44 protein-coding genes (1 of these 44 running past the window's edge) are annotated in these 57671 nt (G+C 34.4%); 18 read left to right on the top strand and 26 right to left on the bottom strand.

Annotated features, from left to right (window positions below; all coding sequences use genetic code 11):
* Positions 1-315 precede the first annotated feature (315 nt).
* The 3 genes from VB798_RS04105 (at position 316) to VB798_RS04115 (ending at position 3244) form a co-directional block, all read left to right on the top strand.
* Complete coding sequence (locus VB798_RS04105) at positions 316-1311, top strand: alpha-E domain-containing protein (RefSeq protein ID WP_323256257.1); 996 nt, start codon at positions 316-318, stop codon at positions 1309-1311.
* A 190-nt stretch (positions 1312-1501) separates the two neighbouring features.
* Complete coding sequence (locus VB798_RS04110) at positions 1502-2236, top strand: peptidase (RefSeq protein WP_323256259.1); 735 nt, start codon at positions 1502-1504, stop codon at positions 2234-2236.
* A gap of 186 nt (positions 2237-2422) precedes the next feature.
* Entirely contained in the window at positions 2423-3244 is an 822-nt protein-coding gene (locus tag VB798_RS04115; protein ID WP_323256261.1) for an aminotransferase class IV, read from the top strand.
* A gap of 42 nt (positions 3245-3286) precedes the next feature.
* Here VB798_RS04115 and VB798_RS04120 read toward each other — a convergent pair whose 3' ends face one another.
* The gene (locus VB798_RS04120; protein WP_323256263.1) at positions 3287-4099 is read right to left on the bottom strand and encodes a tRNA threonylcarbamoyladenosine dehydratase; all 813 of its coding nucleotides are present in this window, start codon (positions 4097-4099) and stop codon (positions 3287-3289) included.
* A 278-nt stretch (positions 4100-4377) separates the two neighbouring features.
* On the opposite strand from VB798_RS04120, the gene VB798_RS04125 reads away from it, so the two are divergent.
* From VB798_RS04125 to tamL, 4 genes are all read left to right on the top strand, one after another.
* Complete coding sequence (locus VB798_RS04125) at positions 4378-6210, top strand: alpha-amylase family glycosyl hydrolase (protein ID WP_323256265.1); 1833 nt, start codon at positions 4378-4380, stop codon at positions 6208-6210.
* 219 nt (positions 6211-6429) lie between these two features.
* Positions 6430-7155, top strand: a complete 726-nt coding sequence (locus VB798_RS04130; protein WP_323256267.1) for a hypothetical protein — start codon at positions 6430-6432, stop codon at positions 7153-7155.
* Between the two features lie 163 nt (positions 7156-7318).
* Positions 7319-12253: a translocation/assembly module TamB domain-containing protein gene (locus tag VB798_RS04135; protein WP_323256269.1), complete on the top strand. Its 4935-nt coding sequence runs from the start codon at positions 7319-7321 to the stop codon at positions 12251-12253.
* A gap of 23 nt (positions 12254-12276) precedes the next feature.
* Positions 12277-14655, top strand: a complete 2379-nt coding sequence (gene tamL, locus VB798_RS04140) for a translocation and assembly module lipoprotein TamL (RefSeq protein ID WP_323256271.1) — start codon at positions 12277-12279, stop codon at positions 14653-14655.
* Positions 14656-14712: 57 nt separating this feature from the next.
* On the opposite strand, the gene VB798_RS04145 is transcribed toward tamL, so the two are convergent.
* From VB798_RS04145 to VB798_RS24350, 4 genes are all read right to left on the bottom strand, one after another.
* A complete protein-coding gene (locus tag VB798_RS04145; protein ID WP_323256273.1) occupies positions 14713-15324 on the bottom strand; it encodes a hypothetical protein in 612 nt (203 codons plus the stop codon).
* Positions 15325-15890: 566 nt separating this feature from the next.
* Positions 15891-16331 carry a hypothetical protein gene (locus tag VB798_RS04150; protein WP_323256275.1) on the bottom strand — a complete coding sequence of 147 codons (441 nt, stop codon included), beginning with the start codon at positions 16329-16331 and terminating at the stop codon, positions 15891-15893.
* Between the two features lie 389 nt (positions 16332-16720).
* On the bottom strand, positions 16721-17893 hold the full coding sequence (locus tag VB798_RS04155; protein WP_323256277.1) for an AI-2E family transporter: 1173 nt from the start codon (positions 17891-17893) through the stop codon (positions 16721-16723).
* A 261-nt stretch (positions 17894-18154) separates the two neighbouring features.
* The gene (locus VB798_RS24350; protein WP_367284446.1) at positions 18155-18331 is read right to left on the bottom strand and encodes a DUF5670 family protein; all 177 of its coding nucleotides are present in this window, start codon (positions 18329-18331) and stop codon (positions 18155-18157) included.
* Positions 18332-18551: 220 nt separating this feature from the next.
* Here VB798_RS24350 and VB798_RS04160 point away from each other — a divergent pair, with 220 nt between their 5' ends.
* Positions 18552-19499 (top strand): YihY/virulence factor BrkB family protein, encoded by a 948-nt coding sequence (locus VB798_RS04160; protein ID WP_323256279.1) that lies wholly within the window; start codon positions 18552-18554, stop codon positions 19497-19499.
* A gap of 4 nt (positions 19500-19503) precedes the next feature.
* A complete protein-coding gene (locus VB798_RS04165) occupies positions 19504-20349 on the top strand; it encodes a hypothetical protein (RefSeq protein ID WP_323256281.1) in 846 nt (281 codons plus the stop codon).
* On the opposite strand, the gene VB798_RS04170 is transcribed toward VB798_RS04165, so the two are convergent.
* The 5 genes from VB798_RS04170 to rpoN form a co-directional block, all read right to left on the bottom strand.
* Positions 20333-21769 carry a hybrid sensor histidine kinase/response regulator gene (locus VB798_RS04170; protein WP_323256283.1) on the bottom strand — a complete coding sequence of 479 codons (1437 nt, stop codon included), beginning with the start codon at positions 21767-21769 and terminating at the stop codon, positions 20333-20335. The genes VB798_RS04165 and VB798_RS04170 overlap by 17 nt on opposite strands.
* 12 nt (positions 21770-21781) lie before the next feature.
* A complete protein-coding gene (locus VB798_RS04175; RefSeq protein WP_323256285.1) occupies positions 21782-22225 on the bottom strand; it encodes a response regulator in 444 nt (147 codons plus the stop codon).
* 11 nt (positions 22226-22236) lie between these two features.
* Complete coding sequence (locus VB798_RS04180; RefSeq protein WP_323256287.1) at positions 22237-24255, bottom strand: ATP-binding protein; 2019 nt, start codon at positions 24253-24255, stop codon at positions 22237-22239.
* 77 nt (positions 24256-24332) lie between these two features.
* Positions 24333-25799, bottom strand: a complete 1467-nt coding sequence (locus VB798_RS04185; protein WP_323256289.1) for a sigma-54-dependent transcriptional regulator — start codon at positions 25797-25799, stop codon at positions 24333-24335.
* A 91-nt stretch (positions 25800-25890) separates the two neighbouring features.
* Complete coding sequence (gene rpoN, locus VB798_RS04190; RefSeq protein WP_323256291.1) at positions 25891-27348, bottom strand: RNA polymerase factor sigma-54; 1458 nt, start codon at positions 27346-27348, stop codon at positions 25891-25893.
* A 363-nt stretch (positions 27349-27711) separates the two neighbouring features.
* On the opposite strand from rpoN, the gene VB798_RS04195 reads away from it, so the two are divergent.
* Both VB798_RS04195 and VB798_RS04200 read left to right on the top strand, forming a co-directional pair.
* Entirely contained in the window at positions 27712-29109 is a 1398-nt protein-coding gene (locus tag VB798_RS04195) for a sensor histidine kinase (RefSeq protein WP_323256293.1), read from the top strand.
* 11 nt (positions 29110-29120) lie between these two features.
* Positions 29121-29567 carry a response regulator gene (locus VB798_RS04200; protein WP_323256295.1) on the top strand — a complete coding sequence of 149 codons (447 nt, stop codon included), beginning with the start codon at positions 29121-29123 and terminating at the stop codon, positions 29565-29567.
* On the opposite strand, the gene VB798_RS04205 is transcribed toward VB798_RS04200, so the two are convergent.
* From VB798_RS04205 to VB798_RS04215, 3 genes are all read right to left on the bottom strand, one after another.
* Positions 29560-30075 carry a hypothetical protein gene (locus VB798_RS04205; protein ID WP_323256297.1) on the bottom strand — a complete coding sequence of 172 codons (516 nt, stop codon included), beginning with the start codon at positions 30073-30075 and terminating at the stop codon, positions 29560-29562. The genes VB798_RS04200 and VB798_RS04205 overlap by 8 nt on opposite strands.
* A complete protein-coding gene (locus VB798_RS04210) occupies positions 30056-30427 on the bottom strand; it encodes a hypothetical protein (RefSeq protein ID WP_323256299.1) in 372 nt (123 codons plus the stop codon). Before VB798_RS04210 ends, VB798_RS04205 begins: the two co-directional genes overlap by 20 nt.
* Positions 30428-30522: 95 nt before the next feature.
* Positions 30523-30831, bottom strand: a complete 309-nt coding sequence (locus VB798_RS04215) for a YtxH domain-containing protein (protein WP_323256301.1) — start codon at positions 30829-30831, stop codon at positions 30523-30525.
* 329 nt (positions 30832-31160) lie between these two features.
* Between VB798_RS04215 and VB798_RS04220 the strand changes: the two genes are divergently transcribed.
* The gene (locus tag VB798_RS04220; RefSeq protein ID WP_323256303.1) at positions 31161-31505 is read left to right on the top strand and encodes a response regulator; all 345 of its coding nucleotides are present in this window, start codon (positions 31161-31163) and stop codon (positions 31503-31505) included.
* 61 nt (positions 31506-31566) lie between these two features.
* On the opposite strand, the gene VB798_RS04225 is transcribed toward VB798_RS04220, so the two are convergent.
* The 4 genes from VB798_RS04225 to VB798_RS04240 form a co-directional block, all read right to left on the bottom strand.
* Positions 31567-32673, bottom strand: a complete 1107-nt coding sequence (locus VB798_RS04225) for a M15 family metallopeptidase (RefSeq protein ID WP_323256304.1) — start codon at positions 32671-32673, stop codon at positions 31567-31569.
* Positions 32674-32731: 58 nt separating this feature from the next.
* Positions 32732-33595 (bottom strand): DMT family transporter, encoded by an 864-nt coding sequence (locus VB798_RS04230; RefSeq protein ID WP_323256306.1) that lies wholly within the window; start codon positions 33593-33595, stop codon positions 32732-32734.
* Between the two features lie 96 nt (positions 33596-33691).
* Positions 33692-36040: a ChbG/HpnK family deacetylase gene (locus tag VB798_RS04235; protein WP_323256308.1), complete on the bottom strand. Its 2349-nt coding sequence runs from the start codon at positions 36038-36040 to the stop codon at positions 33692-33694.
* A 552-nt stretch (positions 36041-36592) separates the two neighbouring features.
* Entirely contained in the window at positions 36593-37762 is a 1170-nt protein-coding gene (locus VB798_RS04240; RefSeq protein ID WP_323256310.1) for an aminotransferase class V-fold PLP-dependent enzyme, read from the bottom strand.
* 98 nt (positions 37763-37860) lie between these two features.
* Between VB798_RS04240 and dnaG the strand changes: the two genes are divergently transcribed.
* Both dnaG and VB798_RS04250 read left to right on the top strand, forming a co-directional pair.
* Positions 37861-39960: a DNA primase gene (gene dnaG / locus VB798_RS04245; RefSeq protein WP_323256312.1), complete on the top strand. Its 2100-nt coding sequence runs from the start codon at positions 37861-37863 to the stop codon at positions 39958-39960.
* A 16-nt stretch (positions 39961-39976) separates the two neighbouring features.
* A complete protein-coding gene (locus tag VB798_RS04250) occupies positions 39977-40480 on the top strand; it encodes a SixA phosphatase family protein (protein WP_323256314.1) in 504 nt (167 codons plus the stop codon).
* A gap of 90 nt (positions 40481-40570) precedes the next feature.
* Here the strand turns inward: VB798_RS04250 and VB798_RS04255 are convergent, their stop codons facing one another.
* The 3 genes from VB798_RS04255 to VB798_RS04265 form a co-directional block, all read right to left on the bottom strand.
* A complete protein-coding gene (locus VB798_RS04255) occupies positions 40571-41452 on the bottom strand; it encodes an Rpn family recombination-promoting nuclease/putative transposase (RefSeq protein WP_323256316.1) in 882 nt (293 codons plus the stop codon).
* 174 nt (positions 41453-41626) lie between these two features.
* Positions 41627-45472: a hypothetical protein gene (locus VB798_RS04260; protein WP_323256318.1), complete on the bottom strand. Its 3846-nt coding sequence runs from the start codon at positions 45470-45472 to the stop codon at positions 41627-41629.
* 382 nt (positions 45473-45854) lie between these two features.
* Entirely contained in the window at positions 45855-46829 is a 975-nt protein-coding gene (locus VB798_RS04265; protein ID WP_323256320.1) for a hypothetical protein, read from the bottom strand.
* Positions 46830-46969: 140 nt separating this feature from the next.
* On the opposite strand from VB798_RS04265, the gene VB798_RS04270 reads away from it, so the two are divergent.
* Positions 46970-48595 (top strand): amidohydrolase family protein, encoded by a 1626-nt coding sequence (locus tag VB798_RS04270; protein WP_323256322.1) that lies wholly within the window; start codon positions 46970-46972, stop codon positions 48593-48595.
* A gap of 75 nt (positions 48596-48670) precedes the next feature.
* Here VB798_RS04270 and def read toward each other — a convergent pair whose 3' ends face one another.
* On the bottom strand, positions 48671-49249 hold the full coding sequence (gene def / locus VB798_RS04275) for a peptide deformylase (RefSeq protein ID WP_323256324.1): 579 nt from the start codon (positions 49247-49249) through the stop codon (positions 48671-48673).
* A 92-nt stretch (positions 49250-49341) separates the two neighbouring features.
* Complete coding sequence (locus VB798_RS04280) at positions 49342-50841, bottom strand: cryptochrome/deoxyribodipyrimidine photo-lyase family protein (RefSeq protein ID WP_323256326.1); 1500 nt, start codon at positions 50839-50841, stop codon at positions 49342-49344.
* A gap of 112 nt (positions 50842-50953) precedes the next feature.
* Here VB798_RS04280 and VB798_RS04285 point away from each other — a divergent pair, with 112 nt between their 5' ends.
* Both VB798_RS04285 and VB798_RS04290 read left to right on the top strand, forming a co-directional pair.
* Positions 50954-51628 carry a TatD family hydrolase gene (locus tag VB798_RS04285; protein WP_323256328.1) on the top strand — a complete coding sequence of 225 codons (675 nt, stop codon included), beginning with the start codon at positions 50954-50956 and terminating at the stop codon, positions 51626-51628.
* 92 nt (positions 51629-51720) lie between these two features.
* Entirely contained in the window at positions 51721-52335 is a 615-nt protein-coding gene (locus VB798_RS04290) for an inorganic pyrophosphatase (RefSeq protein WP_323256769.1), read from the top strand.
* A 119-nt stretch (positions 52336-52454) separates the two neighbouring features.
* Here VB798_RS04290 and rimO read toward each other — a convergent pair whose 3' ends face one another.
* Entirely contained in the window at positions 52455-53765 is a 1311-nt protein-coding gene (rimO, locus tag VB798_RS04295) for a 30S ribosomal protein S12 methylthiotransferase RimO (RefSeq protein ID WP_323256330.1), read from the bottom strand.
* A gap of 368 nt (positions 53766-54133) precedes the next feature.
* Between rimO and VB798_RS04300 the strand changes: the two genes are divergently transcribed.
* The gene (locus VB798_RS04300) at positions 54134-54349 is read left to right on the top strand and encodes a hypothetical protein (RefSeq protein ID WP_407654136.1); all 216 of its coding nucleotides are present in this window, start codon (positions 54134-54136) and stop codon (positions 54347-54349) included.
* A gap of 72 nt (positions 54350-54421) precedes the next feature.
* Here the strand turns inward: VB798_RS04300 and VB798_RS04305 are convergent, their stop codons facing one another.
* The 3 genes from VB798_RS04305 to kdsA all read right to left on the bottom strand — a co-directional run.
* The gene (locus tag VB798_RS04305; RefSeq protein WP_323256332.1) at positions 54422-55228 is read right to left on the bottom strand and encodes a hypothetical protein; all 807 of its coding nucleotides are present in this window, start codon (positions 55226-55228) and stop codon (positions 54422-54424) included.
* 221 nt (positions 55229-55449) lie between these two features.
* Entirely contained in the window at positions 55450-56835 is a 1386-nt protein-coding gene (locus VB798_RS04310) for a DNA/RNA non-specific endonuclease (protein ID WP_323256334.1), read from the bottom strand.
* Positions 56836-56963: 128 nt separating this feature from the next.
* Positions 56964-57671, bottom strand: partial view of a 3-deoxy-8-phosphooctulonate synthase gene (gene kdsA / locus VB798_RS04315; protein WP_323256336.1) — the 3' portion only. The gene runs 102 nt beyond the window's last position; 708 of the gene's 810 nt are visible here — the last part of the coding sequence; its start codon lies off the right edge, out of view — the gene reads right to left on this strand; its stop codon occupies positions 56964-56966.

The raw sequence follows: 57671 nt of genomic DNA on the forward strand, positions 1-57671 counted from the left end.
TAAATAACTATTTGCAATATAACATAAAAACGATATTTTCATATAACCTCTTTTTTTTATTTATGAAGTTTGAAAAAAGGAATAATTATTTTCTAAGGAAAAATATAACTAAAAAAAGAGCACAATATTGAAAACCATTTAAACTTGCTAAAATCCATCGGAAGGTGTTGATTAAATAGATTTTTCTTCTAATTTTATGAATACGTAATTTTCAAGAAAATGTCAATTTCAACTTCATATAGTATCGCAAATCAACCTTTAGTGAAGTAAAATTGTTTTCATAAATTTCCCATTAACGCATTAAACCCATAATGTATGCTTAGCAGAGTAGCAAATTCTATCTATTGGATGAATCGGTACATCGAACGTGCCGATAATTATGCCCGTTTTATTTCGGTAAACTTCAATTTAGCACTTGACTTACCTCCTGACGTACCTGAACAGTGGGAACCGCTGATTATTGCCACGGCCGATAATTATATCTTCCAAAAGCATTATGATGCGCCTACTCGTGAAAACGTATTGTATTTTATGGCTTTTGATGTAAAAAATCCAAACTCGATTTTATCCTGTTTGCTTGAAGCTCGTGAAAATGCAAGAACCATTCGTGAGAGTATCTCTCGTGAAATGTGGGAATACGTCAATCAAATTTATTGGACAGTAAAAGATGCTGCTGCCGAAAGTAAGTCATGGGAATTGGCAAGATACCAAGGTTTTTTAGAGAACATCAAAACTGGTAGCCAATTGTTTTATGGTATTGTTGATTCAACCATTACCAGAGGCGAAGGTTGGCATTTTGGGCGTTTGGGCAGGTTGATAGAACGTGCTGATAAAACGACAAGATTCTTGGATGTAAAATACTTTACACTTTTGCCAGAAATTGGTGCAGTAGGTTCACCACTTGATTTGATGCTTTGGTCATCTGTATTAAAATCGGTGAGTGCTTACAATATGTTTCGTCAACAGTATCAAGTGATGAATCCGACAGCTATTGTCGATTTTTTATTACTCGATAAAAAATTCCCTCGCTCGGTAATGCACTGCATTCGTCAGGCAGAATTATCATTGTACGAAATATCAGGTACTGCTATCACAGCTTCGTATTCAAATCCTGCTGAAAAAGCACTTAGTAAATTGCGTTCTGAAGTAGAATTCACTGAAATTAAAGATATTTTTGATACGGGTTTACATCAATATCTTGACGAATTTCAACAAAAAAATAATGCTGTTGGCAAAGCAATCTATCAAACGTATTTTGATTTAAAACCAGTAATTGAAGAAGAAATACACTTAAATATGGTAGAACAATAAGTAGTTTTTTTACTTTTGTATGTTAGTTATTTTTACTTATAACTAGCCAACCACTATTTACAAAAACGCTGGAATCATTAGTTTTACATATACCTGATTTTGTACGATTAAACCTGCATTTTAACGCTTGGTCGTTGCTGTACAAAATAGAGATTAACTAATTGATTCAAACAAATTATCGACTGTGCAAATGACATACTGTTTAGGGATTAAAGTACGTGGAGGCATCGTGGCTATCGCTGACACTAGAATTACCGCTGGTACGGAGGTTTACTCCAACAAAAAGGTTTCTATCCACGAAGTAGGTAACCATTCTCTTTTTATCATGACGGCCGGTCTAAGATCAGTCCGTGATAAATCTATCATCTATTTTAACAGACTTACTGAAGAAAAAGGTTGCAAGTTTGACTATATGTACGAAGCTGTTAATGCCTTCGGTGATATGATTAGAAAAGTAGCCCAAGAAGATAAAGCAACACTAAAAGCAGAAGGTTATAATTTCAATTTGCATTCAATTGTGGGTGGACAAATGCCACATGATGATGAGCATAAATTGTTTTTGATTTTTCCTGAAGGCAATTGGATTGAGATTAACGAAGGTTTAAAGTACCAAATTATTGGTAACTCTAATTATGGAAAACCTTTGTTGAATCGTACTTTATCTTATGAAACGACTTTAGAAGATGCCCTAAAATTAGGTTTTCTTTCGTTCGATGCTACGCAAGTAAGTGCAAGCGATGTTGATTATCCGATTGATGTGATTGTTTATCAAAAAGATAGTTTCAACGTTATTGAACATCGCCTGACTAAAGATGATATGAGCGAAGTAACTAAAAAGTGGAATGCTTTATTGAAAGATTCTGTCGATAATTTGCCTAATGAATGGCTACAAAATATTTTAGAAAAAAGCTGTGAAGTTCAATAAATGATAGCAGACTTGGTATGTTTAAAATATACCAAGTTTGCTATTTTCGTTATCCATCATCTTCAAATTCATCATCTCCTTCTTCTAATTTCGGAATTTTATAATGACTGAACAGTATTATTTACTGAATCAGATTAATCAAGTATTTGATAATTATACATTTCGATTCTTTTGATTAGCCACAAAATGAAAGAGTATATTTTTTTAAACGGACAAATTATTCCTGCTGAGAATGCTAATATTCATGTTAGTGACCTTGGTTTATTAAGAGGTTATGGCATTTTTGATTTTTTTCGTGCGATTGATGGAAAAGCTATTTTTATAGAAGACCATCTCGACCGTTTTGAGAATTCTGCCAATTTAATGGGTTTAAAAATTCCCGCTTCTCGTGATGAACTCAGGAATATCATTTTAGAAATCATTCGCTTACATCCCCAACATTTATTAGGCGTGAAAATGGTAATGACGGGCGGTTACTCTGCTGATGGTTATACTCCTGCGGAACAATCCAATTTAATCGTTATGGGAAAACCTTTTGAATTCAAACCTGCTGATGTGGGAATGAAACTGATGAGTGTTGAGTACCGAAGAGAAATTCCTGAAATTAAAACCCTAAATTATATTACACCCATCAGGGCTTTAGCCAAAATGAAGGCATTTGGTGCAGACGATGTACTCTATCATCAAAATGGCTTAATTTCAGAATCTTCAAGAAGTAATATTTTTGTCATTAAAAACGAAAAGATTATTACTCCTGTAGATGGCGCATTGTTTGGAGTAACAAGAAAACACGTACTGAATATCGCTAAAAGGCATTTTGTAGTAGAGGAAAGAGACCTAAGTACACAAGAATATTACGATGCCGACGAAGTATTTACAACTGGAAGTACCAAAAGAATTGTTGCTATTACACAAACCGACAATACAGTATTTAGCGAAGGTAAAGTTGGGAAAATCACGAAGAAGCTTCAAGATTTGTTCTTGGAACATGAAAAAAATTTTAGTTAAAAAAGAGAGGCAATTGTTAAGATGAACAATTGCCTCTCTTTTTTATTTAGCCGCTTTTCGTTTTTTCTCTAATTCTTGTTGCTTCTTTTCTCGACTTGCCAAAGCTTTTAATTTCTTTTCCATTTCTACTGGAAAACCCAACAAATCCCTTAAAACGACCGACGCACAAACGCCACCAAAAGCAGCTGGCATATAGGAAATCGTACCATAAGCCGATTTCTTGTAGTTTGAGCCATCTGTTAACATTAACGATTCTTCCATCATTTTTTCAGTAGAATAAACCGCCTTAATGCCCGAACGAATACCAAGTTTACGCAGTCGTTTTCTAACAAGTGAAGCCAAGTAACATTCACGAGTATCAAACAAATCTGCGGTACGGATTTTTGTTGGGTCAACCTTACCACCCGCTCCCATCGAACTTACAATTCTCAGGTTTTTCTGATGTGCCGTTGTCAGTAACATTAATTTTGGAGTGATTGAATCAATACAGTCCATCACGTAATCAAAATTATTATTAGTTAAAATCTCTTCAACCGCTTCTGGCGAAAGAAATTGACGAATACTTGTCAGCTTCAATTCAGGATTGATTGCCAACAAACGTTCTTCCATTAAATCTGCTTTGGGTTGTCCATGTGTGGTAGAAAGTGCGGGTAATTGTCTGTTTCTGTTAGAAGGATCTACCACGTCACCATCAACGATAGTCATCGTTCCAACACCCGAACGAGCAATAAATTCAGCGGCAAAAGAGCCTACACCACCAAGCCCCACCACCAAAACGTGAGCATTCTGTAACTTCTGGATTCCTTCGTCTCCTATTAATAATTTGGTTCTTCCAAGCCAAGCTAAATCACTCATTTTTCAAAAATTATACTCATAAACTTCAATGTTATGAGTCGATAAAAGGGTTATTCTCCACGATTTTACAAAATTACAGAACTATCATTAATTTTTTAAATCTACACTAGAATTGTAGAGAAAAAGCCACAACAAATTTCTTTTTGTAGAATTTGTAGCAAAAAAATTACGTCCAATTATGTTTTTATAACTGGCATATAAATTTAAGTTCTGAATGTACGATAATATTACTCACAACATTACTCACAACATTTCTCACAACTATTAACAAGAAAAGGATGAATAACCAGACGAACAATACAGTCAGTGACAAAATAAACGTTGATGGAATGGGTGCTATCATCCACGACAACGGAGTATTTTTTAGAGTTTGGGCACCAAATGCGCAAGAAGTAAGTGTCATTGGTTCGTTCAATGACTGGAATCCTAATGAAGCAACCTTTGAAAAAGAGGGAAATGGTTATTGGAGTACAAATGTTTTTGAAGCAAAAGCAGGAGATGAGTATAAATATTATCTAAAAACACCATCTGAGGAACTCAAACGAAATGACCCTTATTCACGCAAACTAACTAATTCCGCAGGGAATTCAATTGTATATGACCCCAATAATTTTGACTGGGAAGAAGATAATTTTCAGATGCCAACTTGGAATAAATTGGTTATCTATGAACTGCATGTGGGTACTTACCATGTAAAAAACAAAGGACAGGTTGGTGATTTCTACAGTCTTATCGAAAAGCTAGACTATTTAAAAGACCTTGGTATTAATGCCATAGAAGTAATGCCTCCTTTTGAATTCCCAGGTAATTTTTCTTGGGGTTACAATCCATCCTATCCATTTGCCATAGAATCAAGTTATGGTGGGCCAGATGCTTTTAAGGCTTTTATCAAAGCTGCACACGAGTATGGTATCGCTGTAATTTTGGATGTTGTTTACAATCATTTTGGACCGACAGATATGGATCTTTGGCAATTTGACGGCTGGCAAGAAAACGGAATGGGCGGTATTTATTTCTATAATGATTGGCGAGCGAATACTCCTTGGGGAGATACTCGACCTGATTATGGCAGACCAGAAGTACGCCAATACATTCGTGATAATGCAATGATGTGGCTTGAAGAATTTAGAGTAGATGGACTAAGAATGGACATGACTCCATACATTAGAAATGTAAAAGCCAATGAAGATTCAAGCTCTATTTTACAAGAAGGATTAAGTTTAATCAGATGGATTAATAGCGAAGTAGCTGAAAAATTCCCTTGGAAAATAATCATTGCTGAAGATTTACATGGATTAGATTCCATAACAGACCATCTAGGAAACGAATGTGGTCTGGGTTTTGGTAGCCAATGGGATGCTGATTTTGTTCATCCTATCCGTAAAGCTTTGATTGAGCAAGAAGACGAATATCGAAACATGGAAAGTATTTGTTTGGCACTTCTTAATAAATATTCTGGTGATACTTTTAAAAGAGTAATTTATACAGAATCGCATGATGAGGTAGCCAATGGCAAAGCAAGAGTAGCAGAAGAAATTGCTTCTGATAATGTGAACAATTGGTTTTCTAAAAAAAGAGCATCATTGGGTACTGCTTTAGTGATGACAACTGGAGGAATTCCGATGTTATTTCAAGGACAAGAATTATTGGAAGATAAATGGTTTTCGGATACTGACCCGATTGACTGGACTAAGGCTGAAAAATTCAAAGCTTTTACTGGTTTACATAAAGATTTAATAAAACTTCGCCTTAATTATTACAATAATACCGAAGGCTTAACAGGGCAAAATACTCAAATTATCAGAGTAGATGAAACACATAAAATCATTGCTTTTCAAAGATGGAGTAAAGGTGGACAAGGCGATAATACCGTAGTAATACTTAATTTTTCGAATAAATCTTATGAAGATTTAGCAATAGGTTTTCCACAAGCAGGACTTTGGAAACTAAGATTCAATAGCGATTGGGAAGGCTATGATAAAGACTTCGATAATTTTGATTCCCATCATATCAACACCCAAGCAGGCGAATATGATAACATGCAACATTATGCTACAATATCTATTGCAGCTTATACAGCATTGATATTTTCACAAGATAAAGACGAATAATTAGCGGTGGGCAGAGGGCATATATTCACAAGGAATGTTACGGCATTCCTTGTGTTGTTTTAGAAAGAAAAAAATCTTTCCTCAAAATATAACTATTCCATTTATTTATGCGGTATTTATATTAAAATAATGAACACTTCTTTCTATAAACAATATCAGTGAGTATTTTAGAGTTCCATAGACAAACAGTATTAAAACCTTAAATTTCAAATATATCTCATGAAAAAATTAAGTATCATTACCTTGATGATGAGTTTGTTCGTTATCAATGCTTTTGCACAATCGCCTGATACGATTTTTAATAAATATTACCAAAGTACTGGCGGATTGCCGCTTTGGAAAAAAGTAAAAACTTATACGTTGAAACAGTCGTTCGTAGCCAATGCTGCAACAGATTATGATATGGAAGTGAAGGCTTCACTAACGGATAAATCTATGCTAAAAACCAAAACTATCATGAAACGTAGTTTTATCTATGGCGTAGGTACAGCAGATGCTTTCTTAAAAATTCCGACGGGAAGCCGTGATAAAGCCATCGTTTATGATGTGAAAGATTTGAGTGCCAAAGAACAAAGTAATATGAAAAGAGAAGTAGATGATTTCCTTTTACCTTTTCTGAATTACGAGCAAAAAGGCTACATTGCTACTTATGTTGGTTTAGAAGTTATCGGGGCACAAAGATTACATCATATTGAATTAAAAGGGAAAGACATCAAACACGATTTGTATTTCGATAATATCACGAATTTCTTAACGAAAGCAAAATACAAATTACCTAGTGGAGAAGAAATCACACAAGACTATAACGTTTATACAACATCTGATTTTGGTTTAAAATACCCTTCAGCAGGTACTTATTATAGTAGTATTGATAAAAAAACGGTTAAATTGACGAATGTTTTTATTTTCAATCCAACTTTTGAAATAACTACTTTCAAACGTTAATATGCTTAGGTTTAATATCAATCCAATCGAAAGGTTGGATTGATATTTTTTTGTAATAAAGAATAGTCTATCAAAATAAAATATACCTATTACCTTTTCTTTTGTAATTGACATTAAAGGCTGACATACTTTAATGAGCTTTAAACCACATGAAAAAGACTAAATGAAACAGTTTGTAAAAATAGCAGGCATCATTTTTCTAAGTTTAGTACTTATTCTGATAAGTCTAATCTTTTACTTCAGAACGCCCGCTGGTGAATTATACCTAACCGAAAAAGTAGTTTTCTATCTTCAAAAGAAACTCAACAAACCATTTTCTATCAAAAGAATTAGCTATAACATCCCAGATTGGATTGCGTTAGAAGGCGTTTATTTGCCCGATAATCAGAATGATACATTGCTTTACGGAAACAAAATGCGTTTGGATATTGATATGTTGGCTTTATTACAAAACAAGGTAAGTATCAATAAAATAGAGTTAGATAATATCAATCTTAATTTAAAACGTACCCTTCCAGATACTACTTTCAATTTCAACTACATCTTAAAAGCATTTGAGAGTCCTGATAAAAGTACCGACACAACCAAAGGCACTCCTCTCAATTATCAGCTATCTAATATTCTTCTTAAACAAGTTAACATCGCTTATCTCGATGATGTCACTGGCGTAGATGCAAAAGTTAGGCTAGAAAATGCTCAAACGTCATTCAAAGCTATTGACCCAAGTACTTCAAAATATCACTTAGACAAAGTATCATTAAATGGCGGAAACTTATCTCTTCGCATTTATGAAGCGTTGACAAAAACTCCAGAAAATACTGTAAAATCAGATAGTTTGGACTTAGCTTTTGGAGAATTTGATGCTAAAAATATTCAATGGAAAATCACAGAAGAAAGTGCTGGGTTGGTTAATACCGTAAAATTGGGTTCACTGAATGTAAAAGGCGATAAACTTTACTTGGCTGGCGAACAAGTACATTTAAAATCGGTAAATCTTTACAATACCGATGCAAAAGTAAGTTTCTTGAAAAAAGTAAAAAAAGAAAAAGTAAAGACTCAAACAGAATCTTCATCGCCCAATAACTGGAAAGTATTGGTCGATAAAATAATTTTGGATGGCAATAACATTCTGTACCAAGACTTAAACCAAGTTGCCTTAAAAAAAGGATTGGATTACAACAATTTAAAAATCAATAATTTAAAAGTAAACTTAGAACGTTTCCGTTTTTCTCCTGATAATATTTCTGGTTGGTTGTATTCAAGTTCATTCAAAGAAAAATCTGGTTTTGAATTACAAAAATTCCAAACAGATTTTGCCTACACCAATCGTCAGACGTTTTTGAAAAAACTGTATGTAAAAACGCCAAATACTATTTTAAGAGATGAATTATCGTTGAGCTATGCTTCTTTTGAGCAATTCAGTAAAAATATTGGTGCTTCAAAAATCAAACTCAATCTCAAAAATAGTCAGATTGCTTTCAAAGATATTTTATTGTTAATGCCAGATTTTGCCCAAACTCCTCCTTTCAAAGGCAATGAAAAAGCTTTGCTAAAGGTTGATGGACTAGCAACGGGAACAGTCAATAATTTAAATATTAGCAAGTTTTCATTAACTGGGTTCGGACAAGCTAAAGCCAATTTACAAGGAGTAATTACTGGTTTGCCAGACGCCAATAAAATGGCTTTAAAACTGAATATCAAAGAGGTTTCTCTTACTAAAAATGATATTTTAAAACTAGCTCCAGCCAATAGTATTCCTAGTAATATAGAGTTGCCACAAAAAGTAAATTTAGTAGGAACAATCAATGGAAAAATCCAAAATTTAGCCATTAATGCCAAAGTAAAAACCGATATGGGCGGTGCTTCTTTTAATGGGAAATTGGTCAATATTACTGCCGATAAAAATCAACAATATGAAGGTGTAATGAGTTTGGATGCTTTTGAAATGGGCAAATTCATTAAACAAACAGAAAATGTAGGCAAGCTAACGCTCAATGCAAAAGTAAAAGGGAAAGGTTTAGACTTAAAAACGATGAATACTGCTATTGAAGGCACTATTCAGCAAGCAGAAGTAAAAGGCTATAATTATAAAAATTTAGTATTTCAGACTAATATCGCTAATCAAATCGCACAAATCAATGCGCATATTACTGACCCAAACATTTCATTAAAAATCGACACAAAAGTTGATTTATCTCAAAATTTTCCAGGCGTAAAAGGGAATATTGAAATTGCTGAATTAAATCTAAAACCACTAGGATTTTATGCCGATAACATTGGAATTCATGGAGATATTGATGTAGATATGCCATCAACTGACCCAAACAATCCAAATGGAAAAATAACAATTCACGAGGCAACAATCTTTCAAGATGGCAAGCCAATTAAACTTGAAAATACAACGCTGACTGCCCAAAATACGAAAGATGGCAGAAGATTTGATATTCAATCGCCATTTTTGATAGCCAACATCAAAGGTGATTTTAACTATTTACAACTATCTGATATTTTTATCAGCAATATCAATCGCTATTTTACAATTCCTGATATTACTTTCACACCAATTACTGAGCCTTACAAACTTTCTATTGAGGCAAAAATGGTAAAGCATCCAGTTTTTAAAGCTTTTTTGCCCGGTCTTACCAAACTTGATACTGTTCGTTTTTCGGCTTTACTGAATAGTCAGACTGATACGCTGATGAAGATGTCTTTATTTTCTCCCAATCTGGAATATGATACCATCAAAGTTTCCAATGTAAAAGTAAACCTGAGTGCAAATGCTGAAAAGTTGACTTATCAAGCCGGACTTTCGGGTGTTGAAATGAATAGCTTTAGAATCCGAAAGACATTTTTAAATGGAAGTGTAGCGAATAATACGGCAACTTTTAAAGCTATTTTTAAAGATTCTATCGACCAAAACAGAAATGAAGTAGCAGGTTTAGTTCAGAATTTTGATAATCAGTATAGAGTACGATTAGTTAAAGGCGGTTTGAAATTAAATTATAAAAATTGGGAAGTTGATTCAACGGGTTTTGTGCAATATGGAAAAGCGGGTTTACTCGTCAATCATTTCCAAATGGAGCAACAAAAACAGCGTTTATTCGTCAACAGTACTTCTACTGAAGCCAATGGACCCATTAATATTACAGCCGAAAATTTCAGAATTGAGAACTTTGTTACACTTTTCGTGACAGATTCATTGATGGCTAGTGGTAAAATTGACGGACAAATTTTACTGAGTAATTACATGGCGTCGCCATCGTTTACTGGTGATGTGAAGGTGACAGATTTTACTTTTCAACAAAGTCCGATTGGGAATTTAGATGTAAATGTATTTAACGAAACTGCTGAAAAAATTACAGCAAAAGCTACTTTATTAAGTGCTAAAAACGACTTACAACTCACTGGAAATTATTACCTCAATAGCGAAAATCCACTCGATTTTAAATTATCCATCAATAAACTTGGTGCAGAAACAGTACAAGCTTTCAGTTTTGGGCAATTAAAACAAGCCAAAGGTATTTTACAAGGGCAAGCCACCATCAAAGGCTCAAGTACTCAGCCACAAATTCTTGGAGATTTAGGTTTTAGCAATGTTGGCTTCAACATTACGCAATTGGGTAGCCGTTATTTGATTGACAAACAAAAACTGTTTTTTGAAGGAAAAACAATTCAACTCAAACAGTTTACACTCAGTGATACCTTAAATCAACCATTGAAAATTGATGGAAATATTTCGCTGGCAAATATTCCAGAAGTTAGATATGATTTAACGATTAATACCAAAAACTTCATGGTGTTGAATTCTAGCCGAAAAGACAATGATTTTTTCTACGGAAAAGGTTTTGTAGATGCTAGTTTATCGGTTCAGGGGATTTCGGCTGCAGCTAAAATTGAAGGCGATATTAAAGTACGTGAAAATAGTAATATTTCTATCATCGTTCCCGAAAGCTTCGACGAGCAAAGCGAAAGTGACGGAGTTGTGGTTTTTGTCAACCATCAAAACGAAGCACTCGTCAAGGAAGATTCTACGACAAAAGTATCGCTCATGAACGATTTCGTTTCGGAAATGTCATTGAATATTGAAGCTGACGACAAATCTGAATTTACCATTGTGGTTGATGAATTGAATGGAGATAATCTTAAAGTAAAAGGAAATGCCAGACTAAACGCTGGATTAAGTGCTGATGGACAGCCATTTATTTTAGGTTCTTACGATTTAACAGAAGGAAGTTATGGCTTAACTTTTGAAGTATTGAAGCGTCAGTTTTCTATCGAAAAAGGCAGTAATATTATTTGGTCTGGCGACCCAATGAATGCAGAAGTAAACATTACGGCTGTTTATAACACAGAAACTGCTCCGCTAGATTTGATGTCAAACGAAACGGATGATGATACTCGTTTCAGACAAAAAATTCAATTTGATGTTTTATTAACGATGGCTGGGCGATTGACAAAACCAGATATTTCCTTCAAAATTCGTCCTTCAAAAACACAAAAATTAGTCAGCAGTTCGGTGATTACAGACGTACAAAACCGTTTGAACAAACTGGATGCGAACGAAGTAAACAAACAAGTATTTGCTTTACTGATTTTGAATAGATTTTTCTCAGAAAAATCTTCAGACTTTTTCTCAAGCAGCGGTGGGGCAAATCCAGAAGCTTTGGCAAGACAAAGTGTGAGTAAATTACTTTCCGATCAATTAGATTTGTTGGCTTCCGACCTCATCAAAGGGGTTGATTTAGATGTGAATTTATCATCAACACAAGATTTTTTCAATGGGAAATCAAGTGCTAGAACCGATTTAAGTTTGGGTTTGTCGAAAGCTTTCTTCAATGATAAAATTGAAATTAAAGTAGGTAGAAACTTTGAATTAGAAAACAAAACGAGCATCACTAGGAACTCAGCAGAAGTATTTGATAACATTACTGTCAACTACAAACTAACAAATGATGGCCGTTATCTTTTCAAAGCATTCAGAAAAAATCAGTTCCAGTCTGTTTTAGATGGTTTTGTGGTTGAAACAGGCGTAGGTTTCACCGTGACAATAGAATATGGGACTTTCAAAGAAATTTTCAAAAAGCCAAAAAGTAAATAGCTTTTCTCCAGCAAGAAATCAACATGAATAATCAAACATTTACATATTCTTCAACATTCGGGAAAAGGTTGTCTTTACAAAAGATACTGTCTCTCCTATTTTTATGCACAGCATTGTTCATTTCTGGCTGTTCGGTTACTAAAAAATTACCCGCTGGCGAAAGCCTTTACGTTGGCGCAAGTATTAAAATGCAAGCCGACTCAGCTGTCAATAAAAAAGAAATTGCTACCGTAAAAACACAGCTTGAAGCTTTTGTAAAGCCCAAGCCGAATTCTGCAATTTTAGGTTTTCCTTACAAAGTTTGGTTTTATTACTTGTTCGGAGAGCCAAAAAGTGAATCAGGGTTTAAAAGTTTTTTCAGAAAAAGATTTGGTGAACCGCCAGTATTGGCAAGTAAAAGTGTGATTGGTGCTAATGCCAAACAAATTGGTTTATTGTTGAATAATCAAGGCTATTTTCGTTCTTCAGCATCTGGAGTACTGACTGAAAAAAACCGAAAAGCGACTGCAAATTACACCATCAATTTACATGAAAGATACATTATTGATACCATAAAATTTTCTACAAAAGATACTTCTGCTTTCGGAAAAGCCTTTGTAGCTTCACAAGCAAGGTCTTTAATCAAAAAAGGAACACCTTATCAATTCGACCAGATTAGTGCTGAACGAGAAAGAATTGACAATTTGCTAAAAAGAAGAGGATTCTATTATTTCAGACCCGATTTTATCATCATCAAGGCAGATTCTTCATTGGCTAATCATAAAGTAAATCTTAGTTTTGAGGTTAAACCTTCGACCTCGCAGGTTGCTAAAAAAATGTACTTTATCAGAGATGTACACGTTTTAGCTGATTATGGCGAAAGTGCAGTAAATGACAGTATTAAAGACTTAGAAAGTAATTATAAAGGCATCAAAATATTTGATAGAACAGGTTCATTCCGACCTAAAATTTTTGCAGATGCCATTGGTTTTCGTCGTGGAGGTAAGTATGGAAGTGCTATTCAAGACGTATCCTTGTCGAGATTAATCAACTTAAATGGAAATTTCAAATTTGTTAAAAATACTTTTGAATTAGTGCCTCGTTCAGATTCAGCACTGCTAGATGTATTTTATTTCTTGACACCTTTAAAAGCAAAATCTGTTGTAGCCGACTTAAACGCAACAACAAAATCAAATAATTACACGGGTTCAAACATCAGTATTTCGTGGCTCAACAAAAATGCTTTTAAGGGAGCAGAGTTATTGAAAATTACGGCAAATGCTGGTTTGGAGTTCCAAGTTGGTGGAGCAAGCAGTACGCTTGGTGCTTTGAATACGACTCGTTTTTCGATAGAAAGTAATCTTTCATTACCAAGATTTACCATCCCATTTGTAACGATTAATCCAGCTAAAAACCAAGCTTTACCTAAAACAAATATTAATATTGGCTACGAGCAGCTCAAAAGAGGTGGTTTGTACAACCTTACTTCGCTCAGAACGTCTTTGACTTATGCTTGGAAACAAAATGCTTCCATTGAACATTCTGTAACGCCACTTTTAGTCAATTTAGTAAAAGCTTCTAATTTTAGTGAAGATTTTGCACTAGAGTATTTCCGAAACCCGATTTTGTATGAAGAGATTTTGGATAATAAAATTATCATGAGTACGGCTTATACATTCTCGTATATGCCACAAAACAAAGCCAGTAGCCGACACAATTTTTCATTTACTGGTGGTGTTGAAGTAGCAGGGAATTTAGCGAGTTTATTGGCAAAATTAGGTTCAAACAATGATGCTTCTGTTTCTACTGTTTTTGGAGTTACTTATCCACAATATGCAAGATTTGACGCTGATTTTAGATATAGTTATCGCTTAACTCAAAACCTTCGTTTGGCAAATCGTTTCTTAGTCGGTTATGGTTTACCTTACGGAAATTCTTACTTTTTGCCAACAGTTAAACAATATGTAGCAGGCGGGAATAACAGTATTCGTGCCTTTCCGGCAAGAACCATTGGACCGGGAAGTTATTTGAGAACAGGCTCATTGTTAGAACAAACCATTGGTGGACAATCTGGTGATATTAAATTGGAATTTAATAGCGAATTAAGAGCAAAGTTTAATCAATACATTCATGGAGCTATCTTTGTGGATGCAGGAAACGTTTGGATGCAAAAAGACGAAGATATTTATGGTGCCGATGCTGTTTTTACAAAAGACTTTTATAAGCAAGTAGCCATTGGTACTGGAATTGGTTTACGATTTGACTTTAGTTATTTAGTACTCCGTTTTGATTTAGCAACGCCCGTCAGAAAACCATATTTACCTGAAAATGAACGATGGGTTTTAAAAGATTTCAATTTGGGAAATCCTGAATGGCGAAAAGAAAATCTGGTTTTAAATATTGCCATTGGTTATCCTTTCTAAGCAAAAAGCCTCTTCAAATCACTTTGAAGAGGCTTTTTGCTTAAATATTAATTACTCTTAATGTATTTTATAAGAAAACCCGAACGATAAATTTGTTCCTCGCTTACCAACAAGTCCTACATTTAAGTTAGCAAAAGCACCCAAATTCTTAAATAAGAAAAGTCTTCCACCAGCTTGTGCATAAAATGCTGTTCCAGAACCTTCTAAGATTTTACCGTACATTCCACCGACGTAAGGGTCAAACTTACTTGGCTTTTGATTATCTTCTCCAGAGAAGTGATAGTTCAAACCTACTCCCAAGAAGCCGTCTTCATATATTCCATTTTTGCCATACCAAGTTCGGGCTTCTAAACCAATGTTTCTTGCCAAGCCAAATTCGCCAGCTAATAAAACAGGGAGTACATTATCTTTGTACATAATACCACCTTCTACTACTAATAAACCTCTGTAAAATACAGGTTGAACCTTGGCATCTGCCGAAGTAACTACTTCTCCAGACTTTTCTGTTGCTACTTTATTTACATTTTGCTTCGCTCCTTTCACGACGGTATCTATTTCTACTACAACCGTTCGCTTAATAGTATCTGATTTTTGAGCATTGGTTGATAAAGCAATTAACACTAACGATAGTATTAATAAGTGTGCTTTTACAGCTAGTAAGTTTTTCATAAATCTTAATTTTTAGAAATTGTTTATAAAATACTACATAAATTATTCCACGACTAAACTATGTATTTTAGGGTAATTTTGTCCCTATTTCGGGGTAATTTAAGTATTTAAAATGAATGTTTTGGAAAGCAAGATTAAAATTTTTCACTATAAAACAAAAAAGGAATAGCTTATAGAAGCTGTTCCTTTAACCAAAAACCCTAACTGCTTAATTAGTATTGTTATCTATAAAGATTCTCTTAAAAAATGCCAACTCAACGCTACAACCTTATCTATTTTGGCAAATTCAGCAATGTTTTTTGGTAAAAAGGCAAAGGGAGGATTCTCCCTATCCTTTATCGAATACCTAACCATTACTAAATTAATAATCTTTGAAGTAGTCAAAACTAAGTTTTAAAGAAACAGGGAAATCCATTCAACTTCCCTGTTTAACTATGCTATAACCACTTTTAACTTATTCATACTGATTAGATTAAAAATATGGGAGTAGAGTACCACTCCCCATTTATCACAATCTAACCACTATGAAAAAGACTAATATTTTTTCGTGAAAAGGATTAAATAAACTATTGAATTTTCTCTTGAATTTTATCAATTTGCTTATTCAAATCTTTTTTAAAGTCCTTCCAATCACGTTTTTTCTCACTTTTCAAATCATTTAATGCTTTATCTAATTCATCCAAAGAATTCTGTAATTCTTTCTTTTTGGAAGCCAATCTGGCTTTTTCTTGAATTGTAGCATTTTTTATATCTTCATCAGCTTCTTTCAGCTTTTTGTTGATTTCGTCTTTTTTATCATCAATTTTGCTTACCAAGGCTTCTTTTTCTAATAGAATACTCTGGCTAGCCTCTTCAGCTCCATCTTTCAAATCATCCACTACACTGTCGGCTTTAGATTCAACAAGGTCTTGAGCATCTTGTGTTTTTTCGGCTATATCTTTTTTCTCATTTCTAGAACAAGAGAAAAAGGTCGAAACGACAATAAAAGCAATTATTAAATTCTTCATTCTTTTATGATTTAATTTGAAACAAAAAAAATATACCAATTTAAAAAAAATTGAGCCTTCAAAAAAAGCGGGCAAGCAATGCCTCATTTTTATGATTTATGGGGAATTGTGTAGAAAATTATACACAACCATCTGTTTTCATATAGAAAAATGGCTCTCTATACACTAAATCAACAAGGAAAATGATAATACCACTGTTGATAAATTTCTGTATTTGTTTAATATCATAAAAAATACATACCATAAAGCTGAATGAAACTTATGAGGTTAAAGCACCACAATTCGGGGGAAATTTATCACCTATCGTATCATATTGGGTAAAAAAAATAGCGAGTATCATTTTGATACTCGCCATAATAAAGCCTTTAAAATATGCTAATGAATGTCTTTTACTCTGACTTCTTTTTTCTCCCTTTTACTAATGATTTTACATCTTCAGTAGTTTCTGTAATGGTTTCAACCAATTCTGGCACAAATTCCAACATTCTCTTTTTCTTTTCTTTCATGATTCTATTATGGTCTGGTTCGCCCAATAAAAAGCCAAATGGTTTCAAATCTGGCACAGAGTCGAATATTACTTTTAAAATAGCAACAGTTGGTAAAGAAAGTGCCATTCCAGCAATTCCCCACAACGCCGAACCAAGTAACAAAGCAATAATTGCAACCAAACCATTGATACTTATTTTAGAGCCAACCACTTGAGGTGTAATAAAATTACCCTCCAAAAACTGAACAAAGATAAAAACGCCTGCTACCCCTACTGCATACATCGGTGAGTCTTTGGTAATTAAAGCCATAATAATTGGTAAAATTGAACCTATCAAAATACCCACAAAAGGAATAATCAATAAAGCCGCCGCTAAAAAACCAAAGAAAATGGCATAATCTATCCCAAGTGCTAGTAAGCCCAAAGTATTTAAACTTCCAACGATGATGGTTACAGTAATAAGTCCTTTTAAATAACTATGCACTACTTCATAGATTTTTGTCAGTACAGTATCAATGGAATATTTACTTGTATTTTTAAAAACTCTGTAAAAAAACAATTTGAAGAAATCTCGATAATACAACAGGAAAAACATGTAAATCGGTATCAATGAAAGATTCCCAATCATGTTGCCCGTCATTGAAAGTGCAGAAGTAAAAACTGAACCACCACTGCTTAAAATACCTGTTCCATACTGGCGCAATTTAGCATTCTGTGTTTTTCGTCCAACATGAAAATGCTCTTCCGTCCAACGCTGACCTTGTAAAAACAAATGTTCAAATCGTTTTTCTAATTGTGGAAACATTTCACTAAAGCTCGCTATTTGGGTAGATGCCAGCCAAATTACTCCCACGGTTATCATTAAGAAAAATAATAATGAAATAGTAATCGATAAAGTACGCCCTAAGCCAATTTTTTCCAACAAATTAGATAATGGGAATAAAGCCATCGAAAGAATCACAGCTACAAAAAAAGGCACTAAAATATCTTGCAAAACCATCATCCAATACACCAGAATAGTGACAGAAATGAGTGAGAAAGCAAATTTTATAATAAAGGGAAATCGTTGAGCCATCGGAATAGAGTTTATATTTTGTAATAGCAATTAATTTTTTGTGCAAGAATTATAACTGTAATTTAAAACATTTATCATTCTCAATAAAAAAGGGCTGTATTAATTTACATCCCTTTAGCCTACTTATCATCTGGCATGATTACCAAACAAAGAAAAAAAGAAATTTTAAGACCATAATCCTTAATAATACTTGCATTGACTGAAAACGAAAGTACTTACCAAAAATCAATATTCTCAGCACTTTATTAAAAATTAGAATAATCACATTTCATGCTTGATAATTGAAATTAAAATTACAATTACAGCAAATACTAAAAAAAGATGAATCAATCCTTTAATTCCTAATACAAAAACGCTAACAGCCCAGCTCAATACTAATAAAAGGGCAATCTTATAAAAAACATTTTTCACTACTAATACTTTACAAAAATTATACATATAAAAATTACTTGTTGATTTTCAATTACTTGAAACGATAAAAAATACAATAAGTAACATTTTACTAACAATAATTTTGCCTAAATTCCCATACCAGAAATAAAAACCTAACATTTAAAACCTCAATATCAAAAATTGTAGATTATTTTCTACAGTTTAACAAAAAAAGGACTGGTATTATAATATTACGCAATACAATAACATCAAAATAATACAAATAATGAAATACTCCTTCAAAGAAAAAATCGAAGAATTATTTAGTTTTACAGGAGAAGTTTTTCGAGAATTTGCAAATGACAATGCTACAAAGCTAAGTGCTTCTTTATCATACTACACGATATTTTCGCTTGCACCAATGTTATTGATTATGATTTCGGTAGCAAGTATTTTTTTGGGTAAAGAAGCAATTGAAGGCGAGCTTTTTGGGCAAATCAACAACTTGATTGGTAACGAAGCTGCCAAACAGGTACAGGAATTAATAAAAAATGCAGAGCAGTCTAAAAAATCTGGCGTGGCAGCTATCATTGGCTTTGCTACACTCTTAATAGGTGCAACTGGTGTTTTTGCCGAAATTCAAGATTCCATCAATTTCATCTGGTCATTAAAAGCAAAACCAAAAAATAGTTGGGTAAAATACTTGATTAATCGTTTCCTCTCTTTTTCTCTGATTTTGGCATTGGGCTTTCTTTTATTAATTTCTTTAACAATTAATGCCCTATTGAGTTTATTTGATAGGCAATTGCAAATGTATTTTGAAAGTAGCTTTACAATATTCGTTTTTATGTTGGTAAATACGTTGGTTATCTGGGCAATTATTACCCTATTGTTTGGGGTCATCATCAAAGTACTTCCAGATGGTAAAATTTCATGGAAAGACACCCTCGTAGGTGCAGGTATTACCTCATTATTATTCATGATTGGGAAGTTTTTAATAGGTGTATATCTTGGACAGTCAACTGTTAGCACAGCTTTCGGTGCGGCTGGTTCGATTGTTTTAATCCTTTTGTGGGTGTATTATTCCTCTATCATTTTATACTTCGGCGCAGAATTCACTAAAGTATATACACTGAGATACGGTACTCCTATTCAACCCAATAGCAATGCTGTTTTTATTTTAAAACAAGAACTTGAAGTAAAAAAACAGTCCACCGTTCAACAAAAAGCATAATTTTATGGAAACTAACACGATTAATCCTATTAAAATAAAAGCATTACAAGTACTGAATTTTGTATTCTTTATTGTAATGGTAATTATGAATGGTTTGGCGAATGGCTTACCATTGAATGGTAAAACGACTGGACAATTATCGAATCAATACCCTAATTTATTCGTTCCTGCTGGTATTACTTTTTCTATTTGGGGAATTATTTACTTTCTTTTGTTGCTCTTTTGTATTGAACAGTCAAAATCTCTTTTCCAAAAGAAACCCGATACTACTTTAGGGCTTGTTGTGAATGGAGTTGGTTATTGGTTTATCGTTAATGCCGTTTTGAATTCACTTTGGATTTTGGCTTGGCATTATGAGTTCATGATTGCGTCGATGCTTATCATGATTGGAATTTTAATATCATTAGTTAAAATAAATCTTCATATAAAAACTACTCAGGTGTATCTTAGTGGCTATACAAAGATTATTCTGAAAGCTGCTTTCGGAATGTACTTGGGCTGGATTTGTATTGCGACAATCGCCAATGCAACAGCTTTTCTGGTTCATTTCGGCTCGACAGACGGTTATATACTTGGACAGTCTTGGGCAAGTATCATGATTTTAGCGGGTAGTTTTATTACCTTTTTGCTCGTGATTGATTTAAGAAACGGCTACGTAGGACTAGCCGTTATTTGGGCATTATTAGGTATTCTTTTAGCTCGTTATCAAGCAGAAGTATTTTATAAATACATTGTTTTTAGTGCTATTTTAGGAATCGTCATTGTAGTTATTAGCACAATTATGGCTTCAACTATTTTAATGTTTACTTCCAAGAAAAAACTGCCCGAAGACACTACGATACCAGAGTGAAAGTGATAATGAATTTTGTGCCTTTTCCCAATTCAGATTCAACCTCTACCCTAGCTTTGTGAGATTGAATAATGTTCAATGTTGCGGCTAAACCTAAGCCAATACCATTGTTTTTTGAAGTAAAATAAGGTTCAAAAAGGCGTTCGATATGTTCTTGGCTAATTCCTACTCCATTGTCTTCGATGGTAACGATGGCAAATTTATTCCTTTGCGTAGCTTGAATTTTCAGAATGCCTTCTCCTTCTTTCATTGCCTCCACAGCATTGATAATAATATTTAATAGCGCAATCTGAATTTTTGCTTTGTCAACATCAATCCAAATATCAGAAGGATAATTACTGATTAATTTAATATTTTTCAGGTTGATTCTATCTATTGCTTGTTCAATGGTACTTTCTAGAATTTCCTGTAAAGTATGTCGACTAAAAGTTACTTCTGAAGGTCTGGAAGTATTCAATAATTCGGTTATTAAATCATTGATTCGTTGGCTATTTCTTCTGATTATATCAATAAAAAACTTGGCGTCTTCATCTTCAAAATCAACTTCCATTTGCTCTATTGATAGATTTATGTTCGTCAAAGGATTACGGACTTCGTGAGCCAAAGTACGAACCAAACGCCCAGTAGCTGCCATTTTTTGAAAAAGTAAAGAATCTCGCTCTTCTTTTTTTCTAGCAGTAATATCATGAATAATACCTAAATAATAAGGATTTCCATCACTATCTAATTGGCGATTGCAGTGAATTGAACATTGTTTTTTTTCACCAAATTTGGTTTCCAAAAGTACTTCAAAATCACTAATTTCACCTTCAGCTTCCAATTGATTGATGAATTGACGGCGGTCGGCAGCACGAACAAAAACGGAATAACTTTTTAACTGATAGAGTTCTTCTTCGGTATAACCAAAGAGTTCGGCAGTAGAGGGCGTGAAGTAATTGAATGTACCATCTAAACGAGCGGTAAAGATGGCTTCTTTGGTTTGGTCAAAAATATTTCTGTATTTTCGCTCACTTTCACGAAGGGTAGAAAGTGTACTGGCACGTTCGAGAGAATAACGAATACAACGTTCTAACTTTTCGGAATCTAATTCACTTTTTACCAAATAATCAAAAGCACCGAGTGTCATGGCTTCAACATCAATGCGTTGGTCGCCTTTACCAGTCAACAAAATCACTGGCGATTTTAAGCCATGTTCAATGCCTACTTTGAGTAAATCAATACCCGTTTTAGAACCCAATAAAAAATCAAAAAAACATAAATCATATTGCTTTTTTTTGATTTTTTCGATGGCATTATCAAATGAAAATGCCCAATCTATATCAAATTTTTGATTTTCAATATCTTTGAGGTAATCACTTGTAAGCAAGAAATCATCCTCGTCGTCATCAACCAATAATAATTTAATAGTACTATCTTTCATGATTTATTTTTATCAATCTGGTAACTGAACAATTTCAAACCAATATTGTCCGATTGTGCGAATTACTTCTATAAAACGGGTAAAAGTAACAGGTTTTGATATAAAACAATTTACACCTAAATCATAGCTTTTTATAATATCAACATCCGACTTTGAAGTTGTAAGCACAATGATAGGGATTTTACACAAATCAGGGTCCGATTTTATGATTTTAAGCGCTTCTCTCCCATCCACTTTAGGCATATTCAAATCCAACAGGATAAGATCTGGGCGTGGAAATTCGCTTGAGTTATTGAATTTACCATTTTGTCGAAGATAATCTATCAAGTCCACTCCATCTTCAACAAATTTAATTTGATTGATAATATGATTCTCTTCTAATGCCTCCTGAGTCATCATTCTATCGTCAGGATCATCATCAGCGACGAGAATTACGATACTTTTTTTTTGATTCATAGTTTTACTGTTTATGCCTGGCGTATTGGCAAATACATAATGAACGTTGCACCTGCTCCTAGTTCACTTTCAGCATAGATAATTCCTTGATGGTTTTCAACAATTTTTTTACAAATTGCCAAACCTAATCCCGTTCCTTCAAATTCTGACCTGCCGTGTAATCGTTGAAAGATTACAAATATTCGTTCAGCATATTCTGGCTCAAAGCCAATGCCACTGTCTTTCACTGTAATTTTATAATAACGCTTATTTTTATAATCTAAGCCCAATTTACTTAGTTCTGCTTTTGTGGCTTCCTTGGCATCGACCCAAATATTGGGTGAATGATTAGCCTTTACAAACTTCAGGGCATTGCTAATTAAATTTTGAAATAATTGTTGCATTTTTGGCGCAGAAGCTTCCAATGTCGGCATTGTTCCTACATGAATTTGAGCATTCGTTTCTCCTACTTTAAGTTCTAAATCGCTCAAAACATTTTCAAGAGTTTTATTCAAATCTACTTGTTCAAAAGCGACTAATTTTCTTGATAAACGAGAGTATGAGAGTAGATTTTCCATCAATACTTCCATTCTATTGGCAGAATCAATCATTCTTGTCAAATAAAAACTAGCATCATCGTCTAGTTGTTGTTTGTATTTTTGATTAAGCCTATCACCGAAAGCCGTTATTTTTCGCAGTGGTTCTTTCAAATCGTGCGAAGCCACATAGGCAAATTGCTCTAATTCTTGATTGGAGTGATTGAGTTCTTCTAACTTTCGTTCTAATTCTTTTTCATAAGCTTTCAGTTCTGTTACTTCAACTGTATTTCCTATAAACTTCAATACTTTCCCTGCTTCGTCTGAACTTACCCAACCTTTTGTTTGAACGTATTTTTCAACGCCGTCTAAATCAACAATTTTATGTTCAAAAGCATAAGGTTGTTTTTGTTCTGCTGCTTCTTGAATTACTTTTTTAACATTGGCAATATCATCATCATGTACTCTGGCATAGTAAAATTCAATATTAATTTTTACAGGTAGCCTAGAAATATCACTTCCAGAGTACAATTTTTTCAAACCATCCGACCATTGTATTTCATCTTTATTAACATCCCATTCAAAACTTCCGTAACTCATCAAAGCTTCTGCTTCTTTGAATAAATCTTTGTTTTTCTTGAGTTCTTCATAAGCTACAGACAATTCTTCAACCTTGGTTTCTAATTCTCCTTTAATTTGCTTGATTTCGGTAATGTCTTGCGAAGTACCAATTACTCGCATTACTTCACCTTTGTCATCCAAAAAACACCTTCCTCTTACTGCAATTTGTTTTCTATTTCCTTTTAAATCTATGATTTCATGTTCGTACTCATAAATAGTTTTTTTCTCTTTTATGGCATTCAACGACAGCTCTCGTACTCGTTGTACGTCTTCTTCAGGAATATGCTTTTGATAAGTACCATAAGGCATCTGAGAACTTTCATAAGCTGCTTGATCGTATCCGAATATTTCAAATAACCCATTCGACCAGATTACGTAATCATTATTAACCTTCCATTCCCAGCTTCCATAATTAAATAAACGCTCTGTTTCATTCGATTGATTTTGAACTTGCTTCGTTTTTTCAAGCAATTCATTTTCAATCGTAATATCATCCGCCAAAACCAATAACATACTTGGCTGGTTCGAAGCGTCTTTTTTAATTAAAGTACATTTATTATTAATCGTGATGTTTTTGCCTGATTTACTAACAATTTTCAGGATAAAGCTCTGGCTGCCATTAATGGCTACGTCTTCAAAAGTTTTTTGTAAATATTGAAACAGATGTTCGGAAGAACTGAAATTTTCGATTGGGAAAACTGAAAGGTCGGTCGTTAATAATTCTTCTGGTGAATAGTTGGCAACAATTTCAGTTTTGGCATTGAGGTAAACGGCTTTTTTGTCTGTTAAATTTAACAGATAAACGAAACTAGGTATGGCTTCCAGAAAGCCATTCAAAAAATCAGACTGATTATCAGTGTTAAATACTTCAAAAAAATGATTAGGCACGTCCATTAATTTCTATTATTAAAGAAACTACTTGTGTAATTTCAGAAAACTTGAGCAAGGAAATAATCCAACTTTGCAGCAGCTTACAATTCAAAAACTTTCATTTTATTGTAAAGTGTTTTCCTGTCTATTCCAAGAATTCTGGCGGCTTTACTTTTATTGAAATTTACTTCTTTTAGTACTTTCAAAATCATATCATATTCAGCTTCAATCGCTGCCGACTTCAAGGAAGGTTTAGAGACAACTTCATTCGAAGCATTACTTTCTGGAACATTATGAACAACTTCTACAACTGGCACTGAAACTGTAACTGGCGGAGTTGAGGTTTCAGTAAAGAGTAATTTTGCGTAATTAGAAATTTCGAAAGGCAATGTTTTTGATTCAATCCATTCTCCGTCGGTTAATAAAGTGGCTCTTTTAATGACATTTCGCATTTCACGAAGATTGCCATACCATGCGTAATTCATAAAATTATCAATAACATCATTCGAAAAACCCTTTACTTTTTTACCAAGCTCTTCGTTGGTTTGATCCAAGAAAAACTTAGCGAAAGTCATAATATCAGCTTTACGTTCACGAAGTGGCGGAACATCAATACTGAATTCATTAAAACGGTGATATAAATCTTCTCTGAATTTACCTTTTTTAGAAGCCTCAATCAATTTTTCATTAGAGGCAACCAAAATTCTAACATCTAAAGGAATTTCTTTTGTCCCTCCAATTCGTTTCATTTTTCTTTCTTGAACAACTCTCAATAAAAGTACTTGTACTTCATAAGGAAGGTTAGCAACTTCATCCAAAAAAATCGTTCCACCATTTGCCATTTCAAAGTGTCCGATTTTCTGGTTTAATGCTCCTGTGAACGAACCTTTTTCGTGTCCAAACAATTCTGAACCAGCTAAATCTTTAGAAATAGCACCACAGTCCATCGCCACAAAAGGCTGATTCGCTCTTTTGCTATGTAAATGAATTTCTTGTGCAATGGCTTCTTTTCCAGAACCACTTTCGCCATAAATCAGTACGCTATAATTGGTTGGCGCAACAAGCTCAATCTGACGAATCAAGAATTTTGATTCTGCTCCATCGCCAAAAATATAATTGGCAGGTTTCGAGCTTTTCTTTTTTTGATGTGAAGTCGTTATACCATCATGTTCTTCACCCAAATCTTGCATACTTCCTTTTTCAGTTTCTACACTTTCTAAGGCTTTTTTGATGGTCAGTAAAATTTCGTCTGGAAAAAGTGGCTTTGTGATATAATCATAAGCACCCATTTTCATGACATTCACTGCAATTTTTATGTCTGAATAACCCGTAATAATCAATACAGGCACAAAAGGAAATTTTTCTTTAATTTTCAGAAGTATAGTACCGCCATCGGTATCGCCCAATCTGAAATCAGTCATGATTAAATCAGGTCTGAATTCTTGAAGCAAAGCCAAGCCAGTACTGCCATCATGAGCGATAGCAACTTCGTAATTGTTTTTGGTCAAAAAACGACGAAGAAGTAAACATATATCTGTATCGTCGTCGATTACTAAAATCCGTTGCATAGTTTTATTATTAAAGGAAAGAGACAATTATGAAATTACCACAAACCGTATTTCCATGAATCAACTTCGTTATTAATTACTCTTCAGCATTTTATAATTGTCGTCTGAGTTGTGCTGAAGAAATATTCAAATTTTCTCTGTATTTAGCTACTGTTCTTCTAGCAATATGATAGCCTTGTTGAGCCAGTAGTTCCATCAATTGAAAATCATTGAATGGACTTTTTTTGTTTTCATTGGCAATTAAATTGGCAATAGCTTGCTGAATTTCACGATTTGAAACCTCGCCGCCAGAATCCATCTTAATTCCTTCTGAAAATAAATCTTTTAAATTGATAATCCCAAAAGGTGTCTGTGCGTACTTCCCACTCGTTACTCTTGAAATCGTTGAAATATCCATATTAATTTGGCTCGCCACATCTTTCAAAATCATCGGTTTCAAACTACTGACATCGCCATTTTTGAAAAATTCTTTCTGAAAAAAAACAATGGCTTGCATCGTTTTCAGCATCGTCATTTCTCTTTGCTGAATGGCTTCGATTAGCCAATTAGCCGTATTAATTTTACTGTTAACATATTGATTAGCAGCTTTATCTTTACTTGAAGCAATTGAACTAGCAAAATCTTGGTTAATTTTCAAAGATGGAATCCTGCTATTATTCAAAGCAATATCTATTTGCGTGTCGCCATACATATTGGTTTCATAAGTAATGATATAGTCTGGAATGATATTATCCTTAATGGCAATAGACGACGTTTCTCCATCAATTACTGGCTTGGCATTCAATGCACTGATTTGGGCAAGAGCCATTTTTAATTCATCCGAACTTACTTCTCTTAAACGCATAATTTTTTCATAATTACGCACCGCAAGTTCATCCATATTAAAAGCCACAATATCAATTGCCAAAGATACTTCTAAGCCTTTTTCTTTTTTATGTTGAAGTTGTCTCATCAAACATTCCTGTAAATCAGCCGAACCGATTCCAACAGGTTCCATCAATCTGAGTACCTTCAATAACTTTTCTACCTCATCAATATCTACATAAACACCATTGGCAAAAGAAAAATCATCGGCAATGTTTTCTGCTGAATAGGTTAAAAAACCTTCATCAGTCAATGAGTCAATGATATAATCAATTAAAACACTTTGTTTTTCATTCAAAGGCAAAAAATGTACTTGACTTTTCAGCTCACTTCGCCAATCAGTATTTTGTGCAAGAGGCAAACTGTAGAGTTCGTCGTCTTCACTATGGTTATTTACTTTGGTTTTATAATCAGGAATATCATCATGAGCATACTCATCCCAATCGGCATAATCATTATCGGGTTGGGTAAGTGTTGGGAATTCATCTGAATCGCCATCAGCTTCAAAATCATCGGATGAATCGTCAGAAGTTGTAGCACCTTCCTCCAATAATGGATTCTCTTCTAATTCGTTTTTGATACGCTCTTCTAACTCAAGCGTTGATAATTGCAAAAAATTAAGCATTTGTATTTGCAAAGGCGTAATTTTGAAAGTCTGACGCTGGCTCTGTGATAAATTCATCATGTTGACATAGTTTTAGGAGACTACTACCTAATTTCAATTAATGAGCCGTAATTTTGTTTTTGATTTATTTTTTTCAGAAAATCAAAAACAAAACAAACAAATACTTGAAAATCAATCACTTATATAAAAAATATTTTATAGCAAAATTATATATTTTATTATTTCGGAAAACAAACAAATAACATATTGCGATACTTTGGTACAAGTTGTGTAAAAAAATCCACACTTTGTAGAAAGTGTTTTAAATTAACTTATTTGCCAAAAAGAAGATTCCTTCTTATTACTTGTGTTCTCGCTTAAAATTTAAAACATTTTCCATTACTATTTAATCAACATGTTGCTTTAACAAGCTATTTTAAAACGATGCAAAAATCTCAGACCCTACAGTTCATCATAGCTTCATTTATAGGCTTTGCCTTTATGCTTGGCGGTTTATCATGGGTTTCTTTCGAACAAATCGCTCAGAATACGGAATATACTCAACTTGTTGAACACACACAATCGGTTTTGTGGGTAAGCGAAGAGCTTATTTCTTCCATGAAAGATGTGGAAACTGGACAAAGAGGTTACATCATCACTGGGAAAAAAAGCCATTTAATTCATTACACTGAAGGGAAAGCAAAAGTATTTTCAAGATTGGATACACTAAAGATTTTGGTGGCGGATAATCCTGTACAGTTAAGAAGTTTGGCAAAAATTGAAGAAATGGTTCATGAGAAAATTAAGTATGTTGATTATAACATTGAAACTATCAAAAATAATAGGCCTTTAGAAATCAATAAATTTGAGCAGGGCAGAAAGGCAATGGATAATCTCAGAATTTGGATTTCTACCTTTCAAAATAACGAAAAATCGATTCTTGAAACCAGAGTACGCTCTAAAATACATGGGCAATCGCTTTTGCCAATTTATCAAATCATGTTGGCTGTTGCTTCTTTTACACTTTTGTTAATTTCTTTTTACTTGGTTTATACTGAACTTAAAAACCGCTTTAAATTCCAAAAAGCATTAGAAAATAAAATTGAGGAATTGAATCGTTCAAATACTGAACTAGAACAATTTGCTTATGTAGCCTCGCACGATTTGCAAGAGCCACTTCGAAAAATCAGGGCATTTTGTGATAAACTGCAAGTAAAACAAAAAATGTTTTTGAACGATGACGGAAAGGAAACATTGGATAAGATTTCTACCTCAGCAGCCAGAATGCAAGTATTGATTGATGATTTACTGAACTTTTCAAGATTAGTAAACCATAAAACTCATAGTTTGACTTCTGTAAATCTCAACCAAATTATTGATAATGTATTGAGTGATTTTTCTGAAATCATTACTCAGAAAAAAGCTACATTTTCTATTGCAAAGCTTCCAGAATTGAAAGCCTATAATTTTCAGATGAATCAACTTTTTATGAATTTAATCAGCAATTCTCTGAAATATACAAAAGAAGGCGTAAACCCACATACTATCATCGAATACTCTACCGTTCAAGGAAATACGATACCTCAACTATCTAGTGTTCATGAAGAGCGTTTTTTCCATAAAATCTCCATACAGGACAACGGAATTGGCTTTGAAGGTGAATATTCCGAGAAAATATTCGTAATTTTCCAACGTTTACATAACCGTAATACCTATCAAGGTACTGGTGTTGGCTTAGCGATTTGCAGAAGAGTGATGACAAACCACAATGGTTTTGTCTTTGCCGATAGCAATCCCTACGAAGGAGCCACTTTCAGTGTCTATTTCCCGATAACTGCTTAAAAATTGATAAAATGAATAAAAGATGTAATATCTTAATTGCTGATGATGATGATGATGATAAGTTTTTGGTAAAATCAGCCTTGGAGGATTGTACCTCGAACACCCCCATTCTTTTTGTTGAAAATGGCGTTGAAGTACTAGAATATCTAAAAAATGAAGGACAATTTGCTGATAAATATACTTTTCCTAAGCCTTCAATCATTATTTTGGATTTGAATATGCCTAAAAAAGATGGCAGAGAAACCTTGAAGGAAATCAAGGCGAATCCACTTTTCAAGAAAATTCCAGTCATCATTTTGACGACTTCAAAAGCGGAAGAAGATGTAAATCTATGTTACTCTTCGGGTGCGAACGCTTATATCGTAAAACCTAATTCGTTTACTGAACTCACTGAAATTCTGTCAACTATGACAAAGTTTTGGTTAGAAATCGTAACACTTCCACCTGCTATTATGTAGTAATGGCTAGTTTAGGCTGATTTCCCGAATGCTCAATAATTTCTATAGGCTTTTCGCTGGTAACTTTTTTTACCCAAAGTAAAGATTTTTCCAGCAAGCCTTGCTTTGCTTTGGCTTGTGGAAGCTGCAAAGTATTTTCGGGCTTAGTCTTTTCATTGAACCAAGCAACTGACTGATTCACCATTTCATCTTTATTTTTGGCAACATAATTACTCAGTAAATTTTTGGCAAAAAAAGGAACGGCAAGTCGAACCAACCAAGATGAACTGCGTAAAAGTGTATTTCTTAGTAGCATATCCACTCCTAAATCTAGCCCAATATTTACGAGGCTATTGTTGCGGTTACTCTCCACAAATAGATTTTTAGAAACATCAACCATTTGTCGAACGGGTTGAATTTCAGCCTGAAGCATTTTAATATCTTCAGTAAGTTTTGCTTTGGCTATTAAAATATCATTTTCAAGCCTTAGCTTTTCGACTTTTAGCTGTTCAATATTTTCTATCTTCATCTTCGCTATAAAATTTCTTTAAAAAAGAATTAACCAAAGGCAGTTTAATATATTCATCTTTGATAAACCAAAGTAAAATTCCTGCTATTACATAAAAAACACCAACACCAAAAAAGCCCAATGCCACACTGTTGAAGTATTGTCCCAGTACCCAAGCCACCGACAAACTCATAAATAATAAGACAATCATAAAAAGTAAAATAAAAAGTAAAATCGTTGCAAGGTCTGCAACACCATTGGCTGCTTTTGATGAGGTATTCAATACTCCTAACTTCCAGCGAGCCTCAACATAATCACTAGCGTGTTCGAAGATGTCTTCAGCAATATCATTTGTTTGTTCAAAGGCTGCCATCGTTTTAAGAATTAAGTTAGAAACAAATTTTTAGGAAAATCAAAGAGTAAATGATAAGCTGACCAAGCCTTTAATTACTTGGTCAGCTTAAAAAACTATATCGCTGCTACATCTCTTTGAATTGATTTTACAGAACCCGTTGCCGTCTCTGCGATTTCGTCAAATTCATCTTTCGCTTTATTCTTCCAATTTCTTGCTCGGTTTTCAGCATCATCTACTAAACCTTTAGCTTGATTTTCGCCTTTTTTTATTAGGGTCAATAATTCATCAGCCCAAGTGTTGGCATTTTTCTTTACTTTTTTTCTCAAATCAGCTCCTTTTTCTGGGGCAAACACTAATCCAATTGCTGCACCTACCGCTGCGGCGGCAGCAATTCCAATAATAATTTTTGCGTTGTTTGACATGATAAAAATTGTTTTAGCGTGAATCTTTAATACCTTAGCTGAATAGTTTATCAAATCTATTCAATTGCATCATTTCTTCTCTAAATCTCAAAATTTTCATACCTAAACCTTGTGCTTGTTTTTTTGGATAGTTTTGAGGTACAGTATCCTCAAATTGTGGAATTTATCTTTTTAATTCTGCCTAATCAATTAATCTCTGGCACGATTTTTTAACAATGTCTATTCAAAAAAGTGTAACTAAAAGAGTTCATCAGAAATCTTATGCTGTTCCCTATAACAATTTTGTTTAAAAGGCTGACAAGACGAAACGATTTGGACTGCCAAATGTCATGAAAAATGTAGCTTTAATTATCGATGACGAGAAAGACACCTGTCTTTTATTAAAACATTTTCTTAAAAGAAAAGGAATTTATTCATACTATGCACTAACGCTTCAAGAAGGAATTGGAAAGGCTTTGGAAGTAAAACCAAATTGGTTATTTTTAGATAATAACTTACCTGATGGTTTTGGGATTGACCGTGTAAAAGAAATTAAATCTCTTTCACCAAATTCTAAAATTATTATGATTAGTGCGATGGGGAATTTGTTTGAGCTTGCTTCAAGTGTTGGTGCTGATTCATTCATCGAGAAACCACTCGACTTCAATAAAATTGAAAAATCAATGGCTTTATAAAATGGCATCGGATACCGCCATCCATGCCATTTAAAGCTATTGCTACCCATTCAAGCATTTGCTATTTCCACAAGCCCAAAGGAAAAGTAATTTTATTTTTTGCACTTACTAAAGTCACCGTTTGCGAAGCCAAATCGCCAACCAATAATAAGTCATTCTCGTATTGATAATCATCTGAATTTGCCAATTGTGTCTGAATTTTTTCCATCAAAGCATAAGGCGTTTTACCTTGTATATTCAAACATTGGCAAGGCTGATCTTGTTTAATTTTATTCAATTCCTGCAATAATTCTTTGGTATCTTCTGCTTTACTTTCTTTTCCTAAACTTATCATTTTATTCATCCAAGCATTATACTGTGGTCTGAAAGGTTCAAATTCAAAAACTAATTCAGGATGTTTCCTCAATAATTCTGCTCCATTTTTATACAATTGTAAATGTCCAGAATCAATAAAACCTACAAAATTCCCGCCCCAAGTAAGTCCGTAAGCTTCGGTTAAACTATCTAGTGGACGATACAATGCAAGATTGTTCGAAATTCTTTTACGACGAGTATAAATGGCTACATCTGCCGCCAAACCAAAATTGTGCATTGAAAGTGGCGTCGCTGTTCTTTTTTTACCTAAATAATGTAATTGACGGCTTGTAGAACGTAAGTCAGAAATTACTTTAATAGAACGGTGTTTTTCTTTCATAATCGCTACAATAGAATCTCTTTTTTCCAGAAAAATCTTACGTTCATCTGTCAGTAAATTTTCCCAACGATTATATAAATAATTGGGCTGTTTGACCAAAGCCCAAAGGTAAGCTTGTTCTTGCCAAGAAGTATTTAAAGTAGGAAAAGCTGTTGTTTGAAGCAATTGAGAAGCCTCCTCTCCGTCAGCCTGCAAAGCCATTGTTTGAATATTACCTGTAGCATCAGCAAAAGCTACATAAATATTTCTTGGTTTCAAGGCTTGTTTCAGTAAAGTATCGGCTAAGTAATATGGTTGAGCTAAAGTATAAATCTTTAATTCACTAACGTGCTGGGCAGTGTCGCAAGTGAAGTCTTTCCACGAATTATCTTCAAATAAATTTGATGTTTTGTCTATCAAATTACAGGCAAATAAGGAAACAGAAGTAAAGAGTATTTTAAGTAAATTTCTAAACACTAAGGCAGATAAAATCATAAAGTATTAAGGATTATAAATACCAAAATACAAAAAATAGCAGGGAATTCTAATGTATTTAGGAATTTAGTTTTTCTCGTTGTGCCAAATATAAACCCGCAATCACAAAAGAAGTACCGATATAAGTGAAACTACTGATGGGTTCATTTAAAATAACAGCCGCATAAATAAAACCAAAAATAGGATTAAGAAAAAGCCAAAGTGAGGCTTTGACTGGGTCTATTTTGAGGAGATATAACCACAATTGCACCGCCCCGATGGATACTGGAATAGCCAACCAAAGTACAGACATGCTAAAATTAAAATCATAAACATTCTGTGACCAATCGGTAAAGTAATAAGTAATGGGCAACAAGAAAATCCCTCCTAACAATACTTGCCAAGCATTAATGGTAAACAATGGTAAATGCCATTCTTGCGCTGAATAATAAACTGTTCCTACAGAATAGGCAATCATACTTGCTGAAAGGATGAGTAGCCCTTCAACATTTGCATAACTTTGTTGAAAAAGTGGATAAGTAGCAATCGCCACGCCTAAAATACCCAAGGCTAAACCCAATATTTCTGTGCGTTTTACTGAACGACCTAACCAAAAAGCAGACAAAATACTGATAATTAATGGATTGGTCGCTACAGCCAAACTGCCGATTCCCGCAGAAACGTATTTAAGTGCTACTACAAAACAGCCTAAATAAACAGTAACATTCAAGAAACCATAAATAGCAATTTGTTTCCATTCTTTGGCTTTTGGTAATGGATTTTTCTTGACGAGATGGCTATAAACCATCATTAATATGCCCGCCAAGAAAAATCTACAAGTACCAATTACAAAGGGTTGAGCCGATAAAAGTCCTATTTTGGTGGCTGCCGAAGCGGAAGCCCAAAGCATCGCAAAGAATAATCCTGCTAAGAAATTTTTCATTTTAAACTATTAGCCTTTTCAATAATTCATCAAAATTGACAATTTTAGTTTAAAACACTGCTTTATTGATGCAAAAGGTCTATATTTTTCCAACAATTATTTACTTCCTGCTATTACTTCTTTATAACTTACTAATTGAATTCCTTTTTGAAGAATCGCTGTTCTTACTTTTTCACTGGTGAAAATCGTAGTTACATCTTGACGACCCTGTGCTACATCTTCATAACCAATATGTGAAATTGCACGGAGTTCTTCGTTATCTAAACCCGGATGTTCTACAAAAACATACGCTTTGCCGTCTTCTAGTTTATCCAACATTCCGATAAATCCTTCTATTCTTTGCTCTGTATTTTTATTGTTGAAATCAAAACCTGTGTAGGCTACTTTTAGGTCTTTCATCGAATCTACATCTACCATCGTCAATTTGTACTCTTTGGCTACTCTTCTTGCCATATCTTTTACTTCTTGGTTAAAAGCAGTACTCCCCATGTGTCCAGAAACGTGGCTTAGTCTTGGAATATACTTCAATGCCATTTCGATTTGCGCTCTTAGCTCTTTTTCAATGTCTTCTATTTTCCAATCATTATCAAGCACTGCTTGCTTTGGATAATTATTGTTATGAAAAAGCATCGGATAAAAATATCCATCGGCATTTCTTAAGCTTTTAGCTTCTGTCAGTGGTCGCCATTTTACATTATCCCATTCACTTGTAATGGCAAAATGCAAACCTACATCTACTCTTTTGTTTTCAGCTAATAATTTCACCGCTTCTGAAAACCAAGGCGAAGCTACAATTACTTCTATCGAGGTTTCGATGCCTTCTTTGTACGATTTTATCAAGGCTTCATTCCCCGAATGTGCATAACCCATGTCATCACCTCTGACGATTAATTTAGGTGCATTGGCTTTTGGCGTAAATACAATCCCTTTTGAAATGGTTCTTTTACGATTGATATTGAAAATACTTTGGAAATCTATCGAAACATTATCGCCATCAAAAGAACAGATAATTGTTTCCGTATGTGGACTTTCGATATAACGAAGTGTTAAGGCTAATGTATTTTCATCTTTCCAAGTATAGCTTCCCGCTACTTTAAAAGCTGGAAGCCCTACCCTATTGGCTTTGGCGGCAGCTACTAAATATGGACCAAACTTGGTTGTTTCAGACAATTCCCATTTCCCTGCTCCAAACGGAATTTGATGCGTAGCCGAATCTGTTTTGAAACTTACTTTACAAACACCATTATTGAAATCGAATTTTATATTTTCAAAACTTCTATCGCCCGTTACCATGCCAAAAGTTTTGCCAGAAACCTTTGATTCTATACCTGAACTAACATTTTTATTAGGAATCGGTAAGGCTAAAGATGCTGATTTCTCTTTCAATTTGGCTAACATTGCAGGATTAGCGGGCAATTTCTGGTCTTTAATCGCTGGTAAAAGGTATCTCCAAAGCAAATTAAATTCTCCTTGCATATCGGGAGCTTCGGCAGTAACAATAATCACCACATCTTTTTCTGGCAATACAATGATGAACTGTCCATTTGCACCATCGCCTCTGTAACCATTATTTCTACTACGCCACATCTGATAGCAATAGCCTTGTAGCCAATCGCTTGAGTCTTTTTTAGCTTGGGTAGCATTTGGGTCTTGCATGATTTTCATCGTACTTGCTTCTTCCACCCAAGCGGCAGGTAAAATCTGTTTCCCTTTCCACAACCCTTTTTGCAGAAACAATTGCCCGAATTTCGCCATGTCTTCTGTTTTCAAACGGATTCCCCAACCGCCAGTATTAATGCCTTTTGGGTCAACTTCCCAGTCGATTCCCGTAATTCCCAAAGGTTCAAATAATCTTGGTTGTAAATAATCAATTACTTTTTGACCCGTTACTTTCTGCACAATTGCCGAAAGCATATAAGTAGCGGCAGAATTATACAGAAATTTTGAACCCGGTTTATTCATAATCGGAGTACGCAAAAATGCCTTTACCCAATTTTCATTTTTAGCCCCAATTTCACCAGTTGGGTCAGTTTGATGTCCCACACTCATCGTCAACAAGTCCTTTATTTTCAATTCTGCCAAGTACGGACTTACTTGTGTTGGCAAATCATCAGGAAAGAACGAAATCACTTTATCCTCCACCGTAATTTTCTTTTCCGATACCGCAAAACCTATCGCTGTAGCCGTAAAGCTTTTACTGACCGAATACATGGTATGTTTTAAATCATTACGATAAGGATTCCACCAAGATTCAGCCACTACTTTCCCGTGGCGAAGCATCATAAAACTATGAAATTCGTGTTTGCTTTTTGAGGCAGCCTCCAAAAAATTGATGATAGCTTCAGACGAAACGCCTTCTGCTTCAGGCGTACTTCTTGGAAGAACAACAGGCTTTTGAGCCAACAACTGAACACTAACGAAGAGGAGAATCAATATTTTTCTCATTACCGAAGAAGATGATTAAAGATGAAAAGCTAATTGTTTTTAAACAAATTAAAGCTAATACTTATATCCGATAATCCTGTTCTGTAAGTTGGGTAAATACACTAAAATACTCATGGCATGACTCATTGAGTTATTTTGAGTAGGGAAAGATTCTGTCAGTCGGGTAAATACTTTAAAATACTCATGGCATGACTCATGGAGTTATTTTGAATATGGAAATATTCTCTCAGTCATGCCATGAGTGAAAGGGAACAATGCTTATAAAAACCGAACAATTCCGCAAAAAAGAGGGACATTTGATACTTAAAGAGTGAACTTTGATACTTAAAATAGGAAAGTTGGCACTAAAAACCGCAATTATCCGCAAAAAAGAAGGAAAATTTCCACTTGAAGTAGCAACATTTCCACTAAAAGGATAAAACTTTCCTCTTTTTTAATCAACTTTCCTACTAAAAGAGGAAAATTTTATCCTTTTATAACCAAAATTGGTATTCTGATACGAATCATTGGTTATATCAAGCCCAATAACTAATTAAAATCTTAAACCACCCCTCAAATCCCCTTCAATAATCCATCCATCAACACATCAATATCATTGGCATCGTTATAAACATGTGGGGCTAGTCGGATGGCTTCGCCTCTGAACGAGACAAATACTTTACGCTCTTGCAAAGCCTTTTGTATGGTTAGATAATCAGCTTTGGGCGGAATCCTGATACCTACCAAATGACTACTTCTGTAGGGTTTTTCATCTACCCAATAGCCTTTTTCTTGTAAAAGCTTCAAAGGTTCTTTTAACAATTCATCACAATATTGATTTATAGAATCTACCCCCCAAGTATTGATTTGGCTTAGAGCCGCCGCTAACATTGGATTCAAGATAAAATTACTTTTTTCGCCCATATTATATCTGTCAGCCATACTTCTATACTGAGTTTGGTAATTTATCAGGTTTTTAAAATCTTCTGAACCTACTCTATTAATCCAGTTGCGTTCTAAAGGACTTCCTTCATCAAAATAAGCACCGAAATATGCCACTCCTGCCGAATATGGACCTAAAAGCCATTTGTAACCGGGGTTGATAATGGCATCTGGTTGTACTTTTTGTACATCAAAAGGCATCGCTCCGATACTTTGCGTACCGTCTAAAACGAATAAAGCACCTACCGAACGACATTGCTTTCCGATAATTTCAGTATCAAACGAAGTGCCATCTGCCCAATGTGTTGGCGACACCACTACCAAACAAGTATTAGTCGTAATAGCTTCTAGCAACCTTTCATTCCAGATTTTTCCACGATTTTCTAATCCTTCAGGCGGAGACACTACTTTCATGACCAAACCTTTATCTGCACAAACTTCTTCCCAAGCATAAACATCCGAAGGGAATTCTTCACTGACCATCACAATTTCTTGTCCCGCTTGCAAATTAGGTTTTCGATAAAGATTTTTTGCCACAATCGCCATGCCGTAAGACGATGAGGGAAGAATAACGATGCGTTCGGGTTCGGGGCAATTAATCAATGTTGAATATGCTTCTTTGACGGGTTCGGTCGTTTCAAAAAAACTTTGAGAAGTAATATACTGCGGTTGCGATTTGCGTAAAATTCCTTGAATGCCAGCTTCTTCTACCGATTTTAAATTGGGTGCCATCGTGGCACAATTGATATAATGTGTGCCTTCTTCGAGGCTAAAAAGATGTTTTTGACAGGATAAATTCATGTTGCTGATGTTGATTTGAAATTGTTCAAAAATACAGATTCTTGACGATTTTAAATCAAAAATGATTTGTTCAAATCAAAAAGATGTAATTTTGAATTATGCGAATAGATGAAGCCACCATAGAACGAATCCGACAAAGTGCTGATATTGCCGATGTAATTGGCGATTATGTTTCTTTGAAGAAAAAAGGCGCAAACCTTTGGGCTTGCTGTCCTTTTCATGGCGAAAAGTCTCCTTCCTTTTCTGTTTCGCCAGCGAAAGGAATTTATAAATGTTTTGGTTGTGGAAAAGCGGGTGATTCTATCCGTTTTATCATGGATATTGAAGGCTTGGGATATGGAGAAGCACTTCGACATTTAGCCAAAAAGTACGGCATCGAAATCCAAGAAACACAACTTTCAGACGAACAACAATTAGCCCAAAACGAGCGTGAAAGCTTATTAATTGCTCTTAATTACGCTAAGAATTATTACCAAAATAATCTTTTTCAACACGAAGAAGGTCAGTCAATCGCTTATCCTTATTTTAAAGAAAGAGGTTTTTCAGATAAAACAATTCGTACTTTCGAATTAGGCTATAGCCTTGAAAACTGGGATGCTTTTACCAAAGAAGCCCTAAAAAATGGCTATAATTTAGATATTTTGGTGAAGGCTGGGTTGACGATTTTGAAGCAAAATGAGCAAGAAAATCCTCAGCAAAACCAAAAAACATTCGACCGTTTTAGAAATAGAGTAACATTTCCTATTCATAATGTTTCGGGAAAAGTAATTGCTTTTGGAGCAAGAATTCTGAAAAATGATAAATCACAGGCAAAGTATTTGAACTCGCCTGAAACAGAAGTTTATCATAAATCGAATGTACTTTATGGCATTTTCCAAGCCAAAAATGCTATCAGAACCAAGGATGTTTGTTATTTGGTAGAAGGTTATACGGATGTTATTTCTTTGCATCAAGCAGGAATCGAAAACGTAGTAGCGTCTTCGGGTACTTCTTTGACGATAGAACAGATTCGATTAATCGCTCGTTTCTCGCAAAACATCACCGTTTTGTATGATGGCGACCCTGCGGGAATCAAGGCATCTTTGCGAGGAATGGATATGATTTTGGAAGAAGGACTGAATGTAAAATTAGTCGTTTTTCCAGAAGGCGAAGACCCCGATAGTTATGTTCAGAAAATCGGTTCAGATGCTTTTGTAGAATATATCCACAAAAACGCCAGCGATTTTATTACTTTCAAAGCAGAATTATTCCTCAAAGAAGCGGGAAATGACCCTTTCAAAAGAGCAGAGTTAATAAAAGACATGGTGGGGAGTATTTCTAAAATCCCTGATTCTATCACAAGGTCTGTTTTCTTTCAAAAAACAGCGAGTCTAATGCAGATTGATGAAGCAATTTTAATTACTGAAAGTAACAAAATTGCCTTTGAAAGAAGTAAACAGCGAGAAAAAGACAGTCAAAGAGATGCCAATCGTCAGCGATTACAAAATGATTTACCTGCTGGCGTAACACTTAGTCAACCAACTTCGCAACCGAATGTAAATTTCGATGATTTACCAAGTTTTTCGGAAGAAGATGAATTTTCGGGTTTTCCAACAGATTTTGTTCCAAGTACAAGTACTCCAGTATCCAACACACCTGCTAATATTCCGCCAAACACTAAAGTAACACCAACTGGAATCGCTTTGCAAGAAAGAGAATGTGTGCGACTATTGGTGAGTCATGGTGTAAAAGAAGTAGATCCGGGTGTTGCCCCAGGCGTTACTTTAATGCAATATATTTTATCAGAAATTGATGGCATGAATTTTACTACCCCAATTTATGATAATATTTTAGCGATGTGTCGTGAGAAATTCATTCAAGGAATTGTATTAGATACTAAGTTTTTTATTGCACACAGTAATCCCATTATTCAACAAGAAGCCATCAATTTAGTTACCGAACGTTATGCCGCTTCGGAAGCTTGGTTGAAACATGAAATCATTGTACCGACAGAAGACGATAAGTTGGCAGATTTAGCTTTTCAGAATATTTTACGCTTGAAAAAAGCATACAACGAACAGCAAATGAAGGATTTGATGCAAAAACTTGCCAAAACTTCAGATGCCGATGAACAAACACATTTGTTAGGCTTATTTATGGAAGCCAAGCAAATAGAAAAGGAAATCGCCAAAGAATTAGGAACGGTTGTAGGTAGATAGACATTAATTAATCAACATGACAAAGACATTATATTTGGTTCGCCATGCCAAAGCTTCAGATTCAGTAAGTCCCGATATTGTTCGTCCGCTTACCGCCAGTGGGATGATTGATACCGCCAGAATGGGCAGAAATTTATCTACCAAAATCAGCCCAATTGATTTAATCATTACTTCAAATGCCGAACGCACACAAATGACAACAAAAGTACTTTGTGAACAATTGGGTATTCCAGAAGAGAAAGTTTATGTATTGAGCGATTTATATGAAAGCTCGCCAAAACATTATTTAGATGCAGTAAATGCCATTCCCGCCAATCTTAACCATGTGATGATTGTGGGGCATAATCCAAGTATTAGTTATTTTGCAGAGTACTTAACACATGCAGATATAGGTGCAATGCCAACTTGTGCAGTGGTTGGTATGAAAATAGAAAATCAGGCTTGGGCAGAAGTAGGGAAGAAATCAGGAGATTTAATTTTCTATGACTCTCCAGAAAGTATTTTGGGATATAATAGTTAAGGTAAATCATTAGGGCTGGACTTAAGTTCAGTCCTAATCAAATGTAGGTACTTGCTATTTTATAAATCAGCGGGAAAATCCAACAAATATCTATTCACTAGTAAGTTGTCGCTGTACAGACAAAACAAAGTCAATAGAAACGTTCGCTAATTTAGCACTTTGTTCAATAGATAGACCCATTGAAAGAGCATTCATAATCGTTTCTGTTTTCACTGCTAAATTTTCAGCTTCTCTTGCTTCTTTTATTTTTTTACTTTCAGCTTTCACTGCTTCTGCATTTCTTGCAATTAATATTTCCAATGAAGCCTTCTCGTCAGGAGTCATTTTTCGACTGTCTAATTCATCAATGGCTACCTTTAACCATTCTTCGTCCCAAAATTTAGGGAATTGTATCGGTTGAGTAACTGTATGTAAGGTTTTCATTGTATATACCAATTTTTGTAAGTCTGTTTCACAATCAACTTCTTGCAACGTAAATTTATCTAATTCTATCGTAATAAATGTTAATTGTTCATCAATAAGTTCTCCTTGTTCATTTCGTAGATTAGCGACTGTATGGAATTGAGAATAAGGAGGTATATCATTTGCCAAAATAGCTACACAATAAATTTTTGTTAGCGTCCCATAGTCAAACTTCCCACGTTTTACCATTGCATTGAACTTATGCAAAGCATAAAATTTCATTCGTTGTACAAAATATGGTGCTTCACCGTATTGCATTTCAACGATAAAATGATTGTCGTTTTCATCAGTACAAGCTAAGTCGAAAATCCCACTCCTTCCATCTTGAGTAATACCTTCAAAAGTGTTTTTGTCAAATTTTACCTTTTTAATTGGTATTTCCGATTTTATAAGTGCTTGTAATGCACGCCGCAAAAACAATGTATTTGTTTCATTGCCAAAAGTAGCTTTGAATCCATAATCAGAGATTATCGGAATGAATATTTGGTCGTCTATGTATAATGCGTCCATGATGTAAAGCGGAAACTGGATTTAAGTCTAGCCTTAGTTAGTGTTGACATAATTTATGAGACTTGGATCATAAAGCGAGCGTGACGCTCTTTACCATTTTGTGTAGTAGGAAAACCTATTACCAGTTTTTTAGAAACTAAGGTTGATTTTTAATCCATTCTCTAAATTTCTTATTTAAATGAAATGTTCAGCATCTCTGTTTTTTTCTATTTCAATATCCTTATCAAGATAACCAATATAAGAAGCTGACCATTCTCTTACGCTTTCCGTTTTGTGATTTGATAATTGCTTAAATAATTCTTTCTTAGATTCAAGGAATGGCACAAGAGAGCCTACCCAAGAATAAGTTCCCATATTAGAGCTTAAATTACTACGAACATCTTTTATGTCGCCATATTCGTCTATGAGTCTGAGTGCAATTGGATGCCATTTTGCATAATCTGTGTTGTTATTATCGAAAATTGGTGACAATTCTGCAAGTCTTGATGGTGCCAGAGGTTTATTGATTTCACACCAAGCAAAAATAGAATTTATATCACCTTCAAATAACACTCCAACGCTTCTACCAACTCCACCAATATGAGAACCCAAAATATGTTTAAGTCCATAAAATGTTACATAGTTTTCTTCGCTTGAAAGCAATGCCTCTGATAAATCTTTCCAAATTGGATTGAAATGTACGTTTAATAAAACTATATATACTCTTTGAATATAATGGTCAATATGATATAAGTTCTCCCACGTGATAGAATCAATCACTGACTTGTTTATGAATTTAGCAAAGTCAACTTCTTCTTCATTAGATAGTATATATGAAATAGCTTCTGTCCACTTATAATCATCTAACTTTTGTTTAAATTTTCGGTTAAACCCTAATTTTAATATACATTTTCTGCAAATTGGTATTAGTGACTTTTTTTTCGATTCATCACCATAACTTAGGTCTGAAAACAAATCAAACGTAACCGCATAACCTTCATCTCCGTAGGTGAATAGTCTTTCACTAAAAACAGTTAATTCTTCAAAATTTAGTTGTGTTAAAACATTGCTATATGTAAACGAATAAAAATTCGTAATATCACAAGATTTACTATCAATTAATTGAAATAATAGTTCAAAATACTCTTTACCTGAATTGTCAATTGATAGAAAGTAGAACAATTGGCAATTTAAATCAGAAGATTTAGATAGACTTGAATAAAACTCCTTTTTAATTTCGTCATTTAAATTTGTGATGAAACCGCCAAGAACCGTAAAATTTCTTTCCTGTTGTGGTATCTGTAAGATAACTTCTAATGAAAAATCTATAAATCGATTAATTTTAATTTTATCCTCTTTCAATAATTCAGCTAAGCGTTTACCAAAGTGGTAAGAAAAAGCTTGTTGATTTTTATAAAACGAAGGAAAGGTTTCTTTCCACGAAATATCGTTAGCAATAAATTCGTCAGCTAATTTGATTGTTATTTCAATTACTTTTTCGCTTGAGTAAGTTTCGTCATTATCCAAATGATAAGAACTTGATAATGACAAATACTTAGTTGAAAAATCCGTTTTGGTAAGTAGCTCAACTAAATTATTTATCTCTTCAAGTTGCCTTTCAGAAATGGAATGCTTTTCATATTTTCTTGCAAACTTCAATTCTTTTAAACCTTCGTCCCAATCATTATTTTTCAATTCTGAAATTTCTTCCAAAAATGGTAAAATCAATTCTCCCATTCTTATATGAAACATTGTTCTTATGCTATTTGCAATAACTTCACTTGCTAAATCAGAATATTCATTTTTTGATTTAATGATTTCAAGTAGTTTATTGAGAATGTTTCTCCAATATTCATCTATTTCTTTCCAATTAGGATTGTTGTCAACTAATCTTCTGTTGCCTTGTTGTTCTGCACCGCCCATTCTACTTGCGTGTCCAAAATTCAAACCTATCTTCATCGCTCTAAAGGCAAAATCATAATAGGCTTTATCTCCTTTATTCAATAACCATTCAATTATTTTCCACCGTTCACCCAAATCAGCTTCTGTTCCCGAAAGATGTATGTTGAATAGATGTAAAAACTGACTTGTGGCATTATTTGACCAAGTTTCGTTTTCTGCAATTGCAAATTGTAAAAGAACTTTAGAACTATCAGAAAATGTTCTTTTGTCAAAACACAATTTTTCCAAAGTCCAAACTATGTTTCTTCGTCCTGCTACTATTTTCAATAATTCCTCAGTGGATTTATTAAAAAATTGACGTTTGAAATTTTGAGAAACAGCAATGGGATTCACTTCTACGAAAGAGCGGAAGAGGCGTGACCCCAACTCTGTATTTAAAACTTCCGCATTATCGAAAGGGCTTTCAGACCCTACAATTTTATCAACAATTTCTACAGCCTTTTCATTATAGTCAAGGTATTTCATTTGGTCAGCAAGCGAATTTATCAAGTGCTTTCTATGTGGATTTTCAAGATTGGATATATCTACAATAACTTGTAGCATTCTATCAGATGTACAAGTATCCAGCCATTCAACTGCTAATGCCATTGAAAGTGGGAAAGGTCTAATACTCAAATATCGCCCTTGTTTTTCAAAAATTTCTCTAGCTTTAAAATGCTTTACAACTTCTAAAAATGTACTAATTCTTACTTGTTCTGTATTATTTGATATAGTAATATTTTGATTTGTAGCTATAAATTTGTACTGTAATTCAAGTTCATTTTCAAAACCAAAATAGCTAAACATTGAACAGGACTTTAGAATACTTCGCCACTCTTGCTCCTTGCCTTTTGTTCCAAGAAGTTTATCTAACAAATCTTTGTCTTCTAGCTTGCCAATGAATTCTTCACCATTACTTACGCTTTCTCCCAATAGAACAGCCATTAAGGGAATTCCTTGTGAAAATTCCTTTATTTTTTTCTTACTTTCTTCATTTAAATTGTTAAATCTACTTGAGAGTAATTCTTCAACAACTGATGACAGTTCCTCTTTTCTTATAATTATATAATTTACACCATTTACTTTATCATTTTCAATTTCTTCAGGATTAGAATCAAGAGATATTAAAGACGCTTTGTTTCCTTCTCTATTTATAAGTTGAAGTAGCTGTCTGTGAACTGAAATGGGGCAGTTGTCTAAAACAAGAATTGGGTCGGTTTGTTCTGAAATAGCTTTTGAAATAATGTTTTGGTAGTCTGCATTCGGGTAGATATTACAATTTATGTAAAGTACTCGACTTGAAAGAAAAATCGAATTATCATCAGAATTAATGGGTCTAAATATTTCTAATAAATTTCTCGTTTTACCTAACCCAGACAACCCTAAAATTCTTATTGTTTGATTAGCGTTGTTTAAACCATCAAGAACCAAATCCGTTATTTCTTTTGTCTTATCATTCGGAATAAATGGTTGGGGTGTTAAAATTGAATTTTCCCAATCACTCCAAACTTGTAAAGGGTAGAATTTGCTTTTTTGATTCTGTAAAACAAATTTTGCAGTTTCCTTTATTGCTGAGGCTAAATCATCAACTAATTTCTTTTGAATCTCATCTCTATTTTTTGATTTTTCTGAGTATTTATATTCGATAGGAAATCTAATGTGTTTTAAGTCAAACGGAATGTTGTCTGGATTTTCATTAGGCGAACCATAAGTTGTATTTAAAACCCCAATCATTTTTTCAAGTCCCATAGCATTGTAAGCTACACCATGTTCATAAATTACATTGTTGTTTTGAAATGGTTTGAATTTGTCCCCGACAGCTTTGCGTACAATTTTTTGGAAAGAACTAATTTGATTAACTACAGATAGGTCGGAAATAAAAATATCAGACGTTGGAATTCTTTCATCTGCAATTTTTGAGGCAACTTGAGGCGATCCAGGTTCTCCCGTCACTCCTTCAAGAATTACGAAATCCACGTCCTTAAGTTCTGATTTTAGTTTAATCTTCTTAACAGCTTTTTCAATACAAGTTAGAATGAAGTTTTTGTTGTATTTGGTATTCGTTGTTGTCTGCCAAGAGTAAAATATTTTTATCTTCATATGTTTAAATCTTTGAAAGTGGTCATTGAGTCAGTGAGATGTCGTTTTAGTCTTACCAATAACTTGCTAATATGCAAAAGTTTTGTAGCACTTTTTGTATTACTTAACCTTTGAGTTAAACCTATTCTAGTTGTCTTTCCTCTATGCTATACTTTAAGCAATATTATTTTTCCCACAATCTATAAAATCTCCCAACCTCTCCCAAACTTCCCAATCAATAATTACAAAAAACTTATTATACGGTAAATTTCTTGGTATAGTACAAATAATTTGAGCAATAATACTGACAAGCTTTTTTAGGAAGGGACAGTGTTCACTAAACTGTATCCTTATTTCATGACTCAGTAAAGTGCTACATCCTATCAGTCATGCCATTAGGGGCTTACTTTAACCCATATTTCAAATCCAAACTATCTCTTAAAGGTAAATCTGTTACGTTATGTTTTGTCCAATAGTCAGTTATGATTGTTTTCTTTAAAGTAGCTTTGGTCGTTAAAGATTTTCCTTTGCTGGTATTTGTCTCTGTCCAACCCATAATTTTATATGGAAATGCTTCTTGAAAAATAATTGCTACAGAACGCTTCTTTTCAGGATAATCAAGACTAAATACTTTCAGTTTTTTCTCGCTAAAATCTGTTCCTGTATAATCTTTTAAGCTTGCATTAGCTTGAAGTACTGCGGGCAATTGATGTCTCAATCGACAATAAGTAAAACTTGGAATAATTTTAATTTCACCCGTTGGTAAACTTTCAGGATTAAGACGAATTTTATTCCAAATTTCATCTTCTAAAAGCACTCTTTCTAATGCTATATCTTCTTGTACTTCTTTCTCAAAATAGCTTTTCCCTTCTATTTGATAAGCTCTGTCTCGATTATTCAATTGTAAATAAGCCATTCCGCACCATTCTTGTACAGAAGTAGCTACTTTTAAAGCATGAGGAAAAGCTTTAGTATCAACTGGCGAAAACACAGAAGTCATCACAGAATAATCATAAATTCCAGTCAGGAACTTTTCGATAAAATTTACTTTTAATACATTGGTAGCGGCTTCTTTATTATCAGATTCTAGTTTTACTTGTTTATCCGTTCTGAAATCTTCGGTAACAAAAACTAACACAGCTTCTCCCGGGCAAATTTGTCCGTAACGGTCTTTTTCTAAAGTATAACTACTGACTTCGGCTTTGCCTTTGTACCAATAATTGGCAAAAGTTTTGTCTGAAGCCGTCGGCATTGCCAAGGAAGGAAGTACTGCTTTGGCTGGTTCTTGTTGATAAACGGTTGCACCTTTTGCAAAAGCAAAAACGACCGCTAGCGTGACACAAATGGCTAAAAAATTATTTCTGATGAAGTGATTCATACAATGGAAATTTCAATGATTGAAATGAGATTCAATTTACACATTTTAGATAAATTCCGTATCTTAGAAAAAGAATAAACGTGGTATCGTTTTAGGTACTTACTAATCTAAATTATTAACATTCATCAAACATTCAAACCATGAAAAAACATTTATCAAGTTTCCTTACTTGCTGTTTATTAATCTTTTCTCTAACATCCATCGCACAAATTGAAAAAGCACCTCCACGAGCAGAAGGCGAAGGACAATTCAACCGCATGATTATCAGAGGAGTAAATCTAGTCAACGGAACAGGCTCGCCGATGCAAGGACCTTGTGATATAGTTGTCGAGAAAAATAAAATTGTAGAAATAAAAGTAGTAGGTTATCCGGGCGTTCCGATTGACCCAAAAAGTCGCCCGAAACTGAATGCAGGCGATAAAGAATTAGATTGTACAGGCATGTATATGTTGCCGGGTTTTGTAGATATGCACGGACATATTGGCGGAAAATCGCAAGGTACACCCGCAGAATATGTCTATAAATTATGGCTTGGACACGGCATCACCACCATTCGTGACCCATCGGCAGGAAATGGTTTAGATTGGGTTTTAGAACAAAAAGCAAAATCATTAAAAAATGAAATTACTGCACCAAGAATCTTAGCTTATACAGCATTTGGAATGGGTGCAAAAGAAACTATTTCAACCGCAGAGCAAGCAAAAGCTTGGGTGGAGGAAAATGCTAAAAAAGGAGCTGACGGTATTAAGTTTTTCGGAGCAAGACCAGAAGTAATTGAAACAGCCATCAAAAGAAATAAAGAATTGGGTTTACGTTCGGCATATCATCATGCACAAGTAGATGTGGCACGTTGGAATGTGTTGAACTCTGCTAGAGCGGGACTTACTTCTATGGAACATTGGTATGGTTTGCCAGAAGCACTTTTTGAAAACCAAACGATTCAGGATTATCCAGCAGATTATAATTATAGCAACGAGCAAAATCGTTTTGAAGAAGCAGGGAAATTGTGGAAACAAGCAGCCAAACCGGGTTCAAAACGTTGGAATGAAGTAATGGACGAATTGTTGAAATTGGATTTCACCATCGACCCAACTTTTAATATTTATGAAGCCAATCGTGAGTTAATGTTAGCTCGACGCTCAGAATGGCATGAAGAATACACCATGCCACAATTATGGCGTTTTTATCAGCCTTCGAGAGTTTCGCATGGTTCTTATTGGCAAGAATGGGGAACTGAGCAAGAAGTGCAGTGGAAAGAAAATTATAAACTTTGGATGGCGTTTATCAATGAATATAAAAACAGAGGAGGTAGAGTAACAGCTGGTTCAGATTCAGGCTTTATTTTTCAGTTATATGGTTTTGCTTATATCCGTGAATTAGAATTGTTAAGAGAAGCAGGTTTTCATCCTTTAGAAGTAATTCGTGCGGCGAGCTTAAAAGGTGCTGAAGCTTTAGGAATGGCAGATAAAATTGGAAGTATTGAAGTAGGAAAATTAGCTGATATGGTGATTTTAGAAGAAAATCCACTAAAAAACCTCAAGAATCTTTACGGAACGGGTGCAATCAGATTAACAGAAAACAACGAAGTAGTGCGTGTTGGCGGTGTAAAATACACGATTAAAGATGGTGTAATTTATGATGCAAAAAAATTATTAGAAGACGTCCGTAAAATTGTAGTTGATGCGAAGAAAAAAGAAAACTTCGAGATTTTCCAACCGGGATTAGAGAAAAAGGCTGGCTCAAAAATTCAAGGGAAAAAAGAGTAATAAGATATTATTCTTTCATAAAAAAGCACTTGATTAGCTAATCAAGTGCTTTTTTATGGAAAGGACTGTAAACAATTACTTCGGAAATTTCATTTTGTAATCTACCTTGATATTTCCTTTCGTAATATTAGCAAGCTTGTTTTTCAACATTCTTTTTTTCACAGGACTTAAATGATCTGTGAAAAGAATTCCGTCGATATGATCGTATTCGTGTTGAATAATGCGTGCTGCCAAACCTTCGTACTCTTCAATATGTTCCTTGAAATCAACATCTACGTACTTGATTTTTACATATTCAGGACGATAAACATCTTCACGGATATTTGGAATCGACAAACAGCCTTCTTCAAAAGCCCATTCGTCGCCATCTTCTTCCAAAATTTCAGCATTGATAAATACTTTTTTGAAATCTACTAAAGAAGGGTCTTTATCTCTTTCGTCTAAATCTTCACCTTCATTAAACGGGCGACCGTCCACCACAAACATTCTGATAGCCATGCCAATTTGCGGAGCAGCCAAGCCTACACCAGAAGCATTGTACATAGTTTCAAACATATCTTCTGATAATTTCTTAACATCAATTGAGCCTTTTTCTATATCAACGGCAACTTTTCTTAGAACGGAATCACCGTAGGCAACTATAGGATAAATCATTTTCTGTATTTTCTGAATTCGGCAAAACATCGCCGATTGGTTATGTATGTGATTGACTTTCGCAAATCTTTCCACAAAGTTACAGAAAAGGTTTATTTTTTCTTTCTTCGTTGTAAGGCTTCCTTGTTCGGAATGGTATGTTTTTCTAAAATTTGCTTTTTTGAGGCTTTTACTTCATCTGTTTTGCGGTGTCCCCATATTCGTTCTTTGGCGATTTTAGTATTTTCTTCAAAATTGATAAGTGGCAAAGGATAATCTATGTTGAGATGAAAACCGTAAAAATCTTGTTCCAAGCTCGTCATTTTCCAAGGTTCATGGATGTATGCCAAAGGACAATTCTTTAATTCAGGAAGCCATTGTTTGATAAAAATACCTTCGGGGTCATGCTCTTGAGATTGTTTGATAGGATTATACATCCGAACCGTATTAATACCAGTAACACCTGCTTGCATCTGAATTTGTGGATAATGAATGCCCGGCTCGAAGTCTAAAAACAATCTTGCCAAATGCAAAGCTCCTTCTTTCCAATGCTGAAAAAGTTGATGAGTAAGCACCGAAACCAGCATGGCACGCATCCTAAAATTAAGATAACCTGTTTCAATTAAACAACGCATACAAGCATCCACCAATGTAAAACCTGTCCTGCCTTCAGCCCAAGCTTTAAAGAAATCATCATTTTCAGCAATCAGTAACGAATCGTAGCCACGATTGAGATTTTCAAACTCCATTCGTTCTTCCATTTCAAACTTTTGGATAAAATGACAATGCCAACGTAATCTTGAACCAAAATTATCCAACTGCCACTTGAGTGTTGGATTTGCCTTTGAAGCCTTTATTTGAGCTTGGTAAATTTGTCGAACACTGATACAACCCCAAGCAATATAAGGCGAAAGCCGACTACAGCCTTTTCGAGAAGCCAAAGGTTTTGAGAGCGATTTTGCATAATTTTTTACTCTTTCGTTCAGAAAAGAATGAAGATAACGATGAGCAAAACTTTCTCCTCCGGGCTGTTGTGCTTTATTGAAAGTATAGTCTTTGAAAGGTATTGCAGGATTGTTAATTGCTTGAATGGGCAAATCTTCTGGTAATTTCAAATTTGATTCTATGTTATTGAAATCAGCTTCTGCCAATGGCTTACTCATATATTGATGCCATTCTTTTACCCAATTTTCACGATTGCGTTTGCCTCTAAAAACACCATTACTTTGAAATTCTAGCCAAGTAATTTGCTCTTGTTTACAGAAAGCACTTACGGCTTTGTCTCGATCATAAGTAGTTTTGAGTCCCGTTTCTTGATGTGAAAAGATTTTATGAATAGTTTCTTTTTTGTGTAAAGTTTCCAAGTAAGGAAGTATTTCTCCATGAATAATTTTAATAGAAAGTTGCGGATGAATACTTTGTAATTGTTTGTTCAAATCCCATAAAGCTTCGCAAACAAATTGCCAATGTCTGGCTGAGTAATGGGCATCTTGCATCACAGAAGGTTCAAAACAATAAAGCATCAAAAGCGGTTTATTATCCGCTAATGCTTCTTTCAAGGCTTCGTTGTCTCTCAAACGAAGGTCACGTTTAAACCACAAGATATTTATCACTTATTTTGATAGGACATTTGAGTACTTTATAAATCTTGAAAGGAGTATATTTGTTTTGAGAATGAGTTTTAATTTATAAAATCATTAAATCAAAGCTCTAAACTAATCCCCAATGCCCATCTATCTCAACATTCACACACATCAAACTTCCACAGAAAAAGATACTTTGAGTATTATTAATGCTCAAAACACTTCGGGTTGGATGGATATGGCTGTGGGGAAATTTTCGGTTGGTTTGCATCCTTGGTATATCAAGCCAGAAAATATTGCTGAGGATTTTGTCCAATTAGAAGAATTAGCTTGCCAATCAAACGTTCTAGCCATTGGTGAATGTGGTTTAGACCGATTGATTGATTTAGACATGAGTATTCAAGAAGAAGTATTTATTAGACAAATTCGTTTGGCGGAAACTTTACAAAAACCTGTGATTATCCATTGTGTAAAGGCATTTTCAGAATTGATTATGCTGAAAAAAAAGTTAAAACCAAGCATTCCAATGATTGTGCACGGTTTTAATAACAATGCTCAGATTTGTCAGCAATTGATAAATCATCAGTTTTATCTTTCCTTAGGAAGTGCTTTATTGAATTCCGAATCCAATGCCAGTAAAAACATTTTAACTATCCCAATTCAGCAGTTATTTTTAGAAACAGACGACAAAAATTGCTTTATTTCGACTATATTTGCCCATGCTTCAACCTATTTAACAGAGCCTGTTGAAGTTTTACAAGAACAAATATTACAAAATTTCAAAAGAGTAGTAAGTGCCGATTCGAGCGTGGTATGAAAAAAACATCAAGAGTAAAAAAACCGGTTGAGAAAGTGATTAAAACAGGTATTCCTCACACACCACCATCCATCCACTACCAACCAATTAGTATGCAAAGAAACTTTTATAAAGCCCATCCATGGCATGGCATCCAAATTGGAGATGAAATGCCCAAAATCGTAACAGCTTTCATCGAGATTGTATCGACTGATACTGTAAAATACGAAATCGACAAAGAGACTGGTTATTTGAAAATCGACCGTCCTCAAAAATTCTCTAACATTGTTCCTGCTCTTTACGGTTTTCTTCCTCAAACTTATTGTGGAGAAATTACGGCTCAGTTTGCTCGTGAGCAATCTGGAAAAGAAATCGAAAAAGGTGACGGTGACCCATTAGATATTTTGGTTCTCTCTGAACGTACTATTACTCATGGTGATATTATCTGTCAGGCGATTCCAATCGGTGGAATTAGAATGATTGATAAAGGAGAAGCTGATGATAAAATCATCGCTGTGTTGAAAGGCGATTCAATGTACGGTGGCTGGACAGACATTTCGCAATGTCCAAAACCTATCATCGACCGTTTAGTTCACTACTTCTTGACTTACAAAAATATTCCTGGAGAAGAAAAAGTAGCTGTTGATATTGATGAGGTTTACGGTGCAGAAGTAGCTCACCAAATTATCTTAAAATCAAGAGAAGACTACCGTAACTTGGTAGGATAAAATGTTTGATTTGAAAATTTGAGGATTTGAAAATTTGAAAATGTTGTAGTGGAAGCCTGATATTATAATCTTTCCCAACAAGTACAATCTTCAAATTTTCAAATCTCCAAATTTTCAAATTAAGCAATCACTTCTCCGTACAAATCAAATTCCTCTGCACGATTTACTTTTACGTTGGCAAAATCGCCCAAACGCACGTATTGCGTAGCCGGAACTAATACTTCATTATCCACTTCTGGCGAGTCGAATTGTGTTCTTCCGATAAAATATCCACCTTCTTTTCTGTCGAATAATACTTTGTAAGTATTCCCGATTCTGTTCTGGTTCAATTCCATCGAAATATCTTGTTGCAAAGCCATAATTTCGTCGGCACGCTCTTGTTTTACTTCCGCAGGAACATCATCTTCAAATGAATGTGAATGCGTATCATCTTCATGCGAATACGTGAAAACACCCAGTCGGTCGAAACGCATTTTTTCAACAAACTGATAAGTTTCTTCAAAATCTGCTTCGGTTTCTCCCGGATGTCCAGAAATCAAAGTTGTTCTCAAGGCAATTTCTGGTACTCTATCACGAATGGCATTGATTAAATCTTCGGTTTTTTCACGAGTAATTCCACGACGCATTCTTTTCAATACTTCCGAAGAACCACTTTGTAAAGGCATATCCAAGTACTTACAAATGTTCGGATATTTTGCCATTGTGTCTAAAACATCCATCGGAAAACCTGCTGGATAAGCGTATTGCAAACGAATCCAATCAAGTCCTTCGATGTCGGCAAATTGCTCTAACAATTCAGAAAGATTACGCTTTTTATAAATATCTAATCCGTAATATGTTAAATCTTGGGCAATCAGAATCAATTCTTTTGTACCACGTTTTACTAATGATTTTGCTTCAACGACCAAATCTTCAATAGAACGAGAAACGTGTCCACCACGCATCAAAGGAATCGCACAGAAAGAACAAGGACGGTCGCAACCTTCTGCAATTTTTAGGTAAGCGTAATGCGTTGGCGTAGTCAACAAACGTTCGCCAATCAATTCGTGTTTATAATCCGCTTTTAAGGTTTTTAGCAAACGAGGTAATTCGTTTGTCCCAAAAAAAGCATCAACTGCTGGAATTTCAGCTTCTAATTCATCTTTATAGCGATGCGACAAACAACCTGTAACATATAATTTATCAATAATGCCAGATTCTTTGGCATCAACGTATCTCAAAATTGTATCAATAGATTCTTGTTTGGCATTATCAATAAATCCACAAGTATTTACAATCACAACGTTGGCATCGTCCTTTTTAGATTCATGCGTAACATTCATGCCATTGCCTTTCAATTGCGTGTAAATTACTTCCGAATCCACCAAGTTTTTACTACAACCCAGCGTTACGATATTTACTTTATTCTTACGTAATGTTTTAGTTTTCATTTCAAGAAGCCCAAAATTTGATGGGAAATTTTATGTGCTTTAGCACTTGTTATCTGTTAATCGCAATCTGTTATCCGTCCCCAAAGGCTTAAATCTCAAGATTTATTACCACTAAGTTTTGAACAAATTAGAATTAGCCTGCAATTTACAACAAAATTTTTCAGCATTAAGCTTTGAAGAGAGTGCTTCTATTTTTTCTTTTGAATTGGAAGTGATTCGAGAAGTATTTTTGCTATTTCAGAAATTACCAAAGAAATGAAAATACCTTGTTTCATTTTTAGTAGTAAATTTGTCATTCCAAAAAATAGAGGGTTTTTGATTGGTATAATCAATCCGAAATCTAACATCCCAATTCCCAAATCAAAATCATGGATTTCAATTTTAAACAATATCACATGCGTTCAATCAATGCTGCTTCGGCAGAAGAACGTGCAGCCATCAATCAAGAATTAAAAGATTTTTATGCTTCTTTGAACGAAGAAGACCAAAAGATATTCAACACCCAATTACAAACTTTTATTGCCAGAGAAATGGGACGTTTGAAAACGGATTATGAGGCGATTAAGCAGGGAACGCAGAATTAGCTGTGAGCTTTGAACTGATTTTGCCTTTTCAATAAAAAAGCTCAAAGCTTACGGCTCAGAGCTTAACAACTACTAAAAATCATAACTAACTGATACACCCGATACATTGGCTCTTGAAGATGGTGTTGAAAAACCTCTTAAAGAATCAGAAGAACCAAAATTGATTCTTTCGTAACGGAGTTTGATGGTTAGCTTTTTGATTTTTGCACCAATTTCAACAGCAGGAGATAACTGTCGTTTTAAATCTAATTCAGCATTGGGCAAATTAAGATTTTTTTCGTCTAATTTCAATTTAGAAACAATCGGGTAGCTTCCTGAAATTCTTAAAGTAAGTTTCACTTTAGACTTCGTTGAATAATTCAATTTTGCACCAAAAGATGGAGATAAGAATTTGTATTTTTCTTCTACCAATAAAGGACTGCCCTCTGTTCCATAATCGGTAGTACGTTGCCAAATTTTTCCTTCTAAGCCCAAAAATGGTTCAATACTTATGTTTGAACTATCTCTTAATTTGAATGGAATTCCCACATCTGCATTGATAAAACCTCCGTTATAAGTAGTTTTAGGCGTTGGCGATACAAAACTCGAGTGACTTCCGTATTTATCATAACTTGAAGAAAAAGCAGATGGATTTGATGGCGTTAAAACACTTGATCCAATTGTTTTGAAAAGTGCTGTACCAAGTGTGATATTTACTTTTTTACTTGGCTGGAGCTTGAGGTCGATACCAAATTGACCAACCGTATTTTTCTCTAACCAGTCAATATTTTTGATTGAACCTGTTGGAGAAATCGTAATAAATTTGAGACTATCAGATTGAGCCCTTACACCCAAAGATGTAGCGCATAAGATTATGGTTAAATGTATAAATCGTTTCATAGGACAAGGGCAAAAATGAAATCTCATTTTCATCAATTATATTCAAACGCAAAATTAATTTTTAAATTGTCAAAATCACGACAATTTAAAATAGTTTTCCCCTGAAAAATTCTTAAAAAAACTTAAATTATTTTGTTAAATAGCAATGAGCTTTGAGTTAAAGTGACAGGTTTTGACATATTGATTTCAAAAATAAAAATAAGGTAAATCATCAGGTATAATTACTCCTTATCAACAACATTTTCAACTACTTTCTGAATATTTGTAGGTACGTTTGACAAAAAATCATAACCCGTCAAGCGTTCTAATTCATCTACAGATATTCTATATTTTTTCCAATCTCCAGCTCCTACTGAATTCAGATTGGGCATATTTACTGCAATTACTCTCGTTGTTGTGTTAACTCTCACAGCGTCATATTCCCCAACTGGCAATACTACAATTACTTTCCAAATAGAAGCTGGCACTACAATATTATTGTTTTTCCCAATTGTTTTGGTCGTGCCGTTAGAACCTGTACCACCTTGCCCAAGTGTGCCCGCCAAAATATATAATTCATTTCCTTGGTCGAGTAATGTTCTTGTATATTCTTCTAAATGCTTCCAAATCCCTCGGTTGTTTTCAGGAGCTTGTGGCACCATGTTGGTCATGAAAAAAGTCTCTTGATTTTCTTCTGGATTGCCATCTCTGTCATCCGAAGGACATAAATGCCCTCTGTCGAAACCCGCATCAGAGTAATCTCTTGGTGTAACTTGGTACCATCCTTCTGGTAAAGTATTATCGGGACGAAAGTTATTTTGACGAGCCGCATCACCTTTCCAAGCTTTGCTCAAATGCCAAGAAACCCAATTTGCAATGTTTTTACTTTTATTATAAGAAAGCGAATAGGATGTTTTTGTCATCAAAAAATTATTCGGCGAAGAAGTACTTGAAATCGCTTTTGAAGGATTTCCTAAAGCTAAATTATCATCCCGTGTAGGTTTTGAAATCAAAACTATGGGTTCTTGAACAGTAGCAGAAGTACTTGGTGACTTAACGGCGTTTAAATAAGTAGCAATGCTAATATCATCAATATTCAAGCGGTTTTCTGTACCATCGGTTTTTCTGATTTCTATTCTACTTGGCTTTTTAGTAATTACTTCAAAAGTTGCTATTTTTAATTTTTTATTGGTTGCTTTTATGGCTTTTCCCATTTTCATCCAAGCCTTCCCAGCGTTGGTTGAAACCCAGAGTTCAAAGCTAGCTTCTTCATCGGTTTGATAAATTCCGTACTTCAGTTTTACTTGCTGAATACCCGTCGGAATATCAAAATTCATTGTCAGTTTAGACTTTTCTTTCATTCTGACCGACTTCTCTCCATTTTTAGCGTCGTTATCAGAACCTCCAATCATCGCATTATCGAATGTCCATTCTCCTGATGAAGTACTTACAACATCAATTGCATAGCTATTTTTAGAAGCTGTTTCAAACTTTTCAGGGAAGTTTTGTGCAACTTTTGTAACAGGTTCTTGAAAAGATTTTTCAAAAGCATACGATGCAGAAACTGACATCGTAAACAAAGACATCATTAAGCCAAGAAAAGTTAGAATGAAAGTTTTTCTGAACATTGTTTTTGGGAAAAAGATTTTATTAAACAGACTTTGGGTAATTGTGATTGAGTGAGTTGTGAATAAGTGATTGATTTTTAAATTATACATCCAATAAAAAAACAATCACTTATTCACAACTCACTCAATTATATCACCGCTTGGCGTACTCTTACCAATTTCTCTAACAATTCTTCCAATTTATCCAAAGGCAACATATTAGCGCCATCAGATTTTGCGATGGCAGGATTTGGATGCGTTTCGATAAAAATACCATCCGCTCCTACTGCAATGGCTGCTTTGGCAATGGTTTCAATCATTTTTGGTTGTCCACCAGTTACGCCAGTTGTTTGGTTTGGTCTTTGTAAAGAGTGCGTACAATCCATCACTACAGGCACTCCATGCGCTTGCATTTCAGGAATGTTACGATAGTCCACGACTAAATCGCCATAGCCAAAAGAATTACCACGGTCCGTTAAAAATACTTGTGCAGAAGGATTTTCATGAAGGATTTTTTCAACGGCAAATTTCATCGAAACACCAGCCATAAATTGCCCTTTTTTAATATTCACCGCTTTACCAGTGCGAGCAGCAGCAGCCAATAAATCTGTTTGACGACATAAAAAAGCAGGAATTTGTAATACATCAACGTACTTTGCAGCCATTTCAGCCTCTTGCGATTCGTGAATATCCGTAACTGTTGGTAAATCGTAATGATTACCAATTTCTTGTAAAATTTCTAAAGCAGTAATATCGCCAATACCTGTAAACGAATCTAATTTAGTACGATTTGCCTTGCGATACGAACCTTTAAAAATATAAGGAATGCCAAATTGGTCAGTAATTCCTTTGATTTT

It is taken from the genome of Arcicella lustrica (assembly GCF_034930985.1).
Classification (GTDB): domain Bacteria; phylum Bacteroidota; class Bacteroidia; order Cytophagales; family Spirosomataceae; genus Arcicella; species Arcicella lustrica.

Excerpts from the sequence above, each read along its gene's own strand:
- rimO (WP_323256330.1), bottom strand. The coding sequence starts at position 53,765 with ATGAAAACTAAAACATTACGTAAGAATAAAGTAAATATCGTAACGCTG.
- VB798_RS04175 (WP_323256285.1), bottom strand. The coding sequence starts at position 22,225 with ATGAATCAAAAAAAAAGTATCGTAATTCTCGTCGCTGATGATGATCCT.
- VB798_RS04180 (WP_323256287.1), bottom strand. The coding sequence starts at position 24,255 with ATGGACGTGCCTAATCATTTTTTTGAAGTATTTAACACTGATAATCAG.
- VB798_RS04150 (WP_323256275.1), bottom strand. The coding sequence starts at position 16,331 with ATGAAGAATTTAATAATTGCTTTTATTGTCGTTTCGACCTTTTTCTCT.
- VB798_RS04130 (WP_323256267.1), top strand. The coding sequence starts at position 6,430 with ATGAAAAAATTAAGTATCATTACCTTGATGATGAGTTTGTTCGTTATC.
- VB798_RS04225 (WP_323256304.1), bottom strand. The coding sequence starts at position 32,673 with ATGATTTTATCTGCCTTAGTGTTTAGAAATTTACTTAAAATACTCTTT.
- VB798_RS04195 (WP_323256293.1), top strand. The coding sequence starts at position 27,712 with ATGCAAAAATCTCAGACCCTACAGTTCATCATAGCTTCATTTATAGGC.
- VB798_RS04200 (WP_323256295.1), top strand. The coding sequence starts at position 29,121 with ATGAATAAAAGATGTAATATCTTAATTGCTGATGATGATGATGATGAT.
- def (WP_323256324.1), bottom strand. The coding sequence starts at position 49,249 with ATGATTTATCCTATAGTTGCCTACGGTGATTCCGTTCTAAGAAAAGTT.
- VB798_RS04305 (WP_323256332.1), bottom strand. The coding sequence starts at position 55,228 with ATGAAACGATTTATACATTTAACCATAATCTTATGCGCTACATCTTTG.
- VB798_RS04205 (WP_323256297.1), bottom strand. The coding sequence starts at position 30,075 with ATGAAGATAGAAAATATTGAACAGCTAAAAGTCGAAAAGCTAAGGCTT.
- VB798_RS04290 (WP_323256769.1), top strand. The coding sequence starts at position 51,721 with ATGCAAAGAAACTTTTATAAAGCCCATCCATGGCATGGCATCCAAATT.
- VB798_RS04120 (WP_323256263.1), bottom strand. The coding sequence starts at position 4,099 with ATGAGTGATTTAGCTTGGCTTGGAAGAACCAAATTATTAATAGGAGAC.
- VB798_RS24350 (WP_367284446.1), bottom strand. The coding sequence starts at position 18,331 with ATGTATAATTTTTGTAAAGTATTAGTAGTGAAAAATGTTTTTTATAAG.
- tamL (WP_323256271.1), top strand. The coding sequence starts at position 12,277 with ATGAATAATCAAACATTTACATATTCTTCAACATTCGGGAAAAGGTTG.
- VB798_RS04125 (WP_323256265.1), top strand. The coding sequence starts at position 4,378 with ATGAATAACCAGACGAACAATACAGTCAGTGACAAAATAAACGTTGAT.
- VB798_RS04300 (WP_407654136.1), top strand. The coding sequence starts at position 54,134 with ATGGATTTCAATTTTAAACAATATCACATGCGTTCAATCAATGCTGCT.
- VB798_RS04240 (WP_323256310.1), bottom strand. The coding sequence starts at position 37,762 with ATGAATTTATCCTGTCAAAAACATCTTTTTAGCCTCGAAGAAGGCACA.
- VB798_RS04185 (WP_323256289.1), bottom strand. The coding sequence starts at position 25,799 with ATGCAACGGATTTTAGTAATCGACGACGATACAGATATATGTTTACTT.
- VB798_RS04155 (WP_323256277.1), bottom strand. The coding sequence starts at position 17,893 with ATGGCTCAACGATTTCCCTTTATTATAAAATTTGCTTTCTCACTCATT.
- VB798_RS04265 (WP_323256320.1), bottom strand. The coding sequence starts at position 46,829 with ATGAATCACTTCATCAGAAATAATTTTTTAGCCATTTGTGTCACGCTA.
- VB798_RS04135 (WP_323256269.1), top strand. The coding sequence starts at position 7,319 with ATGAAACAGTTTGTAAAAATAGCAGGCATCATTTTTCTAAGTTTAGTA.
- VB798_RS04220 (WP_323256303.1), top strand. The coding sequence starts at position 31,161 with ATGAAAAATGTAGCTTTAATTATCGATGACGAGAAAGACACCTGTCTT.
- rpoN (WP_323256291.1), bottom strand. The coding sequence starts at position 27,348 with ATGATGAATTTATCACAGAGCCAGCGTCAGACTTTCAAAATTACGCCT.
- VB798_RS04110 (WP_323256259.1), top strand. The coding sequence starts at position 1,502 with ATGACATACTGTTTAGGGATTAAAGTACGTGGAGGCATCGTGGCTATC.
- VB798_RS04260 (WP_323256318.1), bottom strand. The coding sequence starts at position 45,472 with ATGAAGATAAAAATATTTTACTCTTGGCAGACAACAACGAATACCAAA.
- VB798_RS04115 (WP_323256261.1), top strand. The coding sequence starts at position 2,423 with ATGAAAGAGTATATTTTTTTAAACGGACAAATTATTCCTGCTGAGAAT.
- VB798_RS04230 (WP_323256306.1), bottom strand. The coding sequence starts at position 33,595 with ATGAAAAATTTCTTAGCAGGATTATTCTTTGCGATGCTTTGGGCTTCC.
- VB798_RS04165 (WP_323256281.1), top strand. The coding sequence starts at position 19,504 with ATGGAAACTAACACGATTAATCCTATTAAAATAAAAGCATTACAAGTA.
- VB798_RS04160 (WP_323256279.1), top strand. The coding sequence starts at position 18,552 with ATGAAATACTCCTTCAAAGAAAAAATCGAAGAATTATTTAGTTTTACA.
- VB798_RS04255 (WP_323256316.1), bottom strand. The coding sequence starts at position 41,452 with ATGGACGCATTATACATAGACGACCAAATATTCATTCCGATAATCTCT.
- VB798_RS04145 (WP_323256273.1), bottom strand. The coding sequence starts at position 15,324 with ATGAAAAACTTACTAGCTGTAAAAGCACACTTATTAATACTATCGTTA.
- VB798_RS04210 (WP_323256299.1), bottom strand. The coding sequence starts at position 30,427 with ATGGCAGCCTTTGAACAAACAAATGATATTGCTGAAGACATCTTCGAA.
- VB798_RS04310 (WP_323256334.1), bottom strand. The coding sequence starts at position 56,835 with ATGTTCAGAAAAACTTTCATTCTAACTTTTCTTGGCTTAATGATGTCT.
- VB798_RS04270 (WP_323256322.1), top strand. The coding sequence starts at position 46,970 with ATGAAAAAACATTTATCAAGTTTCCTTACTTGCTGTTTATTAATCTTT.
- VB798_RS04285 (WP_323256328.1), top strand. The coding sequence starts at position 50,954 with ATGCCCATCTATCTCAACATTCACACACATCAAACTTCCACAGAAAAA.
- VB798_RS04105 (WP_323256257.1), top strand. The coding sequence starts at position 316 with ATGCTTAGCAGAGTAGCAAATTCTATCTATTGGATGAATCGGTACATC.
- dnaG (WP_323256312.1), top strand. The coding sequence starts at position 37,861 with ATGCGAATAGATGAAGCCACCATAGAACGAATCCGACAAAGTGCTGAT.
- VB798_RS04250 (WP_323256314.1), top strand. The coding sequence starts at position 39,977 with ATGACAAAGACATTATATTTGGTTCGCCATGCCAAAGCTTCAGATTCA.
- VB798_RS04215 (WP_323256301.1), bottom strand. The coding sequence starts at position 30,831 with ATGTCAAACAACGCAAAAATTATTATTGGAATTGCTGCCGCCGCAGCG.
- VB798_RS04170 (WP_323256283.1), bottom strand. The coding sequence starts at position 21,769 with ATGAAAGATAGTACTATTAAATTATTATTGGTTGATGACGACGAGGAT.
- VB798_RS04235 (WP_323256308.1), bottom strand. The coding sequence starts at position 36,040 with ATGAGAAAAATATTGATTCTCCTCTTCGTTAGTGTTCAGTTGTTGGCT.